The organism is Mycobacteriales bacterium (assembly GCA_036497565.1).
Taxonomy (GTDB): domain Bacteria; phylum Actinomycetota; class Actinomycetes; order Mycobacteriales; family QHCD01; genus DASXJE01.
In genome coordinates, this window is sequence record DASXJE010000188.1 from 55,581 (window position 1) to 102,548 (window position 46,968).

General features: G+C 71.4%; 46 protein-coding genes (1 of these 46 cut by a window edge). 30 read left to right on the forward strand and 16 right to left on the reverse strand.

The genetic code is table 11. The annotated features are described in order from the left end of the window. A protein-coding gene (gene groL, locus VGH85_15860; protein ID HEY2175283.1) for a chaperonin GroEL crosses the window boundary here: on the forward strand, positions 1–1,144 show its 3' portion. 491 nt of this gene lie to the left of the window's left edge; 1,144 of the gene's 1,635 nt are visible here — the last part of the coding sequence; the start codon falls outside the window, past its left edge; it ends in the stop codon at positions 1,142–1,144. An 87-nt stretch (positions 1,145–1,231) separates the two neighbouring features. On the opposite strand, the gene VGH85_15865 is transcribed toward groL, so the two are convergent. Then, positions 1,232–1,528, reverse strand: a complete 297-nt coding sequence (locus tag VGH85_15865) for a WhiB family transcriptional regulator (protein HEY2175284.1) — start codon at positions 1,526–1,528, stop codon at positions 1,232–1,234. 268 nt (positions 1,529–1,796) lie between these two features. Between VGH85_15865 and VGH85_15870 the strand changes: the two genes are divergently transcribed. The 3 genes from VGH85_15870 to VGH85_15880 all read left to right on the forward strand — a co-directional run bounded on the left by VGH85_15870 (position 1,797) and on the right by VGH85_15880 (position 4,052). Continuing rightward, the gene (locus VGH85_15870; protein HEY2175285.1) at positions 1,797–2,399 is read left to right on the forward strand and encodes a response regulator transcription factor; all 603 of its coding nucleotides are present in this window, start codon (positions 1,797–1,799) and stop codon (positions 2,397–2,399) included. Between the two features lie 151 nt (positions 2,400–2,550). Beyond that, complete coding sequence (shbA, locus tag VGH85_15875; GenBank protein HEY2175286.1) at positions 2,551–3,132, forward strand: RNA polymerase sigma factor ShbA; 582 nt, start codon at positions 2,551–2,553, stop codon at positions 3,130–3,132. Continuing rightward, positions 3,129–4,052 (forward strand): hypothetical protein, encoded by a 924-nt coding sequence (locus tag VGH85_15880; GenBank protein HEY2175287.1) that lies wholly within the window; start codon positions 3,129–3,131, stop codon positions 4,050–4,052. Before shbA ends, VGH85_15880 begins: the two co-directional genes overlap by 4 nt. A gap of 17 nt (positions 4,053–4,069) precedes the next feature. On the opposite strand, the gene VGH85_15885 is transcribed toward VGH85_15880, so the two are convergent. Then, entirely contained in the window at positions 4,070–4,453 is a 384-nt protein-coding gene (locus tag VGH85_15885; GenBank protein HEY2175288.1) for a DUF5319 domain-containing protein, read from the reverse strand. A gap of 107 nt (positions 4,454–4,560) precedes the next feature. On the opposite strand from VGH85_15885, the gene guaB reads away from it, so the two are divergent. From guaB to VGH85_15900, 3 genes are all read left to right on the forward strand, one after another. Beyond that, positions 4,561–6,069 (forward strand): IMP dehydrogenase, encoded by a 1,509-nt coding sequence (gene guaB, locus VGH85_15890; GenBank protein ID HEY2175289.1) that lies wholly within the window; start codon positions 4,561–4,563, stop codon positions 6,067–6,069. Positions 6,070–6,109: 40 nt separating this feature from the next. Continuing rightward, positions 6,110–7,246, forward strand: coding sequence for a GuaB3 family IMP dehydrogenase-related protein (locus tag VGH85_15895; GenBank protein ID HEY2175290.1), 1,137 nt, complete (start codon positions 6,110–6,112; stop codon positions 7,244–7,246). A gap of 204 nt (positions 7,247–7,450) precedes the next feature. After that, positions 7,451–9,385 (forward strand): acyl-CoA dehydrogenase family protein, encoded by a 1,935-nt coding sequence (locus VGH85_15900; protein ID HEY2175291.1) that lies wholly within the window; start codon positions 7,451–7,453, stop codon positions 9,383–9,385. A gap of 4 nt (positions 9,386–9,389) precedes the next feature. On the opposite strand, the gene VGH85_15905 is transcribed toward VGH85_15900, so the two are convergent. Both VGH85_15905 and VGH85_15910 read right to left on the reverse strand, forming a co-directional pair. Then, positions 9,390–10,199 carry an ABC transporter permease gene (locus VGH85_15905; GenBank protein ID HEY2175292.1) on the reverse strand — a complete coding sequence of 270 codons (810 nt, stop codon included), beginning with the start codon at positions 10,197–10,199 and terminating at the stop codon, positions 9,390–9,392. Between the two features lie 5 nt (positions 10,200–10,204). Next, a complete protein-coding gene (locus VGH85_15910) occupies positions 10,205–11,236 on the reverse strand; it encodes an ATP-binding cassette domain-containing protein (protein ID HEY2175293.1) in 1,032 nt (343 codons plus the stop codon). 229 nt (positions 11,237–11,465) lie between these two features. Here VGH85_15910 and guaA point away from each other — a divergent pair, with 229 nt between their 5' ends. Continuing rightward, the gene (gene guaA, locus VGH85_15915) at positions 11,466–13,052 is read left to right on the forward strand and encodes a glutamine-hydrolyzing GMP synthase (GenBank protein ID HEY2175294.1); all 1,587 of its coding nucleotides are present in this window, start codon (positions 11,466–11,468) and stop codon (positions 13,050–13,052) included. A 15-nt stretch (positions 13,053–13,067) separates the two neighbouring features. On the opposite strand, the gene VGH85_15920 is transcribed toward guaA, so the two are convergent. Together VGH85_15920 and VGH85_15925 are read right to left on the reverse strand one after the other, a co-directional pair. After that, complete coding sequence (locus tag VGH85_15920; protein HEY2175295.1) at positions 13,068–13,271, reverse strand: hypothetical protein; 204 nt, start codon at positions 13,269–13,271, stop codon at positions 13,068–13,070. After that, positions 13,258–14,637 carry a PspC domain-containing protein gene (locus VGH85_15925; GenBank protein ID HEY2175296.1) on the reverse strand — a complete coding sequence of 460 codons (1,380 nt, stop codon included), beginning with the start codon at positions 14,635–14,637 and terminating at the stop codon, positions 13,258–13,260. Before VGH85_15925 ends, VGH85_15920 begins: the two co-directional genes overlap by 14 nt. A 228-nt stretch (positions 14,638–14,865) precedes the next feature. Between VGH85_15925 and VGH85_15930 the strand changes: the two genes are divergently transcribed. Next, positions 14,866–16,080 (forward strand): PspC domain-containing protein, encoded by a 1,215-nt coding sequence (locus VGH85_15930; GenBank protein HEY2175297.1) that lies wholly within the window; start codon positions 14,866–14,868, stop codon positions 16,078–16,080. Next, complete coding sequence (locus tag VGH85_15935) at positions 16,077–16,730, forward strand: response regulator transcription factor (protein ID HEY2175298.1); 654 nt, start codon at positions 16,077–16,079, stop codon at positions 16,728–16,730. Before VGH85_15930 ends, VGH85_15935 begins: the two co-directional genes overlap by 4 nt. A gap of 28 nt (positions 16,731–16,758) precedes the next feature. Here the strand turns inward: VGH85_15935 and VGH85_15940 are convergent, their stop codons facing one another. Together VGH85_15940 and VGH85_15945 are read right to left on the reverse strand one after the other, a co-directional pair. Then, positions 16,759–17,493 carry a PIG-L deacetylase family protein gene (locus VGH85_15940; GenBank protein HEY2175299.1) on the reverse strand — a complete coding sequence of 245 codons (735 nt, stop codon included), beginning with the start codon at positions 17,491–17,493 and terminating at the stop codon, positions 16,759–16,761. Between the two features lie 45 nt (positions 17,494–17,538). Next, entirely contained in the window at positions 17,539–17,838 is a 300-nt protein-coding gene (locus VGH85_15945) for a chorismate mutase (protein ID HEY2175300.1), read from the reverse strand. A gap of 248 nt (positions 17,839–18,086) precedes the next feature. On the opposite strand from VGH85_15945, the gene pcrA reads away from it, so the two are divergent. After that, a complete protein-coding gene (pcrA, locus tag VGH85_15950) occupies positions 18,087–20,417 on the forward strand; it encodes a DNA helicase PcrA (protein ID HEY2175301.1) in 2,331 nt (776 codons plus the stop codon). A gap of 10 nt (positions 20,418–20,427) precedes the next feature. On the opposite strand, the gene VGH85_15955 is transcribed toward pcrA, so the two are convergent. The 3 genes from VGH85_15955 to VGH85_15965 all read right to left on the reverse strand — a co-directional run bounded on the left by VGH85_15955 (position 20,428) and on the right by VGH85_15965 (position 23,394). Then, positions 20,428–21,390 carry a phosphotransferase gene (locus VGH85_15955; protein ID HEY2175302.1) on the reverse strand — a complete coding sequence of 321 codons (963 nt, stop codon included), beginning with the start codon at positions 21,388–21,390 and terminating at the stop codon, positions 20,428–20,430. Between the two features lie 28 nt (positions 21,391–21,418). Beyond that, positions 21,419–21,988: a DUF4389 domain-containing protein gene (locus VGH85_15960; protein ID HEY2175303.1), complete on the reverse strand. Its 570-nt coding sequence runs from the start codon at positions 21,986–21,988 to the stop codon at positions 21,419–21,421. A 185-nt stretch (positions 21,989–22,173) separates the two neighbouring features. Then, positions 22,174–23,394: a phosphodiester glycosidase family protein gene (locus VGH85_15965; GenBank protein HEY2175304.1), complete on the reverse strand. Its 1,221-nt coding sequence runs from the start codon at positions 23,392–23,394 to the stop codon at positions 22,174–22,176. Positions 23,395–23,577: 183 nt separating this feature from the next. On the opposite strand from VGH85_15965, the gene VGH85_15970 reads away from it, so the two are divergent. The 10 genes from VGH85_15970 (at position 23,578) to VGH85_16015 (ending at position 33,092) form a co-directional block, all read left to right on the forward strand. Further along, positions 23,578–24,750 carry a hypothetical protein gene (locus tag VGH85_15970; protein ID HEY2175305.1) on the forward strand — a complete coding sequence of 391 codons (1,173 nt, stop codon included), beginning with the start codon at positions 23,578–23,580 and terminating at the stop codon, positions 24,748–24,750. Positions 24,751–24,802: 52 nt separating this feature from the next. Then, the gene (locus VGH85_15975) at positions 24,803–25,207 is read left to right on the forward strand and encodes a cobalamin B12-binding domain-containing protein (protein ID HEY2175306.1); all 405 of its coding nucleotides are present in this window, start codon (positions 24,803–24,805) and stop codon (positions 25,205–25,207) included. A 92-nt stretch (positions 25,208–25,299) separates the two neighbouring features. Next, positions 25,300–26,487 (forward strand): ADP-forming succinate--CoA ligase subunit beta, encoded by a 1,188-nt coding sequence (sucC, locus tag VGH85_15980; protein ID HEY2175307.1) that lies wholly within the window; start codon positions 25,300–25,302, stop codon positions 26,485–26,487. A gap of 3 nt (positions 26,488–26,490) precedes the next feature. Further along, positions 26,491–27,378 carry a succinate--CoA ligase subunit alpha gene (sucD, locus tag VGH85_15985; protein HEY2175308.1) on the forward strand — a complete coding sequence of 296 codons (888 nt, stop codon included), beginning with the start codon at positions 26,491–26,493 and terminating at the stop codon, positions 27,376–27,378. 158 nt (positions 27,379–27,536) lie between these two features. Then, entirely contained in the window at positions 27,537–27,962 is a 426-nt protein-coding gene (locus VGH85_15990) for a hypothetical protein (GenBank protein ID HEY2175309.1), read from the forward strand. 101 nt (positions 27,963–28,063) lie between these two features. After that, positions 28,064–28,915 (forward strand): hypothetical protein, encoded by an 852-nt coding sequence (locus VGH85_15995; GenBank protein ID HEY2175310.1) that lies wholly within the window; start codon positions 28,064–28,066, stop codon positions 28,913–28,915. Between the two features lie 84 nt (positions 28,916–28,999). Continuing rightward, a complete protein-coding gene (locus VGH85_16000) occupies positions 29,000–30,205 on the forward strand; it encodes a DUF6350 family protein (GenBank protein ID HEY2175311.1) in 1,206 nt (401 codons plus the stop codon). A gap of 25 nt (positions 30,206–30,230) precedes the next feature. Next, on the forward strand, positions 30,231–30,851 hold the full coding sequence (gene purN / locus VGH85_16005; GenBank protein HEY2175312.1) for a phosphoribosylglycinamide formyltransferase: 621 nt from the start codon (positions 30,231–30,233) through the stop codon (positions 30,849–30,851). Positions 30,852–30,916: 65 nt separating this feature from the next. After that, the gene (gene purH, locus VGH85_16010) at positions 30,917–32,440 is read left to right on the forward strand and encodes a bifunctional phosphoribosylaminoimidazolecarboxamide formyltransferase/IMP cyclohydrolase (GenBank protein ID HEY2175313.1); all 1,524 of its coding nucleotides are present in this window, start codon (positions 30,917–30,919) and stop codon (positions 32,438–32,440) included. A 28-nt stretch (positions 32,441–32,468) separates the two neighbouring features. Then, a complete protein-coding gene (locus tag VGH85_16015) occupies positions 32,469–33,092 on the forward strand; it encodes a pentapeptide repeat-containing protein (protein ID HEY2175314.1) in 624 nt (207 codons plus the stop codon). Positions 33,093–33,095: 3 nt separating this feature from the next. On the opposite strand, the gene VGH85_16020 is transcribed toward VGH85_16015, so the two are convergent. Further along, positions 33,096–34,091, reverse strand: a complete 996-nt coding sequence (locus VGH85_16020; GenBank protein HEY2175315.1) for a magnesium transporter CorA family protein — start codon at positions 34,089–34,091, stop codon at positions 33,096–33,098. A 150-nt stretch (positions 34,092–34,241) separates the two neighbouring features. Here VGH85_16020 and VGH85_16025 point away from each other — a divergent pair, with 150 nt between their 5' ends. The 5 genes from VGH85_16025 to VGH85_16045 all read left to right on the forward strand — a co-directional run bounded on the left by VGH85_16025 (position 34,242) and on the right by VGH85_16045 (position 38,556). Beyond that, the gene (locus VGH85_16025; GenBank protein ID HEY2175316.1) at positions 34,242–35,417 is read left to right on the forward strand and encodes a citrate/2-methylcitrate synthase; all 1,176 of its coding nucleotides are present in this window, start codon (positions 34,242–34,244) and stop codon (positions 35,415–35,417) included. Positions 35,418–35,422: 5 nt separating this feature from the next. Beyond that, positions 35,423–35,851: an ACT domain-containing protein gene (locus VGH85_16030; protein ID HEY2175317.1), complete on the forward strand. Its 429-nt coding sequence runs from the start codon at positions 35,423–35,425 to the stop codon at positions 35,849–35,851. Between the two features lie 38 nt (positions 35,852–35,889). Beyond that, positions 35,890–36,204 carry a DUF3017 domain-containing protein gene (locus tag VGH85_16035; protein HEY2175318.1) on the forward strand — a complete coding sequence of 105 codons (315 nt, stop codon included), beginning with the start codon at positions 35,890–35,892 and terminating at the stop codon, positions 36,202–36,204. A gap of 116 nt (positions 36,205–36,320) precedes the next feature. Then, entirely contained in the window at positions 36,321–37,274 is a 954-nt protein-coding gene (gene mdh, locus VGH85_16040; GenBank protein HEY2175319.1) for a malate dehydrogenase, read from the forward strand. A gap of 64 nt (positions 37,275–37,338) precedes the next feature. Next, positions 37,339–38,556 carry an NADP-dependent isocitrate dehydrogenase gene (locus VGH85_16045; GenBank protein ID HEY2175320.1) on the forward strand — a complete coding sequence of 406 codons (1,218 nt, stop codon included), beginning with the start codon at positions 37,339–37,341 and terminating at the stop codon, positions 38,554–38,556. On the opposite strand, the gene VGH85_16050 is transcribed toward VGH85_16045, so the two are convergent. Genes VGH85_16050 through galE form a run of 4 tightly spaced genes read right to left on the reverse strand, consistent with a single transcriptional unit; the run spans position 38,553 to position 43,485 of the window. Continuing rightward, the gene (locus VGH85_16050) at positions 38,553–40,022 is read right to left on the reverse strand and encodes a hypothetical protein (GenBank protein ID HEY2175321.1); all 1,470 of its coding nucleotides are present in this window, start codon (positions 40,020–40,022) and stop codon (positions 38,553–38,555) included. The genes VGH85_16045 and VGH85_16050 overlap by 4 nt on opposite strands. Continuing rightward, positions 40,019–41,383: an MFS transporter gene (locus VGH85_16055; protein ID HEY2175322.1), complete on the reverse strand. Its 1,365-nt coding sequence runs from the start codon at positions 41,381–41,383 to the stop codon at positions 40,019–40,021. The genes VGH85_16050 and VGH85_16055 overlap by 4 nt, the downstream gene beginning before the upstream one ends. Then, positions 41,384–42,532 carry a galactokinase gene (gene galK / locus VGH85_16060; protein HEY2175323.1) on the reverse strand — a complete coding sequence of 383 codons (1,149 nt, stop codon included), beginning with the start codon at positions 42,530–42,532 and terminating at the stop codon, positions 41,384–41,386. After that, positions 42,529–43,485 carry a UDP-glucose 4-epimerase GalE gene (gene galE, locus VGH85_16065; GenBank protein HEY2175324.1) on the reverse strand — a complete coding sequence of 319 codons (957 nt, stop codon included), beginning with the start codon at positions 43,483–43,485 and terminating at the stop codon, positions 42,529–42,531. The genes galK and galE overlap by 4 nt, the downstream gene beginning before the upstream one ends. Before the next feature lie 156 nt (positions 43,486–43,641). Between galE and VGH85_16070 the strand changes: the two genes are divergently transcribed. The 4 genes from VGH85_16070 to VGH85_16085 all read left to right on the forward strand — a co-directional run. Next, on the forward strand, positions 43,642–44,973 hold the full coding sequence (locus VGH85_16070) for a hemolysin family protein (GenBank protein ID HEY2175325.1): 1,332 nt from the start codon (positions 43,642–43,644) through the stop codon (positions 44,971–44,973). Between the two features lie 41 nt (positions 44,974–45,014). Further along, complete coding sequence (gene trpS / locus VGH85_16075) at positions 45,015–46,025, forward strand: tryptophan--tRNA ligase (GenBank protein ID HEY2175326.1); 1,011 nt, start codon at positions 45,015–45,017, stop codon at positions 46,023–46,025. 22 nt (positions 46,026–46,047) lie between these two features. Further along, on the forward strand, positions 46,048–46,590 hold the full coding sequence (locus VGH85_16080; protein HEY2175327.1) for a 2'-5' RNA ligase family protein: 543 nt from the start codon (positions 46,048–46,050) through the stop codon (positions 46,588–46,590). A 4-nt stretch (positions 46,591–46,594) separates the two neighbouring features. Next, the coding region (locus tag VGH85_16085) for a YhjD/YihY/BrkB family envelope integrity protein (GenBank protein ID HEY2175328.1) at positions 46,595–46,968 on the forward strand (374 nt) is incomplete at its 3' end.

Below are 46,968 nucleotides of genomic sequence, written 5' to 3' on the forward strand. Positions count from 1 at the left end.
GGACACCGTCGGCAAGGACGGCGTGATCACCGTCGAGGAGTCCAACACCCTCTCGACCGAGCTGGAGTTCACCGAGGGGCTGGACTTCGACAAGGGCTACATCTCGCCGTACTTCGTGACCGACTCCGAGGCGATGGAGGCGGTCTACAACGACGCGCAGGTGCTCATCACGAGCCAGAAGATCAGCGCGATCTCCGACCTGCTTCCGCTGCTGGAGAAGGTCATCGAGGGCGGCAAGCCGCTGCTGATCATCGCCGAGGACGTCGAAGGCGAGGCCCTGTCCACGCTGGTCGTCAACTCGGTCCGCAAGACCCTCCCGGTGGTCGCCGTGAAGGCGCCGTTCTTCGGTGACCGCCGTACGGCGTTCCTGGAGGACCTCGCCACGGTCACCGGTGCGCAGGTCGTGTCCCCCGAGGTCGGCCTCAAGCTCGACCAGGTCGGGGTCGACGTGCTCGGCTCGATCCGGCGGGTCACGGTCACGAAGGACGACACGATCCTCGTCGACGGCGGCGGTTCGGCCGAGGCCATCGCGGCCCGCGTCGCGCAGCTGCGCGCCGAGATCGACGCCACCGACTCCGACTGGGACCGCGAGAAGCTGCAGGAGCGGCTCGCCAAGCTCGCCGGTGGCGTGGGTGTGATCCGGGTCGGCGCCGCCACCGAGGTGGAGCTGAAAGAGAAGAAGCACCGCATCGAGGACGCCATCTCGGCCACCCGGGCCGCGGTGGAAGAGGGCATCATCCCCGGCGGTGGCGCGGCTCTCGTGCACGCCGCCGCGGTGCTGGACGGTTCTTTGGGTCTCTCCGGCGACGAAGCCGTCGGGGTCGCCCTGGTCCGCCGGGCATTGGACGCGCCGTTGCGTCAGATCGCCAGCAACGCCGGCCTGGAAGGCGGCGTGGTGGTGGCCAAGGTGCGCGAAGGCGGCCCGGAAATCGGTCTGGACGCCACCACGGGCGAGTACGTCGACCTGGCCGCGCGCGGGATCGTCGACCCGGTGAAGGTCACCCGGGCCGCTCTCGTCAACGCCGTGTCGATCGCCAGCATGGTGCTCACCACGGCGAGTGCGGTGGTCGAGGCTCCCGAGGATAAGCCGGACGAGGCGCCCGGCGGCCATGGCCACGGGCACAGCCACGGCCCCGGTTTCTGACCGCTGCGATATCTCGCCAGCCGGCCCCGAGCGGGTCGGCTGGCGAGTTTCGTGGCGTCGGTCGCCGGATCGCGGCCGCCGCGGCGGTCAGACCGCCGGGGCAAGGCCTCCGCGGCGGGCCAGCAGGTCGGCCCGCTCGGACTCGGTCGTGCCGCCCCAGACGCCGTAGGGCTCTTGGACGGCGAGCGCCTGCTCGAGGCACTGGGTGATCACCGGGCAGCGTGCGCAGACGGCCTTGGCCGCCTCCTCGCGCGCGTCCCGGGCCGGGCCGCGCTCCCCTTCGGGGTGGAAGAACAGGTTGGCGTCCTGATCGCGGCAGGAGCCCGCGTACTGCCATTCCCATACCTGGGCATTGGGTCCAGGTAGCCGGCGGATGTCTGCCATCGAGGTACCTCTCTCGGATCGGCCGACCGCGCCCTCGGTCGTGGTCACGATCTTGATAGCGCCGGCCGCTCGGACACGAACCCTTGCTACGGCATGGCTCCTACCCACGTCCGGCCCACCGCACACCGCCGATGGCGACAACTGATCCGTCCCGGCAGAGACCGCGTCCTCCGGCACCCCGTGGCCGCGGTACGGACACGTAGTGTCATATGTATGTGATTCTCCGTCGACCTGACACCACGCCGGACAGGGGTGTTCACTCAGTCGGGTGGCGAGCGTGCTGATCTGCGACGAGCGCCGAGAGGTCCGGGACCGCCTCGCGCGGTTCCTCGCGGCCGTTCCGGCGTTCGATCCGGTCAACACGGTGGCCAGCGGCGAGGAACTGCTCGAGCGTTACCCGCATGAGCACCCGGACGTCGTCTTCGTGGGCACCCATCGGGCGATCGACACCGGGATCGTCACTATTCGACGGCTGATGGCCGAGCACCCCCAGGCGGCGGTCCTCGTGTTCGGTGCGGCGGACGACCACGCCAACCTCACCGCGGCCATGGCCTCGGGTGCCCGCGGCTTCCTGTGCTGGGACGCCTCCCATCTGGAGGTCTACGCCGCACTGGCTCATGCGCTGGCCCCGAACGGGGACTCCGCCCCGGCGGTCGTGCCGTCGGGCAACGGCCGGCCGGCGTTGACGCCGCGGGAGATGCAGGTCCTGCTCGGGATGAGCCAGGGCAAGAGCAACCACGAGATCGGCGGCGACCTGTTCCTGTCCGAGGACACCGTCAAGACGCATGCCCGTCGGCTGTTCCGCAAACTCGGCGTGCACGACCGCGCGCAGGCTGTCGCGCAGGGATTTCGTGGCGGATTGGTGCATTGACCCTGCCGCTCGAGGCGGTCGGTGCTCTACAGTTGCCGCCGATGATCGTCGGGACATGCCGACAGCGGCGTGCGTTCGTCCCGACTCGCGTCGTACCGGCTCTCGGTCCGAGGCCGGCTCGGGTGGTGTAACAGGGGGACGCGCCGTTCCGATGAGCACTGCGGATGAAGAAATCGATCTCGGCCCGCTGGCGTGCCGGGCGGCGGAGGGCGATGCGGCCGCGACCGAGGCGCTCCTCGCCCGGGTCCGGCCGCTCATCGTGCGCTACTGCCGCGCGCGACTCGGCGGCCGCGACGGGGGGCGGGGATCTGCCGACGATGTGGCGCAGGAGGTGTGTCTCGCCGTGCTGACGGCTCTGCCCCGCTACGTCGACCGCGGCCGGCCCTTCGTCGCGTTCGCCTACGGCATCGCTGCGCACAAGGTCGTCGATGCGCAACGCCTCCACGCCGTGCGCAGCGACCCGTCGGGCGAGCTGCCGGACACCGCCGACCTCGCTGACGGACCCGAGCAGATTGCCGTCTCCGCCGAACGGACCCACGGCCTGCACCGGTTGCTGGCGATGCTCCCCGACATGCAGCGCGAGGTCGTGATCCTGCGGATCGCGGTCGGCATGTCGGCGCGTGAGGTCGCCGACTCCCTCGGAATGTCGGCCGGCGCGGTGCGGGTCGCCCAGCACCGCGCACTGAGCCGGCTGCGGATGCTCGCGGCCGCCGAGGCCGAGTTGGTCTCGTGACTGTCATCGATCTCGCCGGTGACGGAGTGGGCCGGGACGACGAGCTCTGCGACGCGCTCGCCGGCCGGGCCTACGACGGTCTCCCGGACGACGCGGTCGCGACGACGCTCGCCCAGTGGTGTGCCGACGTCGACCGGGACCATCCGTCGATCGTGCTGCCCACCGCGGAGCTGGCCGCGGCAGCGGCCCGCCGGCACGCGCGGCGGCGTACCGCCCGCGTCGTCGGCGTAGCGGCCGCGGTCGTCGTGATCTGCCTGGGGGGCCTGAGCCTGGCCCGCCAGCCCCATGCCGCCACGACGCCGAGCAGCCGGCAGGAGGTCGGCACCACCCAGTCCCAGTCCATGCACGCCCGCGCCCGGGTGTTGCAGTTGCTGCAGGCGGCGCAGCTAGCCATCGCGACACGCCGGTGGACCGACGCGGAAGCCGCCCTCATGCAGGCCCGGGTCCACCTGACCGGGGTCGGTGTCGCGGACGGCCGCGCGGCGATGTCGACGCAGCTGCTCGGCCTGCGGCAGCAGTTGAGCCGGATGGTGTCCGTCCGCGCGCCGTCGGGTCCGACGACGTCCGGCCACCCGCACCGGACCGCGGCCCACCATGTCCCGGCGCGTACCCACTCGCTGCTCGCGACCTCCGGCGGACAATCGGCCGGCGGCCAGACCGACCACCTCGCCGGCGCCGCAGCTCGTCCCACGGCGCAGGCACGACCGGCACCGACGCGATCAACTCCGGAGTCATCCCGACCACGTCCCGACGCGCCGGTCGAGCGCGCGCCGACCGGGATCAAGCAGCCCGGGATCACGCTTCCCTGGGACTCCGATCGAGGCGTCCGCACCGACCGATGGCACATCCGCGCCGAACGGCACGCCCGAGGGTGGGATCGGGCGGACGGCTGGCATCGCGACTGGCACCGCCACCGCTGACCGCGTGCGCAGGTGAGCTAGCGCTGGCCCTCGTCGACCGACGACAGCACGCCGTCGGCGAAGCCACGCGCGTAGTCCCAGGACACGTACAGCGAGGGATCGGGGCAGAAGGCCGGCTCGTGCACGCGGGTCTGGCCCACGTCGAGCAGATGGCGCAGGTTGGCCCGCATCAGATCCCAGCCGAAGTAATGGGGCTCGCGGCAATCGTCGCAGTCGATCACCACGCCGCGTACGCCCCGAGGAACGAGCAGCGCTTCGAAGACCTCGAGATCCTCGAGGTCGGACAGCACGTCCTGTCGTTCGGTCGGCTCCAGCGGCTCGCTGACCTCGTCGTCGTCGAGCGCGGCGGCCGGGTCGCTCGGGTCTCCGAAGAACGGGTCGAGGGGTCCGTCGTCCGTCACGCCCTCCACCGTAGCCGCATCGGGCCCGGGTGCGGCAACATCCTGCCGCTACGATGAGACTTCGAGGGCGTTCGGTGGCGGCGTCCGCGCGTTCCAGGAAGGGTGCGATGCAGGAATCCGGCGGCATCCCCGACGTCTCCTCCGCGCCGATCGGCGTGGGGCTCACTTTCGACGACGTGCTGCTGCTGCCCGCGGCATCCGACGTCATCCCCAGCGAAGCCGACACCTCCACCAGGCTCTCCCGGTCGATCCGGCTGCGGGTGCCGCTGCTCTCCTCCGCGATGGACACCGTCACGGAGGCCCGGATGGCCATCGCAATGGCCCGCCAGGGCGGGATCGGCGTCCTGCACCGCAATCTCTCGGTCGAGGACCAGGCCGCCCAGGTCGACCTCGTCAAGCGCTCCGAGGCGGGGATGGTCACCCATCCGGTGACCTGCTCGCCCGATCACACCCTGCGTGACGTCGACGAGTTGTGCGCCCGCTACCGCATCTCCGGCGTCCCGGTGATCGACCGGGACGGGGTTCTTGTGGGCATCGTCACCAATCGGGACATCCGGTTCGAAAACGATCACGCCCGCCCGGTGCGCGAGGTGATGACCGCGATGCCGCTGGTCACCGCCCCTGTCGGCGTGTCGCAGGCGGATGCGCTCGCCCTGCTCCGTCAGCACAAGGTCGAGAAACTGCCGCTCGTCGACGAGTCCGACCGGCTGCGCGGCCTGATCACGGTCAAGGACTTCGTCAAGAGCGACGCCTTCCCGCTCGCCACCAAGGACGCCGACGGCCGGCTGGTCGTCGGCGCGGCGGTCGGCGTGGGGGAGGACGCCTACAAGCGGGCCGGTGCGCTCGTCGATGCCGGCGTCGACGTCGTCGTGGTCGACACCGCACACGGTCACTCCACCGCGGTGCTCGCAATGGTGCGCCGCCTCAAGGCCGACACCCGGGTCGACGTCATCGGGGGCAACGTCGCGACCCGCGAGGGCGCGCAGGCGCTCATCGACGCCGGCGCCGACGGCGTCAAGGTCGGGGTGGGCCCCGGTTCCATCTGTACGACGCGGGTGGTCGCCGGGGTCGGCGTACCCCAGGTCAGCGCGATCACCGAGGCGAGCGCCGCGGCCCGGCCCGCCGGCGTTCCGGTCATCGCCGACGGCGGCATGCAGTACTCGGGCGACATCGCGAAGGCCATCGTCGCGGGTGCGGACAGCGTGATGTTGGGGAGCCTGCTCGCCGGCGTGGAAGAGAGCCCGGGCGAGCTGATCTTCATCAACGGCAAGCAGTTCAAGTCCTACCGCGGCATGGGCTCGCTCGGGGCGATGCAGGGCCGCGGCGACGCAAGGTCCTACTCCAAGGACCGCTACTTCCAGGACGACGTGCTCTCCGACGACAAGCTGGTTCCGCAGGGGGTCGAGGGGCAGGTGCCCTACCGCGGCCCGCTGGCCGCAGTCGCGCACCAACTCGTCGGCGGGCTACAGGCGGCGATGGGCTACTGCGGTACCCCTACGATCGGGGACCTGCAGCAACGCGGCCGGTTCGTGCGGGTCACCGCGGCGGGGCTGAAGGAGAACCACCCGCACGACATCCAGATGACCGTCGAGGCGCCCAACTACCACACGCGCTGAGACCGCCCGGGAGCAGCGACCCCGTAGAGAGGTTTGAGTCGTGCGTGACACCGTCGAGATCGGGCAGGGAAAGACGGCCCGGCGCGGGTATGACCTGGACGAGATCGCGATCGTGCCGACCCGGCGTACCCGCGGGTCGCAGGACGTGTCGATCGGCTGGCAGATCGACGCCTTCCCGTTCTCGTTGCCGTTGGTGGCGCATCCCTCCGACGCGACCATGAGCCCCCGCACCGTCGCCGAGGTCGGCCGGCTCGGCGGGCTCGGTGTCCTCAACGGTGAGGGGCTGTGGGCTCGGCACGAGGACCCGACGTCGATGCTCCGCTCGGTCTGGCCCAAGGACGGCGAGGCGATGGACGCGCGCGCGGTCACCCGTCGCCTGCAGGCCTCCTACGTCGACCCGATCCGGCCTGACCTGCTCGCCGACCGGGTCGAGGAGCTACGCCGGTCGGGGAGTACGACGGCGGTGCGTCTCTCGCCGCAGCACACGATGGAGCTGGCTCCGGTGCTGCTCGACGGCGGGATCGACATGCTGGTCATTCAGGGCACCATCGTCTCCGCCGAGCACGTCTCCGAGCACACCGCGCCGCTGAACCTCAAGGAGTTCATCGCCGACCTCGACGTCCCGGTGATCGTCGGGGGATGCGCGACCTACCAGACCGCCCTGCACCTGATGCGCACCGGCGCCGCCGGCGTGATCGTCGGGATGGGGGCCGACGGCTTCGCCACCTCCGACGACGTACTCGGCATCCGGGTGCCGATGGCGAGCGCCATCGCCGACGCCGCCGCGGCGCGGCGGGACTACCTCGACGAGACCGGTGGCCGCTACGTCCACGTCATCGCCGACGGCGGGATCGAGTGCAGCGGCGCCATCGCGAAGGCCATCGCCTGCGGTGCCGACGCGGTGATGCTGGGCAGCCCGCTGGCGGCGGCCGAGGAGGCACCGGCGGCAGGGGCCTGGTGGCACACCGCCGCCGCCCACCCGAAGCTTCCCCGCGGCCTGGTCGCGCCGCCCCGCGAGCCGGTGGGCCCGCTGCAGACCCTGCTCAACGGGCCCTCGGACGACCCGACCGGCGAGGCCAACCTCTTCGGCGGCCTGCGCCGCTCGATGGCCAAGACCGGATTCTCCGACCTCAAGGAGTTCCAGCGGGTCGAGCTCACGCTCGGCACGCCCGCCTGACGCCTGCCGCTCCCCACCAGCGGTGCCCTTGCTGCGCGCAGCTGTCCCCTTGCTGCGCGCAGCTGTCCCCTTGCTCCGCCCAGCGAAGCAAGGGCACAGGGCGGCGTCGAGGTGTCTACGGCCGCCGGCGGCCAATCCGGCGACGGCCCGCGCATCACCTGATAGACACTGGTTTACTGGCCAGTAACTAGAAGGGTGGGTGGCATGACGGAGACGCCGCAGGTGAGCGAACGACAGGCCCGCACGCTCGCCGAAGAGTCCCGGGACACCGAGTGGCGCAAGCCCAGCTTCGGCAAGGAACTGTTCCTCGGCCGGTTCCGTCCCGATCTCATCCACCCGCATCCCCGGCCGCGAGCGGACGACGTCGAGCGCGGCGAGGCGTTCCTCGCTCGGCTGGAGGCGTTCTGCCGCACCGAGGTCGACCCGCGGGAGATCGAGCGCACCGCGAAGGTCCCCGACCGGGTCGTGAAGGGCCTGGCCGACCTCGGCGCTCTCGGCATGAAGATCGACGTCGAGTACGGCGGCCTCGGGCTCTCCCAGCTCTACTACAACCGGGCGCTGGCGATGGTGGGCCAGGCGCACGCCGCGCTCGCCACCCTGCTCTCGGCGCACCAGTCGATCGGCCTGCCGCAGCCGCTGAAGTTCGCCGGCACCGAGGAACAGCGGCGCACCTACCTGCCGCGCTGCGCGAAGGACGAGATCAGCGCGTTCCTGCTCACCGAGCCCGACGTGGGCAGCGACCCGGCCCGCATGCATTCCACCGCCGTACCGACCGAGGACGGCAGCGGCTACGTGCTCAACGGCACGAAGCTGTGGACCACCAACGGCGTAGTCGCGTCGCTGTTGATCGTCATGGCCACCGTGCCCAAGTCGCCCGGGCATCGCGGCGGCATTAGCGCCTTCATCGTCGAGTCGTCGTCGCCGGGCGTCGAGGTGCTGCACCGCAACGCCTTCATGGGCCTGCGCGGCATCGAGAACGGCGTCACCCGGTTCACCGACGTCCGGATCCCGGCCGAGAACCTCGTCGGCGAGGAGGGCCGCGGGCTGCGGATCGCGCTCACGACACTCAACACCGGTCGGCTCTCGCTGCCGGCGATCTGCGCGGGTACGGCGAAGTGGTCGGCGATGGTGGCCCGGGAGTGGGGCGCCGGGCGGATCCAATGGGGACACGCCGTCGGCGAGCACGAAGCGGTCGCGAAGAAGATCGCCTACATCACCAGCATGGCCTTCGCCCTCGAGGCCGTCGTCGACATGTCCTCCCTGATGGCCGACGAGGACCGCAACGACATCCGGATCGAGGCTGCTCTCGCCAAGCTGTATTGCTCCGAGCACGGCTGGCGGCTGGTCGACGACCTGGTGCAGATCCGCGGCGGCCGCGGCTACGAGACGGCCGACTCGCTGGCCGCCCGCGGCGAGCGTCCGCTCGCCGCGGAACAGGCGCTGCGCGACATGCGGATCAACCGAATCTTCGAGGGCTCCAGCGAGATCATGCGGCTGATCATCGCCCGCGAGGCGGTCGACGCCCACCTCGCGGTGGCCGGCGACATCATCGATCCCGACAAGGCGCTGTCGGAGAAGGCACGCGGCGCGGCGAAGGCCGGTGGCTTCTACGCGAAGTGGTTGCCGACCCTGGCGGTCGGGCACGGCGACAACCCCCGGGCGTTCGCCGAGTTCGGTTCGCTCGCCGGCCACCTGCGGTTCGTGGAGCGCTCGTCGCGCAAGCTCGCCCGCTCCACCTTCTGGGGCATGTCCCGCTGGCAGGGCCGGCTGGAGAAGAAGCAGGGCTTCCTCGGGCGGCTCGTCGACATCGGCGCGGAGCTGTTCGCAATGAGCGCCGTGGTCTGCCGTGCGCAGATGATGCTCGACGACGATCCCGCCGACCGGTGGAGTCGCCAGGGCCCCGACGGCCCGGACCGCGACTCCGACGGTCAGCGCGCCGTGGAGCTCGCCGACCTCTTCTGCAAGGGCGCCCGCCGCCGGATCGACGCACTCTTCCACGAACTGTGGGCGAACGACGACGCCGCCGAGTACGTCGCCGCGCAGCAGGTCATGGCCGGCCGCTACCGCTTCGTCGAGGACGGCCTGCTCGACCTGTCCGACCCCAACCTGCCGCTGATCGCGGAGGGCGGCGGGGAGTGACCCGCTAGCTCGCCCGGCGGTAGGTCCGCACTGCCAGCGGCGCGAAGATCAGCGCGATGCCGGCCAGCCACGCGATGCTCTTCCAGAGCTCGGAGGCGACCGGCCCGCCGAGCGCGAACGACCGCATCGTGTCGATGATGACCGTGACCGGCTGGTTGCGGGCGAACGTCTGCAGCCACCCGGGCATCGAGGCCACCGGCACGAACGCGGAGCTCACGAAGGTCAGCGGGAAGAGCCAGATCATCCCGAAGGCCTGCACCGACTCCTCGTCCTTGATCGCCAGCCCGATGAAGGCCGAGACGCAGCAGACGGTGACGCCGAAGGCCAGCGCCAGCAGCACCATCCCCACCGCGCCGTCGAGTCCGTTGTGGAACCGGAAGCCGACGGCGTAGGCGATCCCGACGAGGATCAGGATCGTGATGAGCATCCGGACCGTGTCGGCGATCAGCCGGCCGGCGAGGACGGCCGAGCGGGACATCGGCATCGACCGGAGCCGGTCGATGACCCCCTTGCGCATCTCGATCGCCAGCGAGATCGCCGTCCCCATCGACGCGAAGCCGGCGGTCTGCGCGATGATCCCGGGGATCATGTAGTCGACGTAGCTACCGCCTGCGACCGGGATCGCGCCGCCGAAGACGTAGCGGAACAGCAGGACGAAGATCACCGGTTGGACGACGGTGAAGACGATGTAGGCCGGCACCCGGATCCACACCAGCAGGTTGCGCTGGGCCATGGTGAGCGAGTCGCTCACCGCCCATCTGGCCTGCTGGATCGGCCCGGGGGCCGACGGGGCCAGAATCGTGGTCGCAGCCATCAGGATCAGTTCTCCGTTCCGGTGGAGACCGGACGGGAATGACGGCCCCGTCGGGTCGGTTCGGTGGTGCCGTCCTCCTCGGCCGCGTGGCCGGTGAGGGCGAGGAAGACGTCGTCGAGCGAGGGCCGGCGAAGCGCCAGCCCGTCGGGCTCCACGCCCGCGGCGTCGAGCCGGCGGACGGCCTCGATGAGGGTCCGGGAGCCGAGCGCGCCGGCGGGGATCGTCACGGCGCCGCGCTCCTCGTCGACCTGGGGCTCACCGGCGCCGAGGCCGGCCACGACCTGTACGGCGGTGGCCACCTGCGCGCGGTCAGGCACCTCGAACTCGAGGACGTCGCCGCCGACCCGGTCCTTGAGCTGGTCGGCCGTGCCGCCGGCGATGACCAGCCCGTGGTCGATCACCACGATCTCGTCGGCGAGCTGGTCGGCCTCGTCGAGGTACTGCGTGGTCAGCAGCAGCGTGGTGCCGTCGTTGACCAGCGCACGGATGATGTCCCACATCCCGATCCGGCTGCGCGGGTCGAGGCCCGTGGTCGGCTCGTCGAGGAAGAGCACGGCCGGGCGCGCGACCAGGCTGGCGGCGAGGTCGAGCCGGCGCTGCATGCCGCCGGAGTAGGTCTTGGCGTTGCGGTCGGCGGCGTCGGACAGGTCGAAGCGGTCGAGCAGCTCCGCGGCGCGACGCCGCGACTCGCTCCGGCCCAAGTGGCTCAGCCGCCCGATGATCTCCAGGTTTTCCCGGCCGGTGAGCTCCTCGACGATCGCCGCCGACTGGCCGGCGAGGCCGATCGAGCGACGGACCGCCGCCGGGTCACGGACGACGTCCTGACCCTCGATCAACACCTTTCCGGCGTCCGGCGTGAGCAGGGTGGTGAGGATGCGGACTGCGGTCGTCTTGCCGGCGCCGTTGGGCCCGAGGACGCCGAGCACCGTGCCGCGGGGCACGGCGAAGTCGATGCCCCGCAGCGCCTCGACGGACCCGAACGACTTCCGCATCCCCTCGACGAAGATGGCGGGACTGTTGTCCGCTGGCTGGGCCATTGCGTTGTCTCCTCGGGCTCATTTCGATCAGCGCCGGCCGCGCTTGTCGTCCACAGATCGCTGCCTACTCCGAGCGTCCGACAACTTTGGTGTCGGCGCGACGGGGGAGGCGGGCGGTTCGCTCAGAGCGGAGCGACGGCGTCCATCCTGACCCACCGGGGTCCGCGTCGCATCCGAATTGTCTGATGGGGAAACCGATCCCCGCCGTCGCGGTCGGTAGGCTCGGGCGGTGGACAGCAGCAGCGCGGATCCCGGCCACGACGTCGTCCTGGTCGTCGACTACGGGGCGCAGTACGCCCAGCTGATCGCGCGCCGGATCCGGGAGGCGCGGGTCAAGAGCGAGATCGTCGCGCACGACACCCCGGTCCAGGAGATGCTCGCCCGGCGGCCCGCCGCGATCGTGCTCTCCGGCGGCCCGGCGAGCGTCTACGCCGAGGGCGCGCCGGCGGCCCCCGAGGGCCTGTTCGACGCCGGGGTCCCCGTGCTCGGGATCTGCTACGGGCACCAGCTGATGGCCCGGGCCCTCGGCGGCACCGTGAGCCACACGGGGCGGTCGGAGTACGGCGCGACCATGCTGCAGGTCGCCACCCCGGCGTCCCGCCTGCTGGCGGACACGCCGGAGAAGCACCAGGTGTGGATGTCGCACGGCGACGCGGTCACCAGTGCGCCCGAGGGATTCACCGTCACCGCGGGCACCGACGACTCGCCGGTGGCGGCGTTCGAGGCCACCGACCGCCACCTCGCCGGGGTGCAGTTCCACCCCGAGGTGGCGCACTCGCCGTACGGGCAGAAGGTGCTCGAGCACTTCCTCTACGACGTCGCCGGGATCCGTCCGCTGTGGACGACGGAGAACGTCGTCGACGAGCAGATCCGCCGGATCCGCGCCCAGGTGGGCGACAAGCGGGTGCTCGCCGCGTTGTCCGGCGGCGTCGACTCGGCGGTCGCCGCGGCCCTCGTGCACGAGGCGGTCGGCGACCGGCTGACCTGCGTCTACGTCGACCACGGGCTGATGCGGGAAGGGGAGACCGAGCAGGTCGAGCGTGACTACGTCGCCGCGACCGGCGTCCAGGTGCGGGTCGTGCACGCCGAGGACCGATTCATCGCTGCCCTCGACGGAGTCTCCGACCCCGAGCAGAAGCGACGGATCATCGGCCGGGAGTTCATCCGGGTCTTCGAGCAGGCCGCCCGCGACGTGGTCGCCGAGGTCGGCGCCCACGGCGAGACCGTTGAGTTCCTCGTCCAGGGCACGCTCTACCCCGACGTGGTCGAGTCCGGCGGCGGCGCGGGGGCGTCGAACATCAAGTCCCATCACAACGTGGGCGGGCTGCCCGACGATCTGCAGTTCGCGCTGGTCGAGCCGCTCCGCGAGCTGTTCAAGGACGAGGTACGCCGCGCCGGCGAGGAGCTCGGCCTGCCCGCGGAGATGGTGTGGCGCCAGCCGTTCCCCGGGCCGGGCCTGGCGATCCGCATCGTCGGTGCGGTCACCCGCGACCGGCTCGACATGCTGCGCGCCGCCGACGCGATCGCCCGGGCGGAGCTCTCCGCTGCCGGCCTCGACCGCGAGGTCTGGCAGTGCCCGGTGGTGCTGCTCGCCGATGTCCGGTCGGTCGGTGTGCAGGGGGACGGTCGCACCTACGGCCACCCGGTCGTGCTCCGGCCGGTCTCCAGCGAGGACGCCATGACCGCCGACTGGTCCCGGCTGCCCTACGACGTCCTGGCCCGGATCTCCACCCGCATCACCAACGAGGTCCGCGAGATCAACCGGGTCACGCTCGACGTCACGAGCAAGCCGCCCGGCACGATCGAGTGGGAGTAGCACGGCCCGCAGCCGTCACCGGCGCTCGCCGCGCCGCCGACCCGTCATCCGCGGCAGGGCGCTGACCAGCCCGACCGCGCCGACCCCGATCAACAGGGCGGGAAGTTCCCAGCTGCCGCCCAGCGACGCGGTGTGGCCCGCGAAACCCCAGATCATGGCGATGCCGACGAAGAACAGGCCGGCCACGAGTGAGAAAACGTCGATGTCATGCCGCTGCACGATCTACCTCCACGGTTCCGACGCCGACCTGCGCGGTGAGGTCGAGGTGTCCTCCACCGGGACCGTCCGCCCCGGTGTCATTCACGGTCTGGTTCACATCGAGCCCGGCGTGTCCGGTGCCGAGCAGCTGCAGTTGTCCCGCGTCCGCCGTGCCGTGGATCGTCACGTCGACGTCGGGCGGAACGGTGACGTTGATCGTCCCGGCGCCGACCTGTAGCCGACTCGTCACGTCGCCGGTGTGGGCGAAGTCGACCCGCTCGAGGTCGAGCGTCGCGGTGCCGGCGCGCATGTTGTACGAGTGCTGGACGGCGCCGACCGTGGTGGGAGCCCAGGTCCGGTCGCCGACCGGACCGCCCCCGGCCAGCGGTGCGCTGGCCGCGATCAGTAACGCGACGGTCAGCGGGATGCCCAGCAGGGTGAGTCCCCGCGCCTTACCCCACCGCGCGCCGACCAGCAGACCGGCGCCGACCAGACCGAGCGCGACGGCGAGGTAGCTGCGGACCGACAGTCCGAGGCCGCCGGCGCGGTCGATCGCGATGAGCAATCCGACGACGACGATCGTCAGGCTGATGGTGATCCGCCGCAGCGGTGAGCGCCGCCGCTTCGGCTCGAGGCCTGTCGGCGGGGTGGCCGGCGCCCCGGCCAGCGGCCACGCACTGTCCGGGTCGGTCCGCTCCTCGGCGGCGAGCCGCTCTGCGGCGAGCTGCTCGGCGGCCCGGTTGACCGCGTTCATCGACTCGGTGGCCAGCGAGCCGCGGGGTAGTGGCCGGGTCGGCAGCACCTCGGTGCCCGGCCCGCCGAGCGGCCGGGTCGCTCCGGCGTCCTGCGTCGCTCCGGAGGCCGGGACAGGGATGGGCGCCGTCACGCCGGTGTCCGGAGCGGCCGGGGACGGTGCGGACGCGGCCGGAGGTGGCGCCGAGCCGACCGGGGGCGGCGGGGGCGGCGGCGAGTCCGGGCTCTGCCGGCCGCGGTCCTGCAGGTGCCGGTAGACCAGGACGCCGCCCACCGTGACCACCGCGAGCAGCGCGAGGTTGCGCGGGTCGCCCCGGCCGACCGCCGCGACGAGGGCGATCACGATCACCGCCAGCACGATGCCCTCCGCCATCGGCGTACCTCGCCGGCCGCGGCCGATCACCGACTCGGCGATCGAGTGCTCCTCCCGGGCGTCGGGGAGTAGCAACCACCCGACCGCGTAGAGGAGGACACCGACGCCGCCGAAGACGGCCAGGACGGCGATCAGGACGCGGATCAGCAGAGGGTCGACATCGACGTACTCGGCCAGGCCGCCGGCCACACCCGCGACCATGCGCTGGTCGCGGCTGCGCTGCAGCCGGCGAGGAGTCGAGCCGCCCGAGAAGTTGCTCATGCCGCGATCGTGCTGCCTCGCGCGCGGCCGGGCATCGGGGAGGACCCTGATTTCGACCCTGATTCGGCCGACCCCGAGTAGGCACCCCGAGTAGGCCACCCTGAGATCGGGCCCAGGATTCCAGGGTTGCGCCGGATGGCCGGGACGGCCCGCCGCGTGTGACGATTGCTGAGGACGAAGGAGGCGGCGATCAGCACCGCACAGGGGTCGGCAGGCGCGGCACGGTACGTGCCTCGGCGGGTCAGCAGACCCGCCGAGGGGCGCGTCTTCAGCGGTGTCGCACAGGGCCTCGCCGACCACCTCGACCTGTCCGCGACGCACGTGCGCATCGCCTTCCTCGTCCTGTCCGTCTTCGGGGGATTCGGCGTCGTGCTCTACGCCGTGCTCTGGGTGGTCATCCCGACCCGGCGGGCGGTCGAGGACGGTCGACCGGCGCGGACCCGGCGGTTCGAGGGCCGCGGGCAGGCTCTGGCGATCGGCGCCGTGGCCGTCGGCCTGGTCCTGCTGCTCCGGGGCATCGGGATCCTGCAGGTCGACGCGCTGGTCTGGCCGGTCGCGATCGTCGCGATCGGTGCGGCGCTGATCTGGCGTCAGGCCGACGAGTCCCAACGCGACCAGCTCACCCGCGCGACCGGACGCATCCCGTCCCTGCTGACCGGCGCCGGCGGCACCCGCTCGGCCGTGTTGCGGCTCGCCGCGGGCGCCGTACTCGTGACCGCGGGTATCGCGGCCTTCCTGGCGGTGTCGCATCAGCTCACCGCCGCCCGCAACGGCATCGTCGCGACCGTCGTCGTGCTGCTCGGCCTGGCGGTGATCACCGGCCCCTGGTGGTGGCGGCTGGTGGGGGAGCTCTCCGCCGAGCGGCGGGAGCGGATCCGGTCCCAGGAGCGTGCCGAACTCGCCGCCCACCTGCACGACTCCGTACTGCAGACGCTCGCGCTGATCCAGCGGCAGTCCGAGTCACCACGCGAGGTCCTGCGGCTGGCGCGGGGGCAGGAGCGCGAACTGCGCACCTGGCTGTATCGCCCGGCCGACGCCGAGAGCACCCGGTTCGGCGCGGCGATGACGACGGTCGCGGCCGAGGTCGAGGACGCCTACGGCGTCGCCGTAGAGTCGGTCGTCGTCGGTGACGTCGACCTCGACCCGCGCACGGACGCGTTGGTCCAGTCGTCGCGGGAGGCACTGGTCAACGCGGCCAAGCACAGCGGGGTCGAGACGATGTCGCTGTACGCCGAAGTCGAACCCGACTCGGTCACCGTCTTCATCCGCGACCGCGGCGTCGGGTTCGACCCGGACGCCGTGGGCGCCGACCGACACGGTGTGGCCGGCTCGATCGTCGGTCGCATGAAACGCCACGGCGGGAGGGCCACGATCCGCAGTACGCCGGGCGACGGCACCGAGGTGGAGTTGACGATGACCCGCACCGCGAAGGTCCAGCAGTGACCCCGCTCCGGGTGTTCCTGGTGGACGACCACGAGATGTTCCGGTCGGGGGTGCGGGCCGAGCTGGCCCGGGCCGCCGCGGGAGCCGTCGACGTGGTCGGAGACGCCGGCTCGGTGTCGGGTGCCGTCGCCGGGATCCGGCAGGCCCGTCCCGACGTCGTGCTGCTCGACGTCCACATGCCCGACGGCGGCGGGCGCGCCGTACTCGATCAGATCGGCGATCTGTCGGGCACCACCAAGGTGCTCGCGCTGTCGGTGAGCGACGCCGCCGAGGACGTGATCGGCGTCATCCGGGCCGGTGCCCGCGGCTACGTGACCAAGACGATCTCCGGTGACGACCTCGCCGCCGCGATCCGCCGGGTGGCCGACGGTGACGCGGTCTTCTCCCCGCGGCTGGCCGGCTTCGTGCTGGACGCGTTCACCGATCGCAACGGCACCCCGGTCGTCGATCCGGAGTTCGACTCGCTCACCGCACGGGAGCGCGACGTGCTGCGGCTCCTCGCCCGCGGCTACTCCTACAAGGAGATCGCCGGTCAGCTGTTCATCTCGGTGAAGACGGTGGAGACGCATGTCTCGTCGGTGCTGCGCAAGCTGCAGCTGTCCAACCGGCACCAGCTCACCCGATGGGCGTCCGACCGTCGGATCGTGTGACGTCGCAGGCCCGGCCGGCGGGCCGGGATCACCGTGTGTCGATCACCCGGAACGACTCGGCGAGGTGGCCCTCCGGCAGCCCGCCGGCGCGCGCGGCCGCCTCGAGCCAGGTCCGCAGCCGCCCGGGCAGATCCTCGAAGTGCGCGGTCTGGCTGGCGTGGGCGCGTAGCGCGGCGATCTTGCGGTCGAAGGTGTCGGTGATGTCGACGTAGCGGTCGGGGTCGGGGCCGCCGGCTATCCACAGCTCGCCGACCGTCCAGGCCGCAAGCCCCTCGTCGCGGAGCAGTTCGGGGTGCGCGAACGGATTACGGGCATCGGGGTAGACCGCGTCCACCGTCGCCTCGCCGACCGCGAGGTGGTCCGGGTGGCTGCGCCCGAGGAGCCGCCAGTCCCGCTCCGGGGACGGGCCGATCACCCGGTGCGGGCGCACGCGGCGGATCTGGCGGGTGATGTCCCGGCGCAGTTCGTGGGTGACGTAGAGCCGACCGTCGGGATAGTCCAGGAAGGTCACGTCGTGCACACCGACCTCGGCCGCGGCGGCGCGCTGCTCCCGCTCCCGTAGGTCGCCCATCAGCTCCCGCGGGGTGTCGTCGTAACCGCCGGCGTCGCCGCGGGTCGCGATGCAGTAGGCGACCTCGATGCCCGCCGCCGTCCAGGCGGCGACCGTTCCGGCGGCGCCGAAGTCGATGTCGTCGGGGTGTGCGGCGACGACCAGGGCGCGGGTGGCGGGCTCGTCCGGCTGGCCGGTGTCAGGTTGGGTCACGACTACCGATCGTAGAGGCGTCCCGGGACCCGGTGCGGCCACTGGCTATAGCGGCCCCCGGCAGGTGCGCAGTACGGCGTCGCCGATCGATCCGCCGCCGTCACCGAGGCCGCCGCGGTAGGAGTCGAGCACCCGGCGCTCCCGATCGAGCTCGAGCCGGACCCCGCCGGCGGCGATCCGGGCGGACTGCACCTGCCGGGACAGCCTGGCGCGCTCGGCGACGAGCCGGATGATGCCCTCGTCGAGCGCGTCGATGCGGGCCCGGAGCAGGGCGATCGGGTCGGTCTCCGCCGGTGCGGGCTCCGCCGAGAGGTCGGGGAGCGCGGCGTCTGTCTGTGCAGTCACGGGGTCTCCTTGCTGGGGGCCCACCTGCCGAGACAGCAAAACGCCCCGGCTGGAGGGCCGGGGCGTCGGGTGGTCTGGGTCAGACGGCGTCGACGGGCACCGGGCTCCGGTACCCATAAAAGAACTGAGCTGCGCGCGTCGTCACGGCCTGAAGTCTGCCACACCAGCCGCCCCGTGGCCAATGCCGCGCCCTCCGGCGCTGTGGGCGGCCGAATCGGTCAGCGGGGCGACGTATCGTGACGGGAGAGATGAGCAGCCTCTTCGACGTCCCTGATACGCCGTCCGACGGCGACGACACGCCGCGCCGGCCCGGACCCCGCACCCCTGATCCGGAAGCGCTGCTCGCCGACCTCAACCCGCAGCAGCGGCAGGCGGTGACCCACGCCGGCGGGCCGCTGTTGATCGTGGCCGGTGCGGGATCCGGCAAGACCCGGGTGCTCACCCATCGGATCGCCTACCTGCTCGCCGCCCGCGGCGTCTCGCCGGGCCAGATCGTGGCGATCACCTTCACCAACAAGGCGGCCGGCGAGATGCGGGAGCGGGTCGCGGGCCTGGTCGGGCGCCGGGCTCGGGCGATGTGGGTGTCGACGTTCCACTCGATGTGTGTGCGGATCCTTCGGGCGGAAGCCAAGACGGTCGGCCTCACCAGCAACTTCTCGATCTACGACCAGGCCGACTCGCAGCGGCTGATGACCCTCGTCGTGCGCGACCTCGATCTCGATCCGAAGCGCTATCCACCCCGGTCGCTGGCCGCCCAGGTGAGCAACCTCAAGAACGAACTCGTCGACGAGGAGACGTGGGCGGCGCGGGCGGGCACCGGGATGGAGAAGGTGCTCGGAGAGGCCTACACGCTCTACCAGCGTCGGCTCCGGCAGGCCAACGCGCTGGATTTCGACGACATCATCATGACCACGGTCAATCTCCTGCAAGCGTTCCCCGCCGTGGCCGAGCACTACCGGCGCCGGTTCCGGCACGTTCTGGTCGACGAGTACCAGGACACCAACCATGCGCAGTACGTGCTGATCCGCGAGCTCGTCGGCACCGCGGAGCGCCGTACGGTCGACGGCGACCTCGTCGGCGACGGGGCCGAGGACGCCGTGCCGCCGGCTGAGCTCGCCGTAGTCGGTGACGCCGACCAGTCGATCTACGCCTTCCGCGGCGCGACGATCCGCAACATCGTGGAGTTCGAGCGCGATTACCCCGACGCGACGACGGTGCTGCTCGAGCAGAACTACCGGTCGACCCAGACGATCCTGTCCGCAGCCAATGCGTTGATTGCGCGCAACGAGAGTCGCCGGGCCAAGAACCTCTGGTCCGACGCCGGTGCCGGTGAGCAGGTGCGCGGCTATGTCGCCGACAACGAGCACGACGAAGCGGCATGGGTCGCCGGGGAGATCGACCGGCTCGCCGACGCCAAGGAGGCGACGTCGGCGGATGTCGCCGTCTTCTACCGCACCAACGCGCAGTCGCGGGTGTTCGAGGAGGTCTTCATCCGGGTCGGGCTGCCCTACCGCGTGGTCGGCGGCGTGCGGTTCTACGAGCGCCGCGAGGTGCGCGATCTGCTGGCCTATCTGCGTACCATCGCCAACCCCGCCGACCTGGTCAGCCTGCGTCGCATCCTCAACACTCCGCGCCGCGGTATCGGCGACCGGGCGCAGGCGTGCGTCGAGGCGTTGGCGTCGCGGGAGCGGATCTCCTACTCCGACGCCCTCGACCGCGCCGACGACGCACCGGGAATCGCGTCCCGCTCGGTCAAGGCGATCACCGACTTCACCGGCCTGATGACCGAGCTCCGCGCGGTCGCCGCCGGCAACGGACCGGCCGCCGTCATCGAGGCGGTGCTCGACCGCACCCGCTACCTCGCCGAGCTCGAGGCGAGCACAGATCCGCAGGACGAGGGCCGGGTCGACAACCTCAACGAGTTGGTGTCCGTCGCCCGCGAATTCGAGGAGCAGCGCGACGGCGGCACGCTCGAAGAGTTTCTCGAGCAGGTTTCGCTGGTCGCCGACGCCGACTCGATCCCCGACTCCGACTCGGGCGTGGTGACCCTGATGACCCTGCACACCGCCAAGGGCCTGGAGTTCCCGGTCGTCTTCCTCACCGGCATGGAGGACGGGATCTTCCCGCACCTGCGCACGCTCGCCGACCCCACGGAGCTCGAAGAGGAACGGCGGCTCGCCTACGTCGGCATCACCCGCGCCCAGCGCCGGCTCTACCTCTCCCGTGCGGTCACCCGCAGCGCCTGGGGGCAGCCGGCCTACAACCCGCCGTCCCGGTTCCTCGACGAGATCCCGCCCGACCTGGTCGCCTGGGAGCGGGACGAGCCACGCCGGCAGCCGGCCGCGCAGACCCGCGTCGCCGCCCGCGGGCTCGCCGCCGGCACCCTGCGCGGCGGGGTGGGCAACCGGCCCGTCGTATCGCTCGAGATCGGCGACCGGGTCACCCACGACGCGTTCGGCCTGGGCACCGTGGTGTCGACCAAGGGGGTCGCCGACCGGGCCGAGGCGACGATCGACTTCGGCGGCGACATCGGCGCGAAGCGGTTGCTCCTGCGTTACGCCCCGGTCGAGAAGGTCTGACCTGGGTGGGCTACCCGAACTCTGCGCGGGCCGTCCGCCACCGGTCGGCGAAGGGGACGAACGTCCCGGGGTGCAGGAACTGCCGCGGCCGGTCGTCGCCGCGCAGGTAGATCGTTTCGTAGAGCCAGAGGTCGTGCGCCTGGCCGAAGGCGTAGCGGGCGGCGGCCCGGTCGAGCAGCTCGGTCCCGATCGCGCGGACCGCCCGGTAGCCGGCGAGGAATGCCGCGCACCGCGATCCCGCCAGGTGCAGCGAGAGGTACATCGCGCGGACGATCTCGTCGGCGGCGTGGGCGGGTTCGGCCTTGTCCCAGTCGATGACCGCGGCGACCACGCTGCCGGTGAAGAAGAGGTTGGATTCCTGGTAGTCGCCGTGAATCATCTGCACAGGTTCCGGATCGGGTGCCGGCGGTACGGGGTCGGCACCGGACCGCAGCCAGCGTTCCCTGCTGCGCAGCCGTTGCAGTGCCCACTGCTCCTGCACATCCGGATCGGGGCGTCGCTCGATCACCTCGACGATGTCCGCCAGTCGATGGAGGGTGTCCTCCCGGCTGGGCAGGTCGGGCACCGGCGACGGCGTGAACGCGTAGTCCGCGAGCGCGAGGTGCACCCGGGCGAGCATGTCTCCCATCGACTGCGCGTGCTCGGGGGTGAGGTCGTCGCGGGCCACCTGCCGCCCCGGCGCGTAGCTGAACAGGGAGTACAGCCGGCCGGCGTGGTCGACGACGCGGTCGCCGGCCGGGGTCGGGATCGCGGCAGGCGCCGGAATGCCGTGGTCACGGGCGTACCCGATGACGTCATGCTCCCGTTCGACCAGGGAACGGTCGGTACGCCGGTGGCGACGCAGCACCAGCCGACGGACCGGCGTCGTGACGACGAACGTCTCGTTCATCGTCCCGAGCGCGGTCGGAGTGACGTCCCCGACGGGTTCCAGGCGCCACGCGTCGAGGACCGCGCGGAGTTGGCCGGCGCTCACCAGAGACAGGATGCGTCTTGCCTCTCGGTCACGCAGAGAGCCGGAACGGCGGATACCGGTCGGTGACGAGAACGATGGCGTAGGCGAGGACCCGGTTGTGCCACCGGAGGACGCCCTCGATGAAGGTGAAGATCCCCCGCGGATACCGACCGGTGAACAGGATGGCGAACCAGGTGATAATCAGCACCACCACGACCGCGATATCCAGGAACGCCAGCACGATGTAATGCGGAATAGCGAGGAACCACTTCACCAGTGGCAACCACCGGTTGAGGTCGCGCTCGGCATCGGGGTAGTCGTATTCGAGATGAACAGACTGGTGATCTGTGGTGGACGGATACTGGTCGTCCATCAGGGCTAGGAATGCCGTGAGGCGGGTGCTGAACCGTTGGAGCTCGAGATTCCAGTCGAACCACCATCGGGGGTACTTCTTGCGGAAGAGAATCATCAGTAACGGGCCGAAGAAGAGCAGGCCGCCCGCTCCTGCAGCGACCACCCGGCTCGTATGCCCGGACGACCATTGCCACGTCTGGCCGGACACGGCGCCGAGCACGATCGCGATCGGGATGATGACGAATATCCGGAAGAAGGTCGTCAAGCGATTCAGTGTTCGATCGGGATAGTCGACCGAGAATTGAACGGGGTAGGTCGTCGTGGGCTGCATTGCGCACTCCCTTCGAGTACCTCTGACTACGGTGCACAAAGGTAGCCAAAATCGAGGGAGTTCATCCGGACGCCACGCGTGCCGGTGCGGGCGCGTCTAGATCGGGTTAGGGGCGAGCGTCACCTCGGCCAGACCGCGAAGCCCTCCGGGATGTGCCGGTCGGCGTCGTCGGCCGGGATGGTGAGTTGTGCAACGCCCCGCGCCCCGGCGACCTCCATGCCGGTGGAGCCGCCACCGTCGAACATCGCCGCGTCGGTCGCGCCCATCGACATCATGACCGCGCTCGCCCCACGCAGCGAGAGGCCCTGGCGGCCCTTCTTCCCGCCGTCGATGGAGCCCTCGCAGGCGATCATGATGAGGGTCTTGCCGCCGTTGGAGACGCCGACGAGGGTGCGGGCCAACGGGCGGTCGGCGACGCAGGCCGGGCCGAGGTATTTGCCCTTGTGGATCAGGCCGAGGCCGACGCCGATGGCCGAGTCGACCCCGGTGTGCGACGTGCTGTGCATCCGGATGTCGACCGTGATCGGCCCGCCGACATGCAGGCCGGCGGCGTCGAGGCTGCGGGCCCCTGAGCCCTGCCCGACGATGGCGTAGCCGCCGGGCGGGACGGCCTTGGAGGTCAGGGTGTTGGACACCGAGACGACCTTGCCGTGCGACACGATGGCCTCGCGCAGCGGCGACTGCGTCGGGGCCAACCACTTGCGCGACGCGGCGCCCCAGTACTTGTCGAACAGCGTGATGCCGTTGCTGGCAAGGAAGTCGGTGTTGTAGGACTGCGCGTGCACCCAGGACTTACCCGGCGAGATCCCGGTGGTCAGCCAGAGCTGTCCGGTGGCGGCGCGGCCGTCCAGGCCTCTGAGCATGACGTTCTGCGGTGTGCTCAGGCCCTTGATCGCCCGCCCGCCGCGAAGTACCTCAGGGCCGAGGCTGGCCCAGGTTTTCCCCCAGTCGAAGAAGTCGCCGTTGATTGCGGCATAGGCGCCGGAGGTGGAGAACTTTTCGCGCAGCGTCTCGAGGAAGGTGATCGGGCCGCGCAGCAGCGGCCCGGGTCGGACCCGGGGAGTGCCGTAGACCGTTGCCCTCGCCCCGTACATCGGCGTACCGGTGGTGCGGGTGAACTTGCGGACGGTGACCCCGGGCTTCTGGTAGACGATCGCGCCCTGGCCGAACGGGCTGGTCGGCGGATCGCACTGCACGTCCTGCCCCTTGTAGGTGCCGACGATGGCGCCGGGACTCGGATGAGCCGCCGAACCGCCCGGGCCCTCGGCGCCGGCGACACTCGGCACAAGGACGCCGATAGCGGCCGTTGCCGCCGCGGCGATGACTGCGACCTTGCGCATGGGCAGACTCCCGTCCCCGAATCCCGTAATCGGGAGATTACATAACGTGATTCTAGCGGCCAGCGCGGAGAAGCATGTGCGAAAAATAGCGCCAAGTCGCCGCAATCCGGTCCGCCGCCGCGCCGTATCGGCGGGAGTGGTCGGCGGTGCAGCACGCGATCCGATGCGTTGTTAGCGTGTGGCGTGGCCAAGACGACGAAGAAGTCACGCCCCACCGCGGCCACCGCCGCGTCCCGGGCGGGCTCGGCCGTGCGACGACCGACGACCCGGTCGAGCGGCGATGTGGCGATCCGATCCGCCGGCTGGCGTGGGCAGGGACTCGTCGTCGGCGCGATCTCCGGATGGAGTCGGGTCGCCGGCGTGGCCGCTGCCGCGGCGGCGCTGTGCCTGCTGATCCGACCCTTTGTCCCGGCGGCGAGCGCGGGCGGCCGCCAGATCGGCGCCACGCCCGGGGTCGCCTCCCTGGCTGCGTGGCTCCCGGCGATCGTGCTGCTCGCCGCGGCGGGCGTCTCGGCGGCCACCGGGCGGCTCCCGCGACTCGGGCTGGCGGTGATCGGCGCGGCGGGTGCCCTGGCCGTCGGGATCGGGCTGCGGTGGGTGTGGCTGCTCGACACCGGGCACCGGACGGTCCTCGACCTGCCGGTCGGCGGGCAGGCGCTGGCCGGCAACCGGTACGCCGTCGGCCCCGGGCTCTGGCTCGGGATCGCCGCTGCCGGACTGCTCGTCCTGGGCCTGGTCGCCGCCGTCGCCGGGTGGGCCCGCACGGTCACCGAGGACGACGGGAGCCTCGACGGGTGGCGGCCGACCTTCAGCGCACTCGGATTGTTCGTCGGCGCGATCGCGGCGATCGCGTTCAGCATGGCCCCGAGCGATTCGGCCCTCAGCGTCGCGCCGCCCTCGGTCATCCAGCAGACCGGCATCGGCCGGATCGGCGGGCTGATCCTGGTCATCGTGGTCGTCGCATGCTGCGTACTCGCGGCGACCTTCCGGCCGTGGCTGGCGACGGTCGGGATCCTGGCCTCGGTCGGGGTCGTTCTGCTCGCCCTGTCGATCGACAATCTCGTGGTCATCACCCGATCGCGCGACCTGGCGACCAGCGTCGGGACGGTCGCCGAAGTGGTGTCCGCGGTCCTCGTGCTCCTGCTCGCGGCCGGAGCCGTGCTCGTTCCGACCGGCTCGCCGGCCGACCGCAGCGAACCGGCGGGTCGGCCGGCAACGGCCAAGAAGGCAGCGCCCGCGACAGCCAAGAAGGCAGGGCCGGCGACGGCGAAGAAGGCAGGATCGGCGCAGGGCCGCAAGCCCCGCGGCCGCGCGGTCGGCGGGCAGCCCTCTACCCGCCGAACCGGCCGGCCCTAGTGCACACTGGGTCCGTCGGCACCGGGGCCGTCGTCGTCGTCCGGGAGGGCCAGTGAGCGGTCGGATTCGGGTCGTGGTGGCGAAGCCCGGTCTCGATGGTCACGACCGGGGCGCGAAGGTGGTGGCCCGCGCGCTGCGCGACGCCGGGATGGAGGTCGTCTACACCGGCCTGCACCAGACGCCCGAGCAGATCGTGGCGACGGTCATCCAGGAGGACGCCGACTGCGTCGGGCTCTCGGTGCTCTCCGGCGCGCACATGACACTGTTCACCCGGGTGCTGGAGCTGCTGCATGCGCAGGGCGCCACCGACGTCGTGGTCTTCGGAGGCGGCATCATCCCCGAAGGCGACATCCCCGAGCTGGAGAAGCTAGGTGTGGCCAAAGTCTTCACACCCGGGGCCACCACGCAGGCCATCGTCGACTGGGTGACCGAACACGTCGGGGCGCCCGCGACCTGACGGGCCCCGCACGGGCGGCCGACGGCGCCGCGGATACCCTCGCATGCGGCCCGCGACGCGGCGGGACGGACGGTGCGGACAGGACGGACGCAGTGGACCTGTACGAATTCCAGGCGAAGGAACTCTTCGCCAAGCATGGCGTGCCGGTACTCGCCGGCGAGGTCGCGACGACACCGGACGAGGCGCAAGCCATCGCCGGGCGCATCGGCGGACCGGTCGTGGTCAAGGCCCAGGTCAAGACCGGGGGCCGCGGAAAGGCCGGCGGGGTGAAGCTCGCCGAGACTCCGGCCGAGGCGGCGGAGAAGGCGACGGCCATCCTCGGGATGGACATCAAGGGCCACACCGTGCACCGGGTGCTGGTCACCGAGGCCAGTGACATCGCCGAGGAGTACTACCTCTCCTTCCTGCTCGACCGCGCCAACCGGACGTTCCTCGCCATCGGCTCGGTCGAGGGCGGCGTCGAGATCGAAGAGACCGCGCGCACCAAGCCGGACGCGCTGGCCCGGATACCGATCGACCCATTGGCCGGAGTCGACGCCGACACGGCGCGCCGCATCGTGGCGGCGGCCCGGTTCCCGGCCCAGATCGCCGAGCAGACCGCGCAGGTCGTCGTCGCGCTGTGGAAGGTGTTCACCGCCGAGGACGCGACGCTCGTCGAGGTGAACCCGCTCGTCCAGACGCCCGGCGGAGCGGTGATCGCCCTGGACGGCAAGGTGACGCTCGACGACAACGCCGCCTTCCGGCAGCCGGGCCATGCCGCTTTCGCCGATGCCGCGGCCGACGACCCGCTCGAGGCGCGCGCGAAGGAGAAGCACCTCAACTACGTCAAGCTCGACGGCGAGGTCGGGATCATCGGGAACGGCGCCGGGCTGGTGATGTCCACGTTGGACGTGGTCGCCTACGCCGGGGAACGGCACGGCGGGGTCCGGCCGGCCAACTTCCTCGACATCGGCGGGGGCGCCAGCGCCGAGGTGATGGCAGACGGGCTGGAGATCATCCTGTCCGACCGCTCGGTGCGCAGCGTCTTCGTCAACGTCTTCGGCGGCATCACGGCCTGCGACGCGGTCGCCAACGGCATCGTCCAGGCGTTCGGTCTGCTCGAGCAGAAGGGCGAGAAGGTCGACAAGCCGCTGGTGGTCCGCCTGGACGGCAACAACGCCGAGGCCGGCCGCGCCATCCTCACCGAGGCCGACCTGCCCGGGGTGGCGCAGTTGGACACGATGGACGGAGCGGCCGAACGCGCCGCCGAACTCGCGGCGACGACCGCACAAGGAGCCTGAGCCATGGCGATCTTCCTCACCGAGACCAGCCGGGTCATCGTGCAGGGGATGACCGGGTCGGAGGGCTCCAAGCACACCCGTCGGATGCTCGCCGCCGGCACGCAGGTCGTCGGCGGCGTCACCCCGGGAAAGGGCGGGCAGAAGGTCGACTTCGGTGGCACCTCGCTCCCGGTCTTCGACTCCGTCAGTGACGCGATGGCCGAGACCGGGGCCGACGTCACCGTGTGCTTCGTCCCGCCCCGGTTCGCCCGCGCCGCGGTCATCGAGGCTGTCGACGCCCGTATCCCGCTGGCGATCCTGATCACCGAGGGCATCCCGGTGCATGACTCGACCGCGTTCTGGGCTCATGCCGTCGCCGCCGGCGGGGCGACCCGCATCGTCGGACCCAACTGCCCCGGCGTCGCCAGCCCGGGCCGATCCAACGCCGGGATCATTCCGGCCGACATTACGCAGCCGGGGCGGGTCGGGTTGGTCAGCAAGTCCGGCACGCTGACCTACCAGATGATGTACGAACTGCGCGACGTCGGTTTCTCCACCTGCGTCGGCATCGGCGGCGACCCGGTCATCGGCACCACGCACATCGACTGCCTGCAGGCCTTCGAGGACGACCCCGATACCGACGCGATCGTGATGATCGGCGAGATCGGCGGCGACGCGGAGGAACGCGCCGCCGACTACATCAAGGCGCACATCACCAAGCCGGTCGTCGGCTACGTCGCCGGTTTCACCGCGCCGGAGGGCAAGACCATGGGCCACGCCGGCGCGATCGTGTCCGGGTCGTCCGGTACGGCGCAGGCGAAGAAGGACGCGCTCGAGGCCGCCGGGGTGCGGGTCGGGCAGACGCCCAGCGAGACCGCCGGCCTGATGAAGGAGACGATGGGCTCCCGCTAGAAACGCGGGTCAGCCTGCATCCCCTCGTCGCCGCCGGGTGCCACCTCAGCGCGTTTTGTCTGGACGCGCGGGTACCTCCGGAGCGATCATTGACCGCGGGCGGTTAAGCGACGCCTCATGGGGCTGATCGGTTAGTCCGGGTTGGTGAGGTGCAGGCGATGGCGCGGGAGTTCGAGGTGTCGCCCAGGGTCGTCGTCGGCGTGCTCGGCGTCGTCGTCCTGGCGGTGTCGTTCCTTCCGTGGTTCCACGTCGTCGCCGCCGAACAGAGCGGGCAGGTCGGGGCCGTCGTGCCGCCCGACCAGTGGGCCTGGGACAGCGCCGTGGGCTCGTCGTTCGTCGTGCTGGCCGCGCTCGCCGGTCTCCTCGCCAGCCGGCCGGGGCACGGCGTGCTCACTGCGGCCGCCGCGCTGGCCGCCGCCGTGCTCGGCCTGATCCGGGTGGCGATCTCGCCGGCTACCCAGGTGCTCGGTGAGTCCCTCGCGCTGCAGCGCACGGGCTGGCTGGTGCTGGCCGTCGTCGCGGTCGCCGTACAGGCCGCTCTGGCCGCGGCGGCCATGCGGAGAAGCGCCCCGGCGGTGCGCTGACCGCAATCGTGCCGAGCAGCCGCGACGGCCGGATTCGCCGCGCTACAGTGCGAGTGTGATCTACCCGTTGTGGTGGATCTGTCCGAGTTGGAGGCCACCCCATGACCGGGTACCCCCCGCAGGCCGGACCGCCGGCCGGCTATCCGGCCCCGAATCCACGGCCTCGTCCCTCGGGGCGGCCGATGTCGGTGCTGACGCCGTTCGACCTCGTCGTCGCGGGGTGCGGACTCCTGTGCTTCATCTTCGCGTTCATGCCGTGGTTCGGCGTCGACGTCGGAGGGGCGAGCACCACCTTCTCCGGCTGGGACTTTGGGCTCGGGAGCGCCGGCGTCGTGCTGTTGGTCCTCGCGGGGATCGTCGCGCTCCTGCCGCTCCTCGAGCCGGGCGGCGACGGGGGCGCCGCGGAGGTCACGCAGGCCGACGACAAGAAGGCTGCGGACAAGAAGGCCGCGGACAAGAAGATCGCCTCGCCGGCAGCCGCCGTGCTGGCGCTCGTCGGGGCGATCGCGATCATCGTGCAGATCAGCCGCGGCGCGGGAGCGCTCTTCGACATCGCCAACGTGCACCTGAGCCGGCAGTGGGGGCTGATCCTGGTCACGGTCTTCGGGGTGATCGAGGTGGTTGCCGCCGTTGTCGGCTGGGTCCGCACGAGCGGCTGGGTCACGGTCCGCCCGAAGACCCCCTCGCCGTACCAGCAGGCGTGGGGCGACCCGGGATATCCGCCGGGATACCAGCAGGCGCAGGGCCCCTACCCGCCCTACGGCTACCCGCAGGGCTATCAGCAGCCGAACGCCCCCGGCGGCTACCCGCAGCCGACGCCCTACGGGCAGCCGCCGGCCGGCGCCCGCCAGCCGGAATCGCCGCCCGGCGGCTACCCGCCTCCTCAGGGTGGCTACCCGCAACCTCCTGCGCCGCCCGCCGACCAGCCTCCGCCGAACGGTCCCTCGCAGTAGTCGCGCACGGTCCCTCGCACTGGCCGCTCGCCCCGGCGCGCCTGTCGGCGACCCGTACCTGCCGCTGGAACAGTTCGAGTCGTGATGGACCTGCTGCGACGCCCCGGGCGCGCGGCCGCCCCGCCCGACCGGCGCAGCGGGGCGACGGCGCTCTGGATCGCCGCGCTCGCCGGGCTGGCCGCGGCGGCGGGTGGGCTCATCGTGGTGGCCGCCCTGGTGCTCGTCGCGTGGGGAGCGGCGGCCGACAGCACCGGATCCGCCCCGGACGCACTGCGTACGGCGGGCCAGGTGTGGCTGTTCGCGCACCACTCCGGCGTCCGGACGAGCATCGGCGGCGTCGACCTGGTGCCGCTCGGCCTGCTCGCGGTGCCGGTGCTGCTGCTCGCCCGGGCGGGCACCGTCGTCGCCCATCGCGTCGAGCTGCGCGGGGTCGGCGAGGCGGCCCGCGCGGTGCTGGTGCTCGCCGGGTGTTACGCCGTCGCCGGGGCGGCGGTGCAGGTGGCCGTGCGGGGCACCACGATTCAGGTCGGCCTCCTCGGCGCCATCGGCTCCACGATCGTCGTCGCGGCGCTGGCCGGCGCCGTCGGAGTGGCGCGCGGTGCGCAGCTCGGACCGGTGCTCGCCGGCCGGCTTCCCACGGCGGCTCCGGCGGTCTGCCGCGCCGCCCTGCTCTCCGTCGCCGCGCTGCTGGCCGGCGGGGGACTGCTGGCCGCGACCGCGCTCTGTCTGCACGCGGGCCGGTTCGCCGCGCTCACCCGCGGCCTCCAACCCGGCGTGGTCGGCGGGATCCTGCTGCTGCTTCTCGGTCTGCTCTTCGTGCCGAACGCGGTGGTCTGGGCCACCGCCTACCTCAGCGGTCCCGGCTTCGCCGTGGGCACCGGGACGACGGTGTCGATGTTCGGCGTCACGCTCGGCCCGGTGCCCGCCTTCCCGCTCCTGTCCGGGCTGCCGCAGACCGCCGACCTCCCGGCGCTGCACTGGCTCGGCCTGGCCGTGCCGGTCGTCGCCGGCGGCCTGGCCGGGCGGCTGCTCGCCCGCCGGCTCACCGGCTCGCCGGCGCTGCACCTCGTCGGCTGGGCGGCCGCCACCGGACCGGTCGCCGGTGCGGCGTTCGCCGTGCTCGCCGTACTTTCCGGCGGCAAGGTGGGCGACGGCCGGCTGTCGGCGGTGGGGCCGTCGTCCTGGCAGATCGGCGTCGCGGTGGCCGTCGAGGTCGCCGTGATCGCCTGCCTCGCCGTGGCCCTGATCCGGTGGCGGCAGCATCGTCGCGAGGCGGCCGCGGAGGCCTGACCGGCGTGCCGATATCGTTCGGCGCGTGCCCGTACCTCCGCAGCCCGTGCGCATCGTCGTACTCGTCTCCGGCACCGGGACCCTGCTGCAGGCGTTGCTCGACGCGTCCCGCGAGCCGTCCTTCCCGGCGGAGATCGTCGCCGTCGGCGCCGACCGGACCGGCATCGAGGGCCTGGCGCGGGCCGAACTGGTCGGCGTGCCGACGTTCGCGCTGCGCGTGGGCGACTTTCCCGACCGCGCCGACTGGGATCGCGCGCTGGCCGACGCCGTCGAGGCGCACCGGCCGGACCTGGTCATCTCCGCCGGCTTCATGAAGCTGGTCGGCAAGGAGTTCCTCGGTCGCTTCGGTGGCCGGTTCATGAACACCCACCCGGCACTGTTGCCGTCGTTCCCGGGGATGCACGGCGTACGCGATGCGCTCGAGCACGGGGTCAAGCTCGCCGGGTGCTCGGTGTTCGTCGTGGACGAGGGCGTCGACGCCGGGCCGATCATCGCCCAGGCGTCGGTCCCGGTGCTCGACAGCGACGACGAAGCGACCCTGCACGAACGCATCAAGAGTGTGGAGCGCACGCTGCTCGTAGGCACGGTCGAGCGGATGTGCCGGGACGGGTGGACGGTATCCGGACGGAAGGTGACGATCCCGTGAGCGGAGCGAACAATAAGGGACTGAGCGACGTAAACGGTGCCGGCCAGGGCGGCGACCGCGTCGCCATCCGGCGCGCGATGATCAGCGTCTACGACAAGACCGGACTGGAGGAGCTCGCCCGCGGTCTGCACGCCGCCGGCGTCGCCATCGTGTCGACCGGGTCGACCGCCCGGCACATCGCCGCGGCGGGTGTGCCCGTCACTCCGGTCGAGGACGTGACGGGCTTTCCCGAGACGCTCGACGGCCGGGTGAAGACGCTGCACCCGAACGTGCACGCCGGCATCCTTGCCGACCGCCGGCGGGCCGATCACGTCGAGCAGCTGGAGTCACTCGGCGTCGAGCCGTTCGATCTCGTGGTCTCCAACCTGTATCCGTTCCGGGAGACGGTCGCGTCCGGCGTCGGCGAGGACGCCGTCGTGGAGCAGATCGACATCGGCGGGCCGTCGATGGTGCGCGCGGCCGCGAAGAACCACCCGAGTGTCGCGGTGGTGGTCGATCCGTCGTCCTACGACGACGTCCTCGCGGCGGTGCGGGCGGGCGGATTCGAACTGGCCGCCCGGCGGGCGCTGGCGGCGAAGGCGTTCGCCCACACGGCGGCGTACGACGTCGCGGTGGCGTCCTGGTTCGCCGCACCGGACGACTTCCCGCCCTTCGTCGGGATCGCGCTCGAGCGGGCCGAAAGCCTGCGCTACGGGGAGAACCCGCATCAGGCGGCCGCACTCTACGTCGACCGCGACGCATCGCCGGGGCTCGCGCAGGCCGAGCAGCTGCACGGCAAGGCGATGTCCTACAACAATTACGTCGACACCGACGCGGCCCGGCGAGCCGCGCACGACTTCGCCGACCCGTGCGTGGCGATCATCAAGCACGCCAACCCGTGCGGCATCGCGGTCGGCGCCGACGTGGCCGAAGCGCACCGCAAGGCGCACGCCTGCGACCCGGTGTCCGCGTTCGGCGGCGTGATCGCGACCAACCGGCCGGTGAGTGTCGCGATGGCCGAGCAGGTGGCCGACATCTTCACGGAGGTCGTCGTCGCGCCGTCCTACGACGACGGCGCGGTCGAGGTGCTCGCCCGCAAGAAGAACGTCCGGATCCTGCGCTGCCCGTCGCCCGCCGACGCTGCGCGGACCGAACTCCGGCAGATCACCGGCGGGATGCTGGCGCAGACCACCGACCGGGTCGACGCACTTGGTGACGACCCGGCGACGTGGTCGCTCGCGGCCGGCGACGCTGTCGACGAGGCGACTCTCGCCGATCTCGCCTTCGCCTGGCGGGCGGTGCGGTCGGTGAAGTCCAACTCGATCCTGCTGGCCCACGACGGAGCGACGGTCGGCGTCGGGATGGGCCAGGTCAACCGGGTCGACGCGGCCCGGCTCGCCGTCGCCCGGGCCGGTGACCGGGCGGTCGGCTCGGTGGCCGCCAGCGACGCGTTCTTCCCCTTCGCCGACGGTCTCGAGGTGCTGCTCGCCGCGGGCGTGCGGGCGGTCGCCGAACCGGGTGGCTCCGTGCGGGACGAGGAGGTCATCGCCGCGGCCAAGGCCGCCGGGGTCAGCCTCTATCTCACCGGCACCCGGCACTTCTTCCACTAAGACATCCCCGACGACGTCCAATGAGACGATGACCGAACCGGCCGCGGAGATCGAGGGCGAGGACTTCTCCGACGTCGAGTGGTCCGACCGTGAGATCGTCGGTCAGTCCTATGTGGACTGCACATTCCGCGACGCCGGTTTCGCCGACTCGGTGGTGCGGTCGTGCAGCTTCACCGGGTGCGACTTCACCGGTGCCGACCTGTCCCGCGCCCGCATCGAGGCCACCGCGCTGCTCGGCTGCACCTTCGAGCGGTCCGGCCTGCGCGGCTCGACGCTGGTCGGCTGCAAGCTCACCGGGTCGGTCTTCGTCGACTGCCGGCACGTGCCGTGGACCCTGCAGGACTGCGACCTGACCCTGGTGTCGCTCGGCGGGGCCACGCTCACCGGCATCGACCTGTCGGGTCAGCGGCTGCGCGGGGTCAACCTGACCGAGGCGGATCTCACCGGCGCCGATCTACGCGGCGCCGACCTCTCCGACGCGCGCATGCTCGGGGCCCGGCTCGACCGAGCCGACCTGCGCGGCGCGATCCTCGACGCAGGTGTGTGGGAATCGGCCCACTTCGCCGGCGCCCGCATCGACATCGACGGAGCGGTGCACTTCGCGGCCGCACACGGCCTCATCTTCGGCGATCCCGCGGACGACGAGAGCTGACGATCAGAGCCACTCGCGTTTCTTGAAACCGCGGTAGAGCACCAAGATCAGGCCGACGATGACTGCGGTGCTGACCCAGAAGCCCCAGTGCCGGCCGAAGCCGGGATAGGGGATGTTCTGCCCGTAGTAGCCGGTGATCGCGGTCGGTACGGCGATGATCGCCGCCCACGCGGTGAGCTTCTTCATCACGTTGTTGAGCCGGGCGTCCTGCAACGACAGGTTGGTCTCGAAGATGGTCGAGACCAGGTCGCGCAGGCTGTCGGTCCATTCACTGGCGCGCAGGACGTGGTCGTAGACGTCCTGGTAATAAGGCGTGAGTTCGCTGGGGACGATGTGCAGGTCGCGGCGCAGCAGGGTGTTGACCACCTCGCGCATCGGCAGCACGACCCGGCGTACCTGCACCAGGCTCTTGCGCAGCTCGTAGGTACGCCGCTGCACGGAGCGGATCCGCAACTTGTCGTCGAAGAGCAGGTCCTCGAGGTCGTCGATCTGGTCGTCGAGTGACTGGACGGCGTCGAGGTGCGTGTCGATCACGACATCGAGTAGCCCGTGCAGCAGGCCGGTGACGCCGTACGTCGCGAGCTCCGTATCCGAGTCCCACTGCTGCACGATCGCCTGCGACAAGACGTCCGCCTCCCGGTGCACGGTGATCAGCGCCCGCTCGGTCACGAACGTCGAGAGCTTGCTGATCGAGATCTCACCGGAGCCGGTGTCGAGGTAGGTCCCGTAGCAGGTGAGGAACAGGTAGGCCGGATAGCGGTCGAGCTTGGCCCGCCCGCCGGCGATCACCGCCTGCTCGACGGCGTGCGAGTCCAGGCTGAGCTCCTCGGCCACCTGATTGAGGGTGTCGTCGTCCTCGCTGGGGACGTCGGCCCAGACGAGGCAGTCGCCGCGGTCGAGGTAGTCCGATACCTCCTCGAGCGGGAAGCCCTCGGCCTCGAGCCGCCCGTTCTTCCACGCCCGGGTACGGGTCGTCCCGAACTTGGTGTCGCTCACCACGATCGCCGCCCTCCGTCGCGGGCCGGGTCGGCCTGCCGCCGCGCGTCCCTGGGCCATTCTCCCGCCTGGCACACTGTCGCTCGTGACCGCCACACTCGGGTCAGCTCGTATACGCTCGGTAGTGATCCGCCCCGATGGGAAGGCAGCGTGATGGCCGATATCCCCGGGGCAGCCGCGAGCCGCCCCGCCAAGGGCCTTGCCGACGTCGTCGCGGCCAGCACCGCGATCAGCGACATCGACGGCAACGCCGGGCGGTTGTCCTACCGCGGCTACGACATCCACGACCTCGCCGGCCGTACGTCGTTCGAGGAGGTCGCCCACCTGCTGCAGCGCGGCAGCCTGCCCACGGCGGGGCAGCTCGACGACTACCGTGCGGAGCTGGCCCACGGCCGCAGCGCCCTCGGCAGCGCCGTCGAGACGGTGCTGCCCGCGATCGCCGACAAGTGCGGGCCGATGGAGGCGCTGCGCACCCTCGTGTCGACGTTGTCCGCCGACGATCCCGACGCCGCCGACAACAGCCCGGACGCCAACGACCGCAAGGCGGTGCGGCTCGTCGCGCAGGTCCCGGTGCTGATCGCCCGGTTTCACTCCGCGCGGACCGGCGGAACGGTTCCGGCGGCCGACCCGCGGTTGGGGATCGCCGGCAACTTCCTGCTGCAGATCACCGGACGGACCCCCGACCCGGTCGCGGTCGACGCGTTCGACGAGTGCCTCGTCCTGCACGCCGACCACACGATGAACGCCTCGACGTTCGCCGCGCGGGTCTGCGCGGCGACCCTCTCCGACATGCACTCGGCCGTCACCGCCGCGATCGGAACGCTGAAGGGCCCGTTGCACGGCGGCGCCAACGAAGCCGTGATGGCGGTGCTGGAGTCACTGAGCCTGCACGCAGGCGACCCGGCGGGAGCCACCGACGACGAGGTGGACCGTTCCGTGCGCGACCGGCTCGACCGCGGCGAGAAGCTGATGGGCTTCGGGCACCGGGTCTACCGGACCGAGGACCCGCGTGCGACGCACCTGCGGGCGATGTCGCGGCGGCTCGGCGAACTGGCCCGCGACGAGCGCTGGTACCGCATGTCGGAACGGATGGAGCGCACCGTCTTCGACGCGAAGGGCCTCTATCCCAACGTCGACTTCTACGCCGCGAGCGTCTACCACTCCCTCGGCATCCCCACCGATCTGTTCACCCCGGTCTTCTCGGTGTCGCGGATGTCGGGCTGGACGGCGCACGTGATCGAACAGCACCTGGACAACCGGCTGATCCGTCCGGACAGCGAATACGTCGGTCCCGCGAAGCAGGCGTGGGCGCCGATCGACCAGCGGTGACCGGCATGCCGGACGGATCCGACGCACGCCGGGCGGACCTGCTGCCGAGCCTGGACCCGACGCCGCTCGCGGTGGTGCAGTTTCCGGCCGGGTGGTGGCCGGCGCGGCGGCTGGAGCCGTTGCTCGCCGTACTTGCCGACCCGGAGGAGACCACCGTCGTCGTCCCCGAGTCCGCGCTCGACGACCTGCCCGACGCGACCGCGGTCGAGCGCGGCTGGCAGCGCATCACCTTCGCCGGTCCGCTGCCGTGGGAACTCGTGGGCTTCCTCGCCGACGTCGCGGCGCGGCTGGCCGAGGCCCGGATCCCGTTCGCGTCGATGTCGGGGTTCACCACCGACCACGTCCTGGTGCGGGTGGCCCAGGCCGACGCCGCGGTGACCGTGCTGCGCGGCGAGCCGGCACCGGAACTGCGGCCGAACGTGATCAATCCATGAGCGGGACGAGCGGGCGCCCCGCCGGCGGACCCGGGAAGATGAGCGACCCGAGCCGGCCGCGCCGGCGGCGGTTCGACACCCGCAACGGCCCGGTGATCCTGGTCCTCGGCCTCGCCGGCGCCGGGCTCCTCTACGTCGGCCTGGTGGGGATGCACTGGCTGCGCGGGGTGCTGGTGCTGGCCGCGGCGATGCTGCTCGCCGGCGGTTTCCGGGCCTTCCTCCCGGTACGCCGGGTCGGGCCGCTCGCGGTCCGGGGCCGGACGGCGGACATCGTCTGCTACGTCGGGGTCGGGGTGCTGCTCATCGTCCTCGGACTGTGGTTGCGCTCCACCGGCTCGGTCGGCCCGCGCTAGCTGGCCGCATCAGGCGGCCCGCGCGACCTGACGTCGGCGCCGATGACCTGCTCGGATAGCCTCGAAACGGCGTTCCCGCACCGTCGGCGTAGCAGCGAGCACTGGGAGTGAGGTCCATGGGCAAGGGCAAGGTGACGGTGGTCGGCGCCGGTTTCTACGGCTCGACCACCGCGCAGCGACTGGCCGAATACGACCTGTTCGACACCGTCGTCCTCACCGACGTGGTGGAGGGACGGCCGGAGGGCCTGGCGCTGGACATCAACCAGTCCAGCCCCATCGAGGGCTTCGACACCGCGGTCATCGGTCAGACGACCGGCAAGAACGGCGAAGGCTACGAGGCCACCGCAGGGTCCGATGTCGTCGTCATCACGGCCGGCCTGCCGCGCAAGCCGGGCATGAGCCGGATGGACCTGCTCGAGACCAACGCGCGCATCGTGCGGCAGGTCTCCGAGCAGATGGCCGCCCATTCCCCGGACGCCGTCGTGATCGTGGTTTCCAACCCGCTCGACGAGATGACCGCCCTCGCCCAGCTCGCGACCGGGTTCCCGCGCAACCGGGTGCTCGGCCAAGCCGGGATGCTCGACACCGCGCGGTTCAGCTACTTCGTCGCCCGGGAGCTCGACGTCCCGGTCGGCCAGGTGCGCACCCTCACCCTCGGCTCGCACGGCGACACGATGGTGCCGGTGCCGTCGGCCTGCACGGTGGGTGGACGACCACTGACCGAACTGCTCTCCGGCGAGCAGATCGACGCGCTCGTCGACCGCACCCGCAACGGCGGCGGCGAGGTCGTGAAGCTGCTCAAGACCGGCTCGGCCTACTACGCGCCGTCCGCTGCGGCGGCGCGGATGGCGCGGGCGGTCACCGAGGACGCCGGCACGGTGCTGCCGGTGTGCGCCTGGGTCGACGGCGAATTCGGCATCTCCGGCGTCTATCTCGGCGTCGAGGCGGAGATCGGTGCCGGCGGCGTACGCCGGATCGCCGAGCGCTCGCTCACCGAGTCCGAGCTGACCGACCTCCGGCACGCCGCGGAAGCGGTGCGCGCCAAGCAGTCCGACATCGCGAACATGTGAGCCGCCCGCCGGCGCACACCAGCACATCCTGAGTACGGCCCCGTCACCGAGGAGAACCCACAGCATGGCCAAGATCAAGGTCGACAACCCGGTCGTCGAGCTCGACGGCGACGAGATGACCCGGATCATCTGGGCCTTCATCAAGGACCAGCTGATCCTGCCGTATCTCGACCTGGACCTGGACTACTACGACCTGGGCATCGAGCACCGCGACGCCACCGACGACCAGGTGACGATCGACGCCGCGCACGCCATCCAGCGGCACGGCGTCGGCGTGAAGTGCGCGACCATCACGCCGGACGAGGCGCGGGTCGAGGAGTTCGGCCTGAAGAAGATGTGGCGCTCGCCCAACGGGACCATCCGCAACATCCTCGGTGGCGTGATCTTCCGCGAGCCGATCGTGATGAGCAACATCCCGCGCTACGTGCCCGGGTGGACGAAGCCGATCATCATCGGCCGGCACGCCCACGCCGACCAGTACCGCGCGACCGACTTCGTGGTGCCGGGGCCGGGCACCGTCACGATCACCTACACGCCCGCCGACGGCGGCGAGCCGGTCGAGCGTGAGGTCGCCGAATTCCCGGGCGGCGGGGTCGCGGTCGGGATGTACAACTACGACGACTCGATCCGCGACTTCGCCCGCGCATCGCTGCGCTACGGCCTGGACCGCGGCGTACCGGTCTACCTGTCCACCAAGAACACGATCCTCAAGGCCTACGACGGCCGGTTCAAGGACCTGTTCCAGGACATCTTCGACAGCGAGTTCAAGGCCGACTTCGACGCCAAGGGCATCTGGTACGAGCACCGCCTGATCGACGACATGGTCGCGCAGGCGATCAAGGGCGACGGCGGTTACGTCTGGGCCTGCAAGAACTACGACGGCGACGTCCAGTCCGACGTGGTGGCGCAGGGCTTCGGGTCGCTCGGCCTGATGACCAGCGTGCTGATGACCCCGGACGGACAGACCGTCGAGGCCGAGGCCGCGCACGGAACGGTGACCCGCCACTACCGCCAGCACCAGCAGGGCAAGCCGACGTCGACCAACCCGATCGCGTCGATCTTCGCGTGGACCCGCGGCATCGAACACCGCGGCAAGCTCGACGGGACCCCTGCGGTGCAGGAGTTCGCCCACACCCTGGAGCGGGTGTGCGTGGAGACCGTCGAGAGCGGCCAGATGACCAAGGACCTCGCGCTGCTGGTCGGCAAGGACCAGCCGTTCCTCAACACCGAGGACTTCCTCACCGCGATCGACGAGCAGCTGCAGAAGACGCTGGCCAGCTAAGGTTCCGAGCGGCGGGCGAAGAGGGCGGTCAGGCCGAGTACGCCGACCGCGGGTGCCAGCGCGAGTTCGGTCAGGATGTAGCGCGTGCTGTAGCCGACCAGCAGGGCCGGTGCGACCAGGCTCGCGATCAGTCCGGCGGCCAGCAGCAGCACGCTCAGGCGCATCCCGGACCGGCGCGCGCGGCCGAGCCCCGCGGCCGCCGCGAGACCGGCCAGTAGGAGTACACCGAGGAGCAGCCCCGGGGTGTACCAGTTGCCGTACGTGGTCAGCGGCGTGGCCAGGCCGGTGTCGACCGCCACGTCCGACCCGCCGTACTTGGTGACGACCCGCTGCATGTCGTCCACCCAGTCGGGATAGAACGGCCAGTAGCGGAAGTGCCAGTTCGCGGTGCGCTCCGGCCCGAGGCCGCGGACCGGGCTGAAGTTGTAGAGGAAATCGCCGGTCACGGTGCGCACGTAGTCCAACGGCTGGTGCTTGATGACGCGGCGCGCGAAGTCGCCGTCGACGTCGTCGACGGTCAGCCCGGCCGGCGGGGTGATGGCGAACGACGGTGAGGAGCCGCGCCACATCAGCGCGGCCAGGTTGCGCTCGTCCGGTGAAAGGCGCGGGCACAGTTGCTGCTCGGGGCGGGGGAGGTCGAGGTCGGTGCAGTCGGCGAAGGCGACGACGCGGCCGTAAAGGAAGTGCCCGGCGTAGCCGTAGGTGAGGCTGAACGACCCCCGTGTGGCCTGCATCCAACTCGCGTAGCCGAGCACCGGTGCCACGAACATCACGCCGGCGAGCACTGCGTAGGAGATCCGGCGGCCCCACCCGCGCCCGGCAATCAGCAGGACGTAGCCGACGCCGACGACGCCGACGGCCAGATCTCCGGACCGTGTGATCGTGGCCAGGCCGAGCAGCAGCCCGCCGATTGCCGCGCGTACCGGAGTGATCCGCACTCGCGCCGGCGGCCGGGGCTCTGCGCGCCCGGCCGGTTGCCGCCGCGCCGGCCAGGCCAGAACGACCAGGGCGACGACGACCATCGCCTCGGCGGGAACGTCGGTGAGGATGTAGTGCTCCAGCACCACCTGCAGCGGGTCGAGCAGGACCGGTAGCGTCGCCAGCGCGGCCCACCCGCGCGGACATCCCCAGCGCAACAGGAAGACGTAGAGAACGACGCCGATCGCGAGCCCGAGCAGGTGCTGGAGCACCGCGACCAGGTCGAGGCCCTGCAGCGGCAGCAGGCCACGCAGCAGCACCGAGTAGGCGGTGGTCCGGGCCGTGCCGGGGATCCACACGCCGCGGGTGTAGCCGAGGTAGAACTTCGTGTCGCCGTAGATGAAGGCCGGCCGGTACGCGAAAGTCGTCGCTGCGCGGAGTACGACGCCGGCCGCGAAGAGCGCCACAAAGACCAGGTGGCTGCGCCAGATTCGTCCCGGCCACTGCGACCACCGCCGGTGGGGAGCGGCGGCCGCGTCGGCCGTCACGGGTGGGACATCGCAGGCACGGCCGCGGCTTCGGCGCGGGCGCGGTCGACGTCGGTCAGGACGAGCAGCACGATTCCCACCGCGAACAGCGCGATGAGCGACAGGATCGCCTGCCGGAACGACCCGGTCGTGCTGACGACGACGGTGAACAGCAGCGGCGCGAGCCACGACGTACCGCGGTCGCAGATCTCGTAGATGCCGAAGAACGTCGCCTCCCGGCCGCGCGGCACCATCTGCGAGAACAGCGACCGCGACAGCGCCTGCGAGCCGCCGAGCACCAGCGCGATGACCACGCCCATCAGCACGGCCTGCGCCTTGGTGTGCAGGACGGCGTAGGCGTAGACGACCACGACGCACCAGATCACCAGGCTGATCAGGATCGCGTTCTTGGTGCCGGTACGCCGGGCGATGCGGGCGAAGAGCAGCGAACCGCCGACCGCGAGGAACTGGATCAGCAGGATCAACGCGAACAGGAACGACGCCGCCTTGGTCGCATCGTCGCCGTAGAGCTCGTGCGTGAGGTAGGTGGAGGAGAGCGCGATCACCGCCGAGATCGCGTCGGAGAAGAAGAGGTAGCCGAGCAGATACCGGGACGCGTGCGGCATCGTGCGCAGGAGCGCCAGCGTGGCCCGCAGCTGGGCGAAACCTGGCCCGACCCCCGTCCGTTTTGGTCGGCCGCGTTCGTGCAGGCCGGCGATGGCGTAGCTGCCGAAGCCGGCCCACCACAGGCCGGCCGAGACGTAGCACAGGCGTACGGCGGTCGATTGCGAAATGCCGACCGCGTCGTGCAGCTGCAGCAGCGCGAGGTCGAGGGCGAGCAGGATGCCGCCGCCGAGGTAGCCGGCCGCGAAGCCGCGACTAGACGCGCGGTTGCGCCGGGCCGGCGTGCTGATCTGCGGCAGGAACGCGTTGTAGACCACGTCGCTCGCGCCGAAGACGATGTTGCCCGTGAGGAAGAGGAGCCCGGCGTAGAGCCACGCCGATCCGCCGGTCGTGGCGAGCAGCGCCGCGATCCCGGCGCCGAGCAGGCAGGACCAGCGCATGATCCGCTTCTTCGCCGACATGGCGTCCGCGGAGGCGCCGAGCGCCGGCAGCACCAGGATCTGCAGCAGGGCGGCCGCGGCCAGGACGAAGGACGGATACGCCGACGCCGACAGGTGCCACGGCCCGATCGAGAACAACGTCGCGCGTCCGGAGCCCGCGTCGTTCTTCGCGAGGGCGAGCAGCCACGGGCCGATCAGCACGGTGCCGACGGTGGTCACCCAGCCGTGGTTGGCCCACGCGTAGGCCGTCCAGGAGAGGAGCTCCCGCTCGTCGTCGATCGGTGGCGCGCCGTCGCTGATTTCCTCGCCGGCGCTCACCTAGACCATCCGGCGGGCACCGGCCGACGGGACGGCGGGGAAGAAGCGCGGGGCGGTGAAGCTGTGATCGGCGTAGGCAGCCTCGACCGCCGTCTGCACCCGCCCGAGCCGGTCGGTGTCGGCCAGCGCGATCGCCGAGCCGCCGAACCCGCCGCCGGTCATCCGCGCGCCGTAGACACCGGCCCGCAGCGCCGCGTCGACGGCAACGTCGAGCTCGGGCACGGACACCTCGTAGTCGTCGCGCAGCGAAGCGTGCGACGCCGTGAGCAGCGGACCGATCTCCCGCACCCGACCGTGTTCCAGCAGCTCGACGGTGCGGAGGACCCGTGCGTTTTCGGTGACGACGTGCCGCACCCGGCGGCGGGCGACCGGGTCGAGCCGGTCGAGGCCGTGCCCCTCGAGGGCCTCCTCCGGAACGTCCCGCAGCGCCGGAACGCCGAGGATCCGCGCCGCCTCCTCGCAGGTGCGTCGCCGCGCGGCGTACTCGGAGTCGACGTGGGTATGCGGCGCCCGGGTGTCGATGACCAGCAAGGAGAGACCCTCGGCGACCAGGCCGAACGGCACCTGCGTCACGTCGAGGCTGCGGGCGTCGAGCAGCAGGGCGTGGTGCTCCTCGCAGAGCAAGGACGCCATCTGGTCCATGATCCCGGTGGGCGCCCCGACGAAGTCGTTCTCGATGTGCCGCGCCACCCGGGCCAGATCGGGCCGGGAGATGTCGAGTCCGGCCAGCTGCGCGAGCGCGCCGACGACCGCGCATTCCAGGGCTGCCGACGACGAGAGCCCCGACCCCTCCGGTACGGCGCCGTCGATCAGGATGTCGAAGCCGCCGACGGTGTGTCCGGCCTGACCCAGCGCCCACACCGCGCCGGCGACGTAGGCGGCCCAGCCCTCGACCGACCCTGGCGCCAGCTCGGCCAGGTCCACCTCGACGATCTCGCCGGGGCGTTGCGCGGACGCCAGCCCGAGCCGATCGTCGTCGCGGGCGGCGACCGCCGCGGTGGTGACCATCGGCAACGCGATCGGCAGCGAGAAGCCGTCGTTGTAGTCGGTGTGCTCACCGATCACGTTGACCCGTCCCGGCGCAGCCCACACCGTCTGCGGTGCCCGGCCGAACGCCGCGGCGAAGCGGGCACCCGGGTCGTCGGTCACAGGTATTCCTGGGTGAAGCGCCAGGCGTCGCTCACCATGTCCTCGATGGCCGGGTGCACCGGCACCCAGTCGAAGTCCTCGCGGATCTTCGCGCTAGACGCGACCAGCGTCGCGGGGTCGCCGGCCCGGCGCGGTGCGGAACTTGTTGGCACCGGCTGCCCGGTGACCTCGCGCACCGCCTCGACCACCTGCCGGACCGAGAAGCCGGCACCGTTGCCGAGGTTGTAGACCCGGTGCTCGCCCGGTGCCGCGGCGTCCAGGGCCGCAAGGTGCGCCCGGGCGAGGTCGTCGACGTGGATGTAGTCGCGCACGCAGGTGCCGTCCGGCGTCGGGTAGTCCTCGCCGTACACCGCGAGGCTGTCGCGCCGGCCCGCCGCGACCTGCAGGGCGATCGGGATCAGGTGGGTCTCGGTGGCATGCCGCTCGCCGTAGCGGTCGACCGCGCCGGCCACGTTGAAGTAGCGCAGGCTCATCGCGCCGAGACCGTGCGCGGCGGCCTCCGAGGCCAGCATCAGGTCGACGGTGAGCTTCGAGGCGCCGTAGGGGTTGGTGGGCCGGGTGGCGGCGGTCTCGGTGATCGGCACTTCTTCGGGTTGGCCGTAGGTCGCGGCGGTGGAGGAGAAGACCAGCCGGGGTACGCCGGCCGTCCGCAGCGCGTCGAGGAGCGCCATGGTGCCGCCGACGTTGTTGTGCCAGTAGCGCTCGGGGTGCTCGACGGATTCGCCGACCACCGACTTGGCGGCGAAGTGCAGGACCCCGTCGAAGGTCGTCCGGCCGACCACCGCGCCCGCCGCGTCGAGACCGCCCTCGACGAACTCCGCCCCGTCCGGCACCGCGTCGGCGTGGCCGGTGGACAGGTCGTCGAGCACGGTCACCTCGTGGCCCGCCCGGAGCAGATGCAGGGCGACCACGCTGCCGATGTAGCCGGCGCCCCCGGTGACCAGCAGCCGCACTGAACCCTCCGCATCCGCCCTGGGGCCGTCCGCCCGGGGCCCCGTGGTTGGCATCGTGGTTGGCATCTCGTCGATCAGCACCCTATCGGCACTTCCGTACACTGAGAGGGTGGGCGATCCTCCGAGTACCAGGCGCACGGCGCAGGGGTGTGGACCGTGAGCACGCTCATCTATATCGCCGTCGTGCTCTTTCTGGTCCTCATCGAAGGCTGTTTCGTCGCCGCCGAGATCGCGCTGGTGTCGCTGCGCGAGGGCCAGGTCCGCGCGCTGGCCGCCGAGGGACGGCGCGGGGCCGCGGTCGCCCGGCTGGTCTCCGACCCCAACCGCTTCCTCGCGTCGGTGCAGATCGGCGTCACGCTCACCGCGCTGCTCTCGTCGGCGTTCGGCGCGGTCACCCTCTCCGGCGAGGCCAAGCGGGTCCTCGTCGCGCACGGGGTGTCGAGCGGTCTCGCGAGCGTGATCGGGGTCATCGGGGTCACCCTGGTGATCTCGTTCCTGACCCTGGTCGTCGGCGAGCTCGCGCCCAAGCGGCTCGCCCTGCAGCGGGCCGAGGGCACGGCCCGGCTGGTCGCGCCCTGGTTGGAGCGGTTGGCCACCCTTGCCCGGCCGGTCATCTGGGCCTTGTCCAAGACCACCAACGGCGTCGTCCGGGCGCTCGGCGGTGACCCCGGCACCAACCGGGAGATGATCACCGAGGACGAGCTGCGGGGCCTGGTGGCCGCCCACGAGGAGCTGTCCCCGGACGAGCGCAAGCTGATCGACGACGTCTTCGCTGCGGGGGAGCGGCAGGTCAGCGAGGTGATGATCCCGCGCACCGAGGTCGAGTTCCTCGACGGCGGGACGACCGTGAGCCGTGCGGTGCGCAAGCTCGCCGAGTCACCGCACTCGCGCTACCCGGTCATCGGCGAGGGCCAGGACGACGTCATCGGCTACGTGCATATCCGCGACCTCACAGCCCGCTCCAACGGCGCCGGCCGCGCGACGACGGTGGCCGATATCGCCCGCGAGGTCAAACACCTGCCCGGGTCGAAGAAGGTGCTCGCCGCGCTCTCGGAGATGCGCCGCGAGGGCTACCACGTCGCCATCGTCGTCGACGAGTACGGCGGTACCGACGGCCTGGTGACCCTCGAGGACCTGATCGAGGAGGTCATCGGCGAGATCCACGACGAATACGACGTCGCTGCCACCGCCCGGCAGGTCCTGGCCACCGGAGAAGCCGAGGTCGACGGGCTGCTCAACCTCGACGATTTCGGCGAGGCGACCGGGCTGACGCTGCCCGAGGGTCCGTACGAGACGGCCGGCGGGTTCGTGATGAGCACCCTCGGGCGGCTGCCGGTCGTCGGCGACACCGTGGCGGTGGACGGCCGGACGATCACCGTCGTCGCGCTCGACGGCCGGCGGGTGTCCCGGCTGCGGGTGGCGCCGTCCGCCGACGACCCCGACGTCGGCGGGCCGCGCGAGCCGGCGGTCAAGGCGTCCGCCGGCTGACCGGATCCACCGGCGGGCGGGCCGCCTGTCAGAATGTGGGGATGCTCGACACCCTCCGTCCCCGGGTGCTGTCCGGGATCCAGCCGACGGCCGATTCGTTCCATTTCGGGAACTATGTGGGCGCCGTGCGGCAATGGGTGACCCTGCAGGACACGCACGACGCCTTCTACTGCGTCGTCGACCTGCACGCGATCACCGTCGAGCAGGACCCGGCCGAGCTGCGCCGGCGTACCCGGGTCGCGGCGGCGCAGCTGCTCGCCCTGGGCCTCGACCCGGCCCGGTGCACGCTGTTCGTGCAGAGCCACGTCCCCGAGCACGCCCAACTGGCCTGGGTGCTGGGCTGCATCACCGGCTTCGGCGAGGCCAGCCGGATGACCCAGTTCAAGGACAAGTCGACCCGGCAGGAGCAGGTGAGCGTGGGCCTGTTCACCTACCCGGTGCTGCAGGCGGCCGACATCCTGCTCTACCTCGCCGACCAGGTGCCGGTGGGCGAGGACCAGCGGCAGCATCTGGAGCTCAGCCGCGACCTGGCGCAACGCTTCAACACCCGGTTCGGCAAGACCTTCACCGTGCCCGAGCCCTACATCGTCCGGGACACCGCCAAGATCCTCGACCTGCAGAACCCCGCCAAGCAGATGAGCAAGAGCATCGGCGGTCCGGGTTGTCTGTGGCTGCTCGAGGACCCCGCGTCCCTGGCCAAGAAGATCCGCGGCGCGGTCACCGACACCGAGCGGGAGATCCGCTACGACCCCGAGCACAAGCCCGGAGTGAGCAACCTGCTGACGCTCTACTCCGCGGTCACCGGACGGTCGGTCGAGGACCTGGAGAAGGCCTACGCCGGCAGCGGTTACGGCGATCTGAAGAAGGACCTCGCCACGGCTGTGGTCGAGTTCGTGACCCCGATCCAGGACCGCACCCGGGCTTGGATTGAGGACGTCGGCGAACTGGACCGGGTGCTCGGCCAGGGTGGCGAGCGGGCCCGGGAGGTCGCCTCGGCGACCCTGGCGGCGGCCTACGACCGGGTCGGCTTCCTCCCGGCCGCCCAGGGATGACCACCACGCGCGGGTCGGCCGCGTGAGCGAACCGGACTACCGCACGATCGGGGTCGCCATCGGTCTCCCCGAGCCGTTCCACCATGAGCTCCGGGAGCGACGGGCGGCGGCCGGCGACCCGCAGGCGGCGGTCGTCCCGCCCCACGTCACCCTGCTGCCGCCGACCGAGGTCGAGGTCGCCGCGCTGTTCGAGGTGGAGGAACACCTGTGCCGGGTGTCGGCCGCGCACCTGCCGTTCGAGCTGCATCTGGCCGGACCGGGGACCTTCCGTCCGGTGTCGCCGGTCGTCTTCGTGCAGGTGTCGGCCGGGATCTCGCAGTGCGAGCTGATCGAGGCCGACGTCCGTAGCGGGCCGCTCTTCCGCGAGACGAACTTCCCCTACCACCCGCACGTGACCGTCGCGCAGAACGTGCCGACCGCGCAGCTCGACGCGGCGTATGACGGCCTGTCCGGCTTCGAGGCGCGCTTCGGCGTGTCAGGGTTCACGATGTTCGAGCAGGACGGCGGCGGCAACACCTGGCGCCGGCGGCGCGAGTTCCCGCTGGACGGGAGCCGGGAGGGGTGACGCTGTGGATGCGGTCCGCGCATGGTTTGCCCGTGAGCGTGCCCGCCGTCCGTGGCTCGACCACCTCGCCCGCGCCGGATCGACGTACACCAAGTCCAACGGCAACCACCTCGGCGCGGCGATCACCTACTTCAGCTTCCTCGCGCTCTTCCCCCTGATCCTGCTCAGCATTTCGGTGGCCGGCTTCGTCCTCAGCGGCCATCCGGAGCTGTTCGCCGACCTGCACCGGCTGATCAAGGAGAACATCCCGGGCGGGTTCGGTGCCACGGTCGGAAAAGCGGTCGACTCGGCGGTGGACAACCGCGGCACCGTCGGCATCATCGGCGTGGTCGGCCTCGCGTACGCCGGGCTGGGCTGGATCGGCAACCTGCGTACCGC

Coding starts and splice junctions, on each gene's coding strand:
- VGH85_15865 (HEY2175284.1), bottom strand. CDS start 1,528: ATGGCAGACATCCGCCGGCTACCTGGACCCAATGCCCAGGTATGGGAA.
- shbA (HEY2175286.1), top strand. CDS start 2,551: ATGAGCACTGCGGATGAAGAAATCGATCTCGGCCCGCTGGCGTGCCGG.
- guaB (HEY2175289.1), top strand. CDS start 4,561: ATGCAGGAATCCGGCGGCATCCCCGACGTCTCCTCCGCGCCGATCGGC.
- VGH85_15900 (HEY2175291.1), top strand. CDS start 7,451: ATGACGGAGACGCCGCAGGTGAGCGAACGACAGGCCCGCACGCTCGCC.
- VGH85_15905 (HEY2175292.1), bottom strand. CDS start 10,199: ATGGCTGCGACCACGATTCTGGCCCCGTCGGCCCCCGGGCCGATCCAG.
- VGH85_15910 (HEY2175293.1), bottom strand. CDS start 11,236: ATGGCCCAGCCAGCGGACAACAGTCCCGCCATCTTCGTCGAGGGGATG.
- VGH85_15925 (HEY2175296.1), bottom strand. CDS start 14,637: ATGAGCAACTTCTCGGGCGGCTCGACTCCTCGCCGGCTGCAGCGCAGC.
- pcrA (HEY2175301.1), top strand. CDS start 18,087: ATGAGCAGCCTCTTCGACGTCCCTGATACGCCGTCCGACGGCGACGAC.
- VGH85_15965 (HEY2175304.1), bottom strand. CDS start 23,394: ATGCGCAAGGTCGCAGTCATCGCCGCGGCGGCAACGGCCGCTATCGGC.
- sucD (HEY2175308.1), top strand. CDS start 26,491: ATGGCGATCTTCCTCACCGAGACCAGCCGGGTCATCGTGCAGGGGATG.
- VGH85_15990 (HEY2175309.1), top strand. CDS start 27,537: ATGGCGCGGGAGTTCGAGGTGTCGCCCAGGGTCGTCGTCGGCGTGCTC.
- VGH85_15995 (HEY2175310.1), top strand. CDS start 28,064: ATGACCGGGTACCCCCCGCAGGCCGGACCGCCGGCCGGCTATCCGGCC.
- VGH85_16000 (HEY2175311.1), top strand. CDS start 29,000: ATGGACCTGCTGCGACGCCCCGGGCGCGCGGCCGCCCCGCCCGACCGG.
- VGH85_16015 (HEY2175314.1), top strand. CDS start 32,469: ATGACCGAACCGGCCGCGGAGATCGAGGGCGAGGACTTCTCCGACGTC.
- VGH85_16025 (HEY2175316.1), top strand. CDS start 34,242: ATGGCCGATATCCCCGGGGCAGCCGCGAGCCGCCCCGCCAAGGGCCTT.
- VGH85_16030 (HEY2175317.1), top strand. CDS start 35,423: ATGCCGGACGGATCCGACGCACGCCGGGCGGACCTGCTGCCGAGCCTG.
- VGH85_16035 (HEY2175318.1), top strand. CDS start 35,890: ATGAGCGACCCGAGCCGGCCGCGCCGGCGGCGGTTCGACACCCGCAAC.
- mdh (HEY2175319.1), top strand. CDS start 36,321: ATGGGCAAGGGCAAGGTGACGGTGGTCGGCGCCGGTTTCTACGGCTCG.
- VGH85_16045 (HEY2175320.1), top strand. CDS start 37,339: ATGGCCAAGATCAAGGTCGACAACCCGGTCGTCGAGCTCGACGGCGAC.
- trpS (HEY2175326.1), top strand. CDS start 45,015: ATGCTCGACACCCTCCGTCCCCGGGTGCTGTCCGGGATCCAGCCGACG.